59 protein-coding genes (2 of these 59 only partly in view) are annotated in these 57,013 nt (G+C 52.5%); 15 read left to right on the plus strand and 44 right to left on the minus strand.

The annotated features are described in order from the left end of the window. The 7 genes from NGM66_RS01170 to NGM66_RS01200 form a co-directional block, all read right to left on the minus strand. On the minus strand, positions 1-605 hold the 5' portion of the coding sequence (locus NGM66_RS01170; RefSeq protein ID WP_208910988.1) for a glycosyltransferase family 8 protein. Its footprint begins 217 nt before the window's first position; the window shows 605 of its 822 coding nt (coding positions 1-605); the start codon lies at positions 603-605; its stop codon lies beyond the left edge, outside the window. Continuing rightward, on the minus strand, positions 605-1,345 hold the full coding sequence (locus NGM66_RS01175; RefSeq protein ID WP_208908413.1) for a 1-acyl-sn-glycerol-3-phosphate acyltransferase: 741 nt from the start codon (positions 1,343-1,345) through the stop codon (positions 605-607). Before NGM66_RS01175 ends, NGM66_RS01170 begins: the two co-directional genes overlap by 1 nt. Before the next feature lie 166 nt (positions 1,346-1,511). Beyond that, positions 1,512-2,210, minus strand: a complete 699-nt coding sequence (locus tag NGM66_RS01180; protein WP_208908411.1) for a type 1 glutamine amidotransferase — start codon at positions 2,208-2,210, stop codon at positions 1,512-1,514. Positions 2,211-2,624: 414 nt separating this feature from the next. Continuing rightward, positions 2,625-3,167: a hypothetical protein gene (locus NGM66_RS01185; protein WP_208908410.1), complete on the minus strand. Its 543-nt coding sequence runs from the start codon at positions 3,165-3,167 to the stop codon at positions 2,625-2,627. A gap of 116 nt (positions 3,168-3,283) precedes the next feature. After that, positions 3,284-3,694, minus strand: a complete 411-nt coding sequence (lpdD, locus tag NGM66_RS01190) for a prenylated flavin chaperone LpdD (protein WP_208908408.1) — start codon at positions 3,692-3,694, stop codon at positions 3,284-3,286. Between the two features lie 2 nt (positions 3,695-3,696). Next, positions 3,697-4,260: a UbiX family flavin prenyltransferase gene (locus NGM66_RS01195; protein ID WP_208908405.1), complete on the minus strand. Its 564-nt coding sequence runs from the start codon at positions 4,258-4,260 to the stop codon at positions 3,697-3,699. A gap of 14 nt (positions 4,261-4,274) precedes the next feature. Then, entirely contained in the window at positions 4,275-5,741 is a 1,467-nt protein-coding gene (locus NGM66_RS01200) for a UbiD family decarboxylase (RefSeq protein WP_208908402.1), read from the minus strand. 459 nt (positions 5,742-6,200) lie between these two features. Here NGM66_RS01200 and NGM66_RS01205 point away from each other — a divergent pair, with 459 nt between their 5' ends. From NGM66_RS01205 to NGM66_RS01215, 3 genes are read left to right on the plus strand one after another with little or no spacing between them, the layout of a single operon-like run. Beyond that, on the plus strand, positions 6,201-7,088 hold the full coding sequence (locus tag NGM66_RS01205) for a LysR family transcriptional regulator (protein ID WP_208908400.1): 888 nt from the start codon (positions 6,201-6,203) through the stop codon (positions 7,086-7,088). Between the two features lie 2 nt (positions 7,089-7,090). Next, positions 7,091-7,651, plus strand: coding sequence for a DUF1697 domain-containing protein (locus NGM66_RS01210; protein WP_208908398.1), 561 nt, complete (start codon positions 7,091-7,093; stop codon positions 7,649-7,651). A gap of 26 nt (positions 7,652-7,677) precedes the next feature. Then, complete coding sequence (locus NGM66_RS01215; RefSeq protein WP_208908395.1) at positions 7,678-8,088, plus strand: peptide deformylase; 411 nt, start codon at positions 7,678-7,680, stop codon at positions 8,086-8,088. A 70-nt stretch (positions 8,089-8,158) separates the two neighbouring features. Here the strand turns inward: NGM66_RS01215 and NGM66_RS01220 are convergent, their stop codons facing one another. From NGM66_RS01220 to NGM66_RS01230, 3 genes are all read right to left on the minus strand, one after another. Next, the gene (locus tag NGM66_RS01220) at positions 8,159-8,527 is read right to left on the minus strand and encodes a hypothetical protein (protein WP_208908393.1); all 369 of its coding nucleotides are present in this window, start codon (positions 8,525-8,527) and stop codon (positions 8,159-8,161) included. Positions 8,528-8,646: 119 nt separating this feature from the next. Continuing rightward, positions 8,647-10,047, minus strand: coding sequence for a subtype B tannase (locus NGM66_RS01225; protein WP_208908391.1), 1,401 nt, complete (start codon positions 10,045-10,047; stop codon positions 8,647-8,649). A gap of 85 nt (positions 10,048-10,132) precedes the next feature. Further along, complete coding sequence (locus tag NGM66_RS01230) at positions 10,133-10,543, minus strand: hypothetical protein (RefSeq protein ID WP_208908389.1); 411 nt, start codon at positions 10,541-10,543, stop codon at positions 10,133-10,135. 200 nt (positions 10,544-10,743) lie between these two features. Here NGM66_RS01230 and NGM66_RS01235 point away from each other — a divergent pair, with 200 nt between their 5' ends. Further along, positions 10,744-12,186 (plus strand): APC family permease, encoded by a 1,443-nt coding sequence (locus NGM66_RS01235; RefSeq protein WP_208908387.1) that lies wholly within the window; start codon positions 10,744-10,746, stop codon positions 12,184-12,186. Positions 12,187-12,232: 46 nt separating this feature from the next. Here NGM66_RS01235 and NGM66_RS01240 read toward each other — a convergent pair whose 3' ends face one another. Both NGM66_RS01240 and NGM66_RS01245 read right to left on the minus strand, forming a co-directional pair. Further along, positions 12,233-13,174, minus strand: coding sequence for a 3-hydroxyacyl-CoA dehydrogenase family protein (locus tag NGM66_RS01240; RefSeq protein WP_208908385.1), 942 nt, complete (start codon positions 13,172-13,174; stop codon positions 12,233-12,235). A 146-nt stretch (positions 13,175-13,320) separates the two neighbouring features. Then, positions 13,321-15,060 carry a DUF262 domain-containing protein gene (locus NGM66_RS01245; RefSeq protein WP_258115328.1) on the minus strand — a complete coding sequence of 580 codons (1,740 nt, stop codon included), beginning with the start codon at positions 15,058-15,060 and terminating at the stop codon, positions 13,321-13,323. 379 nt (positions 15,061-15,439) lie between these two features. Between NGM66_RS01245 and NGM66_RS01250 the strand changes: the two genes are divergently transcribed. Further along, on the plus strand, positions 15,440-16,063 hold the full coding sequence (locus NGM66_RS01250) for a DUF4867 family protein (RefSeq protein ID WP_208908380.1): 624 nt from the start codon (positions 15,440-15,442) through the stop codon (positions 16,061-16,063). A 53-nt stretch (positions 16,064-16,116) separates the two neighbouring features. On the opposite strand, the gene pcp is transcribed toward NGM66_RS01250, so the two are convergent. From pcp to NGM66_RS01270, 4 genes are all read right to left on the minus strand, one after another. Continuing rightward, on the minus strand, positions 16,117-16,725 hold the full coding sequence (gene pcp / locus NGM66_RS01255; protein ID WP_208908379.1) for a pyroglutamyl-peptidase I: 609 nt from the start codon (positions 16,723-16,725) through the stop codon (positions 16,117-16,119). Positions 16,726-16,797: 72 nt separating this feature from the next. Continuing rightward, entirely contained in the window at positions 16,798-19,017 is a 2,220-nt protein-coding gene (locus NGM66_RS01260) for an alpha-galactosidase (RefSeq protein WP_208908377.1), read from the minus strand. 240 nt (positions 19,018-19,257) lie between these two features. Further along, the gene (locus tag NGM66_RS01265; RefSeq protein WP_208908375.1) at positions 19,258-19,881 is read right to left on the minus strand and encodes an NAD(P)H-binding protein; all 624 of its coding nucleotides are present in this window, start codon (positions 19,879-19,881) and stop codon (positions 19,258-19,260) included. Positions 19,882-19,892: 11 nt separating this feature from the next. After that, the gene (locus NGM66_RS01270) at positions 19,893-20,540 is read right to left on the minus strand and encodes a nitroreductase (RefSeq protein ID WP_208908373.1); all 648 of its coding nucleotides are present in this window, start codon (positions 20,538-20,540) and stop codon (positions 19,893-19,895) included. 153 nt (positions 20,541-20,693) lie between these two features. Here NGM66_RS01270 and NGM66_RS01275 point away from each other — a divergent pair, with 153 nt between their 5' ends. Together NGM66_RS01275 and NGM66_RS01280 are read left to right on the plus strand one after the other, a co-directional pair. Then, positions 20,694-21,770, plus strand: a complete 1,077-nt coding sequence (locus NGM66_RS01275) for a PucR family transcriptional regulator (RefSeq protein ID WP_208908371.1) — start codon at positions 20,694-20,696, stop codon at positions 21,768-21,770. Positions 21,771-21,790: 20 nt separating this feature from the next. Further along, a complete protein-coding gene (locus NGM66_RS01280; protein ID WP_208908369.1) occupies positions 21,791-22,105 on the plus strand; it encodes a winged helix-turn-helix transcriptional regulator in 315 nt (104 codons plus the stop codon). 53 nt (positions 22,106-22,158) lie between these two features. On the opposite strand, the gene NGM66_RS01285 is transcribed toward NGM66_RS01280, so the two are convergent. Together NGM66_RS01285 and NGM66_RS01290 are read right to left on the minus strand one after the other, a co-directional pair. Beyond that, on the minus strand, positions 22,159-23,595 hold the full coding sequence (locus tag NGM66_RS01285) for a glycoside-pentoside-hexuronide (GPH):cation symporter (RefSeq protein WP_208908367.1): 1,437 nt from the start codon (positions 23,593-23,595) through the stop codon (positions 22,159-22,161). 27 nt (positions 23,596-23,622) lie between these two features. Continuing rightward, positions 23,623-25,182 (minus strand): glycoside hydrolase family 31 protein, encoded by a 1,560-nt coding sequence (locus tag NGM66_RS01290; RefSeq protein WP_258115329.1) that lies wholly within the window; start codon positions 25,180-25,182, stop codon positions 23,623-23,625. Between the two features lie 301 nt (positions 25,183-25,483). On the opposite strand from NGM66_RS01290, the gene NGM66_RS01295 reads away from it, so the two are divergent. After that, the gene (locus NGM66_RS01295; protein ID WP_258115330.1) at positions 25,484-27,211 is read left to right on the plus strand and encodes a phosphatase PAP2 family protein; all 1,728 of its coding nucleotides are present in this window, start codon (positions 25,484-25,486) and stop codon (positions 27,209-27,211) included. A 61-nt stretch (positions 27,212-27,272) separates the two neighbouring features. On the opposite strand, the gene NGM66_RS01300 is transcribed toward NGM66_RS01295, so the two are convergent. The 6 genes from NGM66_RS01300 to NGM66_RS01325 all read right to left on the minus strand — a co-directional run bounded on the left by NGM66_RS01300 (position 27,273) and on the right by NGM66_RS01325 (position 31,768). Further along, positions 27,273-29,042: an ABC transporter ATP-binding protein gene (locus NGM66_RS01300; RefSeq protein ID WP_208908353.1), complete on the minus strand. Its 1,770-nt coding sequence runs from the start codon at positions 29,040-29,042 to the stop codon at positions 27,273-27,275. A gap of 27 nt (positions 29,043-29,069) precedes the next feature. Then, positions 29,070-29,600, minus strand: coding sequence for a MarR family winged helix-turn-helix transcriptional regulator (locus tag NGM66_RS01305; protein WP_208908351.1), 531 nt, complete (start codon positions 29,598-29,600; stop codon positions 29,070-29,072). Positions 29,601-29,765: 165 nt separating this feature from the next. Then, positions 29,766-29,891, minus strand: coding sequence for a hypothetical protein (locus tag NGM66_RS01310; RefSeq protein ID WP_258115331.1), 126 nt, complete (start codon positions 29,889-29,891; stop codon positions 29,766-29,768). Between the two features lie 32 nt (positions 29,892-29,923). Beyond that, positions 29,924-30,631 (minus strand): hypothetical protein, encoded by a 708-nt coding sequence (locus tag NGM66_RS01315; RefSeq protein WP_208908349.1) that lies wholly within the window; start codon positions 30,629-30,631, stop codon positions 29,924-29,926. Between the two features lie 114 nt (positions 30,632-30,745). Beyond that, entirely contained in the window at positions 30,746-31,120 is a 375-nt protein-coding gene (locus tag NGM66_RS01320) for a VOC family protein (RefSeq protein WP_208908347.1), read from the minus strand. Positions 31,121-31,315: 195 nt separating this feature from the next. Beyond that, complete coding sequence (locus tag NGM66_RS01325) at positions 31,316-31,768, minus strand: VOC family protein (RefSeq protein ID WP_208908345.1); 453 nt, start codon at positions 31,766-31,768, stop codon at positions 31,316-31,318. Between the two features lie 136 nt (positions 31,769-31,904). Between NGM66_RS01325 and NGM66_RS01330 the strand changes: the two genes are divergently transcribed. Continuing rightward, entirely contained in the window at positions 31,905-32,621 is a 717-nt protein-coding gene (locus tag NGM66_RS01330; protein WP_208908342.1) for a sulfite exporter TauE/SafE family protein, read from the plus strand. 37 nt (positions 32,622-32,658) lie between these two features. On the opposite strand, the gene NGM66_RS01335 is transcribed toward NGM66_RS01330, so the two are convergent. The 12 genes from NGM66_RS01335 to argF all read right to left on the minus strand — a co-directional run bounded on the left by NGM66_RS01335 (position 32,659) and on the right by argF (position 44,974). Next, positions 32,659-34,047, minus strand: a complete 1,389-nt coding sequence (locus NGM66_RS01335; RefSeq protein WP_208908340.1) for an MDR family MFS transporter — start codon at positions 34,045-34,047, stop codon at positions 32,659-32,661. Between the two features lie 235 nt (positions 34,048-34,282). Continuing rightward, complete coding sequence (locus NGM66_RS01340) at positions 34,283-35,047, minus strand: ABC transporter permease (RefSeq protein ID WP_208908338.1); 765 nt, start codon at positions 35,045-35,047, stop codon at positions 34,283-34,285. After that, positions 35,040-35,750: an ATP-binding cassette domain-containing protein gene (locus NGM66_RS01345; RefSeq protein ID WP_208908336.1), complete on the minus strand. Its 711-nt coding sequence runs from the start codon at positions 35,748-35,750 to the stop codon at positions 35,040-35,042. Before NGM66_RS01345 ends, NGM66_RS01340 begins: the two co-directional genes overlap by 8 nt. After that, positions 35,713-36,117, minus strand: a complete 405-nt coding sequence (locus NGM66_RS01350; protein ID WP_208908334.1) for a GntR family transcriptional regulator — start codon at positions 36,115-36,117, stop codon at positions 35,713-35,715. Before NGM66_RS01350 ends, NGM66_RS01345 begins: the two co-directional genes overlap by 38 nt. A 231-nt stretch (positions 36,118-36,348) precedes the next feature. Beyond that, entirely contained in the window at positions 36,349-37,764 is a 1,416-nt protein-coding gene (locus tag NGM66_RS01355) for an NAD(P)(+) transhydrogenase (Re/Si-specific) subunit beta (RefSeq protein ID WP_208908332.1), read from the minus strand. Continuing rightward, complete coding sequence (locus NGM66_RS01360; protein WP_208908330.1) at positions 37,761-38,075, minus strand: NAD(P) transhydrogenase subunit alpha part 2; 315 nt, start codon at positions 38,073-38,075, stop codon at positions 37,761-37,763. The genes NGM66_RS01355 and NGM66_RS01360 overlap by 4 nt, the downstream gene beginning before the upstream one ends. A gap of 2 nt (positions 38,076-38,077) precedes the next feature. Further along, positions 38,078-39,265 (minus strand): NAD(P) transhydrogenase subunit alpha, encoded by a 1,188-nt coding sequence (locus NGM66_RS01365; protein ID WP_258115332.1) that lies wholly within the window; start codon positions 39,263-39,265, stop codon positions 38,078-38,080. 208 nt (positions 39,266-39,473) lie between these two features. Beyond that, positions 39,474-40,130 (minus strand): hypothetical protein, encoded by a 657-nt coding sequence (locus NGM66_RS01370; RefSeq protein ID WP_208908326.1) that lies wholly within the window; start codon positions 40,128-40,130, stop codon positions 39,474-39,476. Between the two features lie 76 nt (positions 40,131-40,206). Next, a complete protein-coding gene (locus NGM66_RS01375) occupies positions 40,207-41,175 on the minus strand; it encodes an aldo/keto reductase family protein (RefSeq protein WP_208908324.1) in 969 nt (322 codons plus the stop codon). 197 nt (positions 41,176-41,372) lie between these two features. Then, entirely contained in the window at positions 41,373-42,920 is a 1,548-nt protein-coding gene (locus tag NGM66_RS01380) for a YfcC family protein (RefSeq protein WP_208908322.1), read from the minus strand. Between the two features lie 111 nt (positions 42,921-43,031). Beyond that, positions 43,032-43,961, minus strand: a complete 930-nt coding sequence (gene arcC / locus NGM66_RS01385) for a carbamate kinase (protein WP_208908320.1) — start codon at positions 43,959-43,961, stop codon at positions 43,032-43,034. A gap of 14 nt (positions 43,962-43,975) precedes the next feature. Beyond that, positions 43,976-44,974, minus strand: coding sequence for an ornithine carbamoyltransferase (argF, locus tag NGM66_RS01390; protein WP_208908318.1), 999 nt, complete (start codon positions 44,972-44,974; stop codon positions 43,976-43,978). Between the two features lie 107 nt (positions 44,975-45,081). Here argF and NGM66_RS01395 point away from each other — a divergent pair, with 107 nt between their 5' ends. The 6 genes from NGM66_RS01395 (at position 45,082) to NGM66_RS01420 (ending at position 51,162) form a co-directional block, all read left to right on the plus strand. Continuing rightward, on the plus strand, positions 45,082-46,377 hold the full coding sequence (locus NGM66_RS01395) for a sensor histidine kinase (protein WP_208908316.1): 1,296 nt from the start codon (positions 45,082-45,084) through the stop codon (positions 46,375-46,377). Next, on the plus strand, positions 46,377-47,210 hold the full coding sequence (locus NGM66_RS01400) for a DNA-binding domain-containing protein (RefSeq protein WP_208908314.1): 834 nt from the start codon (positions 46,377-46,379) through the stop codon (positions 47,208-47,210). The genes NGM66_RS01395 and NGM66_RS01400 overlap by 1 nt, the downstream gene beginning before the upstream one ends. A 193-nt stretch (positions 47,211-47,403) precedes the next feature. Continuing rightward, complete coding sequence (locus NGM66_RS01405; protein WP_245155310.1) at positions 47,404-48,384, plus strand: serine hydrolase; 981 nt, start codon at positions 47,404-47,406, stop codon at positions 48,382-48,384. Between the two features lie 191 nt (positions 48,385-48,575). Then, positions 48,576-48,947: a cupredoxin domain-containing protein gene (locus tag NGM66_RS01410; protein ID WP_208908306.1), complete on the plus strand. Its 372-nt coding sequence runs from the start codon at positions 48,576-48,578 to the stop codon at positions 48,945-48,947. Between the two features lie 14 nt (positions 48,948-48,961). After that, positions 48,962-49,231 (plus strand): cupredoxin domain-containing protein, encoded by a 270-nt coding sequence (locus tag NGM66_RS01415; RefSeq protein WP_208908304.1) that lies wholly within the window; start codon positions 48,962-48,964, stop codon positions 49,229-49,231. Next, complete coding sequence (locus tag NGM66_RS01420; RefSeq protein ID WP_208908301.1) at positions 49,228-51,162, plus strand: copper-translocating P-type ATPase; 1,935 nt, start codon at positions 49,228-49,230, stop codon at positions 51,160-51,162. Before NGM66_RS01415 ends, NGM66_RS01420 begins: the two co-directional genes overlap by 4 nt. A 177-nt stretch (positions 51,163-51,339) precedes the next feature. On the opposite strand, the gene NGM66_RS01425 is transcribed toward NGM66_RS01420, so the two are convergent. The 8 genes from NGM66_RS01425 to NGM66_RS01460 all read right to left on the minus strand — a co-directional run. Continuing rightward, positions 51,340-51,819, minus strand: a complete 480-nt coding sequence (locus tag NGM66_RS01425; RefSeq protein ID WP_208908299.1) for a glutathione peroxidase — start codon at positions 51,817-51,819, stop codon at positions 51,340-51,342. A gap of 110 nt (positions 51,820-51,929) precedes the next feature. Further along, positions 51,930-52,643, minus strand: a complete 714-nt coding sequence (locus NGM66_RS01430) for a matrixin family metalloprotease (RefSeq protein ID WP_258115333.1) — start codon at positions 52,641-52,643, stop codon at positions 51,930-51,932. 154 nt (positions 52,644-52,797) lie between these two features. Then, positions 52,798-53,253 carry a hypothetical protein gene (locus NGM66_RS01435; protein WP_208908297.1) on the minus strand — a complete coding sequence of 152 codons (456 nt, stop codon included), beginning with the start codon at positions 53,251-53,253 and terminating at the stop codon, positions 52,798-52,800. A gap of 269 nt (positions 53,254-53,522) precedes the next feature. Beyond that, entirely contained in the window at positions 53,523-54,722 is a 1,200-nt protein-coding gene (locus NGM66_RS01440) for a multidrug effflux MFS transporter (protein WP_208908288.1), read from the minus strand. 181 nt (positions 54,723-54,903) lie between these two features. Further along, positions 54,904-55,710, minus strand: a complete 807-nt coding sequence (locus NGM66_RS01445; protein ID WP_208908286.1) for a Cof-type HAD-IIB family hydrolase — start codon at positions 55,708-55,710, stop codon at positions 54,904-54,906. Between the two features lie 67 nt (positions 55,711-55,777). After that, a complete protein-coding gene (locus NGM66_RS01450) occupies positions 55,778-56,047 on the minus strand; it encodes a type II toxin-antitoxin system RelE family toxin (RefSeq protein WP_208908284.1) in 270 nt (89 codons plus the stop codon). Then, a complete protein-coding gene (gene relB / locus NGM66_RS01455) occupies positions 56,044-56,262 on the minus strand; it encodes a type II toxin-antitoxin system RelB family antitoxin (protein WP_208908282.1) in 219 nt (72 codons plus the stop codon). The genes NGM66_RS01450 and relB overlap by 4 nt, the downstream gene beginning before the upstream one ends. Before the next feature lie 120 nt (positions 56,263-56,382). Continuing rightward, positions 56,383-57,013 carry the 3' portion of a tyrosine-protein phosphatase gene (locus NGM66_RS01460; protein WP_208908274.1) on the minus strand. Its footprint extends 242 nt past the window's final position, so 631 of the gene's 873 nt are visible here — the last part of the coding sequence; the start codon falls outside the window, past its right edge; it ends in the stop codon at positions 56,383-56,385.

Below are 57,013 nucleotides of genomic sequence, written 5' to 3' on the forward strand. Positions count from 1 at the left end.
ACCAGTTGATGGAGCGCCGATTGGTCTGGCATAAACATCTCTTGGACTTGGCACAACTGCCGACTTCGGGCAAATAACCCCGTGCGCCGTATCTCTGCCAAATTCAACAACAGAACACCAGAATTCACGTAATCCCAACGCGGCCAATGCTGATGAAAGAACCAGCGGCCGTAGTGGTCCAAAACACCGGCGTACTCGCTGCCAGTCAGTTCTTGCCGATACATGGGTGACGGGTCGCGCCGACAAATGACGTCCGTGTCCAAGTACAACAGCCGATCCGGTAATCCCGGCACCTGATCCGCGTACAGCCGCAACACGCAACACGGCGTAAAGATCGTATTGCGATTGGCAGTTGGCGGCGTCTGCCGCACCAGCGCGCTCACATCTACTCGAGTGACCTGACTAGCCGGATTACGTTGTTTGACCAGGTGATCCAAGGCCTGCGCGGTGGTCGCCGTCAAGGGAAAGAACTGCCGCGCATCACTGGCCATCCGAGCCGTTAAGATGGTAATGTTGAGCGGTTCTGGGACCCATTTCACCAGGGACAGAATCGAGATCAACAAGCCGCGTTTCATATTGGCATCCCCACAATATAAAATATTCATCATTGCACCTCCCGATAGTGAACATAACTGATATTGGTCGTTGCGACCCGTTTGGCCATGCAGGCGTTCACCTGCTGCTCTAACTGCCGCTGCTGTTGCTTAGCCGATAACTGCGGGTCGGGGCGAAACGGGCCATCGACGTAAATGACCCGGCGTGGACGTCGCAACCACCGATGGCGATAGGTCACGGTAATCGCGTAGGCAGGCACCCGTTCGCTCACCGGAAAGTGGAAGGCCCCCGGATTAAACGGCCGCAGTCCCGGATAATACGGCCACACGTGTTCCTCGGGGTAAACCATCAGCCATTCTCCCGCCGCCAACTTGGTATGAACCGCACGGCGAAACGCCCGCATCTGCGAGAGCGTCTGTGGTGTCGGCACCGCCCCACCGAAAAGCGTCAGTGGGCCGATCACCGGAATCCCCAGGTTCGCAGGACTAGCTAAGACGTTAAATCGCTGGGCCGCGCCCAAGTACAGGGGTAACAGTACGTCGCCCGTAGGTTGGGTGTGATTGCCGTAGACCACACACGGTCCGGCCGTTGCTAACCGCCAGCCATTTTTAATCGTCATCCCGTGAGTGTGGACATACAGGATGCTAATGCCCTTGGCCAAACGTCGCACCCACCGACGTTGCCAGGCCCGTCCCGGCAACCGCCAATCGTAATCGCTAGGCAAACGCCAATGCTGATGCCGACTAGTGACCAAATCCTCTTGAAACGTTCGATAAGTCTTTTGCCGCAATGGTCTCATCTCCTAACTCACAAAATTAAGTGAGTGCTCAATTACCACACCACCAATATAGCACATTTAAAAGTGAATGCAAGCTCATTTTTAAAATTTTTCACTGTTGCCAAAAAAAGACAGCCCTCGTGAAAGGACTGTCAACGCTGTTTCGTATGCATGTGAGTTAGCTCAATTGGCCATTACCCGTTGCTGATTGATGCTTGGTGATGTAATCCAGCAACCGAAACGTTAAGGATTCCGTTTCAACGGATTCGGGATAATCGAGAATCTGCTGGGGCGTTTGGGCCAGGACGGAACCCGTCGCGTAGTCGCCGTCGTTGACCACCATTTCGCGAACGTTATTGGGCAAAGGTTCCAGGTGAAATTGCAGGCCAATCACGTTGTCACCGAGTAAGAAGCCTTGGTTGCGCAGGTGAGCGCTAGAAAAGAGTAGCTGGGCTTGCGGCGGTAGGTCAAACATTTCCTCGTGCCAGTGCAACACGGTCACTTCGGCCGGTACACCTGGAATCACGGCGCTTTGCCGGGTGACCGGGGCCCAGCCCACTTCCTTGACCGGCGCCGCATGAACGGCCCCACCCAGTTGCTTGACGATTTGCTGCGCCCCAAAGCAGACGCCAAAGATGGGCTTGTGCGCCGTCAATAATTGCTGAATCAACTGCCGTTCCGCCTTGATCCACGGCAAATCGTCGTTGGGACTCATCGGTCCACCCAAGATTACCAACATATCCGTCTGGTCGGCGGTCGGTAGCTGACCGAATTCGGCTGGATGGTAAATGTAAAGTTCGTGACGATTGGCGTTGGCCCAGCTCTGAATCGCACCGGGACCTTCGTCAGGCGTCTGTTGTAACACGTTCACCCGCACATTTGCTTCCTCCTTGTTATGATAGTTTTCATACAAATCATTGAAATCATGCCTGCGGCCACACGGTCCAATCTGGCGGACTCTCGGCTACAGAGATGCTTACAATTAAACTTGACTTCTTTCAGTGCCACTGATAAGCACCCACTCGCCGGAGTCAGTCAGCAGCGTTCCTCCATTAGGCGTTTTTACCAAGTTATCGTGGGGAATACTGCCAGACTTTCAATCTGAGCCGGAAGTGAAGTGAAATCTAGGCTCAGCCGGGGAATTTAGTAGCGTCTTTGGCTACTAAATTGGTGACTTTGAGACGTGACTTTCGGCTCAAAGCAAGGTTCGAGACCGGGCCTTGGCTCGGACCGTCCTTCCCCAGCGTTCCAGCCTAGAGTTTCACGTAACGGTAGGCGGACTACAGCCAGATCACTTGTAGTAAACTTCCCCGCTGAAGTGTTTGTTGCCGCGCTGTTTGGCGACTTGCTTGCTCTGGTAATAGTGTGCTGCGGTCCAGACGCCGGCCCCGCCGGCTTGGCTTAAAACTTGGACCCGTTTGCCCCGCACCGTTTTGGTCATGACCCGGTAAAAATCACCGTCGCCCATGACCTGATTCCAGCCGCGCACATTGAGCCATTGGCTGTGGTGGGCGTTAACTGGTACGACCGAGCTCCAAGAGATGTGGCGGTGAAATTTCGTCGCCGTCAATTTGTGCGCATGGATGTGGGCCAAGTATTTTGTCGCCTGCTGGTCGCCAGCGTAGTAGGTCCGTCCGGCAATCGTCCGCTTGCTAAAGGTCAGCGTCGACAGCTTCCCGTTGGCGTAGTGATACCACGTGTGCCGGTAGCGCTTGGGCAGTGTCTTCAGCGTGGTTTTGGCCTTGGCCTGCGCCGTGGTCGGTGTCGTCAGTTGACTGCCGCCGACCGTGGCTACGGTGGCCAGCACGGCCAGTCCGATTAACATTTTTTTCATAAATGAATCCTCCCCGATTCCAAACGAGTCCAGCCCATTTGTTACTCCCAATTATACGCTCGGAAGTCCGGGAATCGTGTTACAGATTGGCAACGGTTACTGAAAGATCCGGCGGGCTACTGCGGCTGTTCCGTATCGCTGTAATACTCTGGCGTTGGCGCCACCACGGGATGTTGCCGCAGCCATGCCACGATTTGCCGGCCCAGTGCCTCACCCATCGGCGCCGAGGCCGCAATCTGAGCCTTGGTGATCTGGTTCACGTGAATACCGGCCGTAATGGTACAACTGCCCGGCAAGACCGGTTGCACCACCTTCGCCACACGCTCACCCACAAAGTTATCCTTGTGAAAACGGCCATCGTGGCTGGGAAACTTCGTCGTCTGTAGCGGCGTGTCCTTGGTCAGCGTGGTCACGTCGCCGATATGCGGATTACTGCCACCGGTCACCACAATCAGCAGGTCCTTGCCAATCACGGTTAGGTCTGCGGTAATCGTATAGTCTTTTTGCGTCACGCTAAATTGTGGCATGTCTAATCGCCCTCCCAACGTTTTGCTTGGGGTGCCGCGATTCCGAATGCGTCCAGCACCTTCATCGTTTGGTGATCGACCAGGTCTTGAATGGTTTGCGGATGATTGTAAAAGGCGGGAATCGGCGGAATGATCTGGGCCCCCAACCGGGCTAATTTGGTCAGATTTTCCAAATGAATCACGCTTAACGGCGTCTCCCGGGGAACGATGACCAGTTTACGCTGCTCCTTGATGGTCACGTCGGCCGCCCGCGCCACCAGGTTATCGCCAAAGCCATACGCAATGCTGGCGACCGTCTTCATGCTGGCGGGCACGATGACCATGCCGTCATTGAGAAAGGATCCGCTGGCAATCGCCGCGCCCTGGTCCCGGTCACTGTAGACCACGTCGGCCAGTGCCTTGATGTCTGCCAACGTATAGTCGGTCTCTAACGCCAAGTTTTTCTTAGCCCAAGCGCTCATGACCAAATGGGTCTCCACGTCAGGCACGGCTTGCAGTTTTTGCAACAGGTCGATCGCATAAATCGTCCCGGAAGCACCGGTCACGCCAATTACAATCTTCTTCATTTTTTACCAGTCCTTTACTTCAAGTACTTCTGCCAATCCGGCACGTCCATGAACTTGGCCCGGACGAACTGATCACGCATATCAAATGGCACGGTGCCGTCGATCACCAATTTTGACGACATCCCCCGGGTCCGAATCGACTTAGGGTCGTACGCCGGCCGTTCGGAAGGGTCCAACGGGTGGTTGCGCATCCCCGGCAAGACCAGTAAGTCCTGATCCGCCTGGAACCGCGTGTTCACGGTCCACATCACATCGTTCATATCAAAAATATCGACGTCTTCATCCACCAAGATGACCGTCTTTAATTCCTTGAACGCCGAAAATGCCAGGAGCGCCGCTTGCCGCTGAATCCCTTCATCGGCCTCGTCTTCCTTGTGAATTTGCATGATGGTCATCAATTTGCCCCCACCAGCTGGCGGATTGTAAACGTTCAACACCTTACCCGGAATCGCCCGGTTAGTCAGCTCTAAAATGCTGGCCTCGGTGGGAATACCGGCCATGCTGACGTGCTCTTCGGAAGGCCCGATAACACTTTGCATGATGGGGTCCTTGCGGTGCGTGACCGCCGTGACCTTGATCACCTGAAGCGCGGGATTGGCGTCGCCATCGTAACCAGGAAATTCAGGCATCGCCTTGCCCGTGTGGGTGTTGATATCTTCTTGGATGCGTTCGTTCGGCATGATGTAGCCTTCCAGGGTAAATTCGGAACGGGCAATGGCGTTCTCGTCAACTGTTAACGCGGGCGTCAAGCCGACCGCCTCTTGGCGAATCGCCCCAGCAACGCCCAGTTCGTTGTAACCCAGTGGCGTGGTTGGTGGCTCGAACGTGCACCCAATAGTAATGGCGGGGTCCAACCCGATGTTGATGGTCACCGGCATCGGTTCGTTGGCAGCCTCATATTCCTTGGCAAATGCACCGATATGGCGGCCACCCGGCATGATATAAATGCCCAGCTTGTCCTTATCCTCTAGCACCATCCGGTGAATCGTCACGTCGCTCATGGTCTTGGCCTTGTTTGACCCCAGGACCACCCCCACCGTGATATAGGGACCGGCATCCTCAGGGGTGTTGGTCGGGGCCGCCACCAATTTACGAATATCAAAGTCTGGGTCGGTCGCCCGATGCACGACTTCGTGGGCCGGGGCGTCATCGACCATGACTGGCGGCACGGGATTTTCCACCGCATCATTTAAAAATTGTCCCAGTGTGTGGGCATCATGGTGAAACATCAACCCAACGCGTTGTCGACTGGCCATCAAACCGGTCAGGACCCGGGTGCCGGCAAAGCCCTTGACGTTGTTGAACATCATGGCTGGCCCCTCCTGAGTTGGCCGGGCGACGGTTCCCCCAGCCCCGATGTAGCGGTACACACCGGAAAGCTCGGCGTTGGGATCTACAGCCACATCCGTTGCGTGGTATTGCCCGGGATGCGTCTTGAGTTCTGCTAATACTTTACGTAAGTCATACGGTTCTTTTGTCATGTGCTGACCTCCTTGATTTCATCTACAATTACTAGCTTACGGGGGAAAACAGTTGCAAACAACTCACGTTTCGACTAACGTTATGCCTAACAGGAATAATAGCTAACGAATGGTACGCGCTGGCCGCCTCCTGTCCGCCAAATATGAGCCGGGACGCGGTGGGCGGCGGGACGAGCCACAGAGCGGTCTCGCCGCCTCGGCTGAGCTCATATTTGACGGACTTCCGGCTACAGTAGTGATTTACCAACAATTTCGTTTAACTATCGGCAACAGTTGGGCTAAGATCATATCTGACCGAACCCAGTGGCACTCGGTTGGCTGTTTTTTCTTGCCAATCCTGCAGACGAGTCGGAAGACCGCTTTCTAATCCGGGGTACTTCTCAAGCAAGCAGAAACGCTAGCTAGTAACCCCCGTTTTCACACTTCCGAACGATCACGCACTTTAGAAAGGACTTGCCCATGACGATTGATGATCTCTATAACTTCATAACTCTCTATCAAGTTCGTAATATCTCAGACGCCGCCGTTGAGCTGAACCTCACACAATCGGCGCTATCTAAACGGTTGAAGACGCTACAGACTGAGCTGGGTAGCACGCTAATTTCCACGCGCAACAAGCGCCGACTGACCATTACCGAAAGCGGCGAAGTCTTCTTCCGTTACGCCCAGACCATCACCGCGCAATACCAATTGATGACCACCGAACTGGCCGAATACCGTGACCTCAAGCGCGGCACCATTCACGTTGGCACGGTCCCAGTCATGGCACAATACGGTTTGGCCACGCAGATGAGCCAGTTCATGCAACGGTACCCGCAACTCAATATTCGCTTGGAAGAATTAGAAGGGGCCACGTTACTGAAAAAATTACAAAATCAGGAACTCGACCTCGGCATTCTTCGCGACGTCCAAAGCCAACAGCTCAACGCCTCCCAATTTGCCACCGTCAACTTAGCTGACGATACGCTCATCACGGTCCTGGCGGCGGATCATCCCCTCGCTGCTAAACCCCAATTGACCATCGCCGACCTGCGTCCTTACGAGGTGGTCAGCCTGAACCCCGGCTCCGGCGTGTACGAAAAAATGGGTGACCGCTACCAACAGGCCGGCTTCACCCCCAATATCCGTTTCACCACGCCACACATCGAGACGCTGCTGGCGATGATCAAAGGAACCACGCGGGTGACTTCTTTATTCGCCAAATCAGCGGCGCCCTTTTTGACGACAGACTTCGTGACGCGGCCCTTTGCTCACCCGCTTATTAGTCACCTCCAACTGGTCTACCCCCGCGGCACGCTGTCGGCGGCAACACAACGTTTTATCCAGACGCTGACCCAGGAGGACTGACCATGACCAACCTACTGATTCTGCGGGCCATCAACGCCGGTACCCCGCACCAACTCAAAATGGCCGACCTGCGCGACTGGTTACAGGCCGCCGGGGCCACGGCCGTCCAAACCGTCGGCAACACCGGTAACTGCTTGTTCGACTGCTCTGAAACGTCGGCCGTTTGCCAAGCACACATGGCCAACTTGTTGGCCACCCACGTCGACTTTGCCCAACCCTTTGGTCTACTGACGGGCGCTGCTTATCTTCACGACATGGCACAGGCCCCGAATTGGTGGGGGTCTGGCCCGACAAATCAGCACATGTTACTGGTTAAGTTGACGACCTATACCGCTGACCAGGACACCTGGCTGACCAGCCGGCTCACTGTTAACGACCGCGTGGCCATCACACCCCATCTGATCTTTTGGACGGTCACCGGCCAGGACTTCCGTCGTTCCGCTTACGGTCAGCTGAACGGCTCGCCATTTTATCAGCAAACCAGCACCCGCAGTTACCGGACCGCGATGCGTCTACAAACACGATTGACCCAACGTGGCGCGGCGGCGTGCTATACTAAGTAAATGCTTATTTTGGGAGGACCCTATTCATGATCAAACCTGTTATTCACGACCAAACGCGCCTGTCACAGCCATCCTCGCCGGCAACGGCAGCGGACGCGGCTATTGTTACCGACCTACTCGACACCTTGAAAGCCAATAGCGAAAATTGTGTGGGCATGGCCGCCAACATGATTGGCGTCAACCGGCGCATTATCGTGGTCGACCTGGGCATGCTGCCGATTGCCATGTTAAACCCGGTCATCACCAAACACGCCGGCCCGTATCAGACCAGCGAAGGCTGCCTGTCACTCACTGGCGAGCGACCAACACAACGGTACAAAGCGATCGACGTCGACTTTTTAAACGCCGCCTTTCAGCCGCAGCACCAGACATTCACTGGCTTTGTGGCCCAAATCATCCAACATGAAGTGGACCACTGCAATGGGATTTTGATTTAGGTCATGGCCCTAAACGCCCCATCGTCTCGCAAAAAAATAACCACCGAAACCATTTTGCTGATTTCGGTGGTTATTTGGTTTTCGGTCGTAATTTGCCCCATCCCCAACCAATCAGGGCGAGGTTAAAAATCATCAGTAACGCCCAGAGCCACAGGTAGTCGCTGATGGCGTCCGGGACTTGCGCGTGCCACAGGCCTAATGCCATGGCCACGACGATGATGCCGTTGATCAGTAGTCCCCATTGTTTGGTCCGACGCTGGTGCGCGAAGGCCGTCGCGATGGTGATGATGATCATGGCAGCCGTCGCCAAAAGATTGGTCCCTTGCCAGTAAAAGTCAACGCCCAAGCTGGTGGTCGCCGGTTGCAGCGACACGATCAGCAGGAACATCAGACTCCCGACCACATTGAGTAAGGGCACACAACCATACAGTCTCTGCATTTTCGTCACCCCTTTGTGTTCCCTTCATGATAGGGATTTTGCACACGAAAGTAAACCAAAACGCTGGGGTAAAGTTGTGTTGCATGACAAACTACCGACACCAGTAATCGTCTTAGTCGTTAACGGCACAAGCCATCGATCCAGTCAAAGAGTTCGGGCAGATCATAATCACCACTGTGCGGTGTCGCCCAAGGCAAAGCAAAGTCCACGTCATAGCCGCGATTAGCCAGCTTGGTCGCCAGAATCACGGGGATGGCAAAGGATGTGTCGCGGTCGGCGGCCCCGTGGCGAATCCGCCAGTGTGGCGCCACGTGACTCTGTTTTTTCAGTAAGTACGTCAACGGATTGATTGCCGCCACCAAGTCAGCGTCGGCCAAACTAGCGGTCACGGTGCTCTGAGCCTGCGCAAATGGCGTGAAATGACGGGCCGGCGTTAAGCGGCTACCAAACAGGTCGTTTTCAGGATTGCTTAAATCCAGCGCATCAAAGGCCGGCACTGATTTCATCCGCGTAATCGCCCGTAGATATTGTGGCCAGTCGATGCGGATCACAGTCGTACCGTTGACGATGACGCCGGCATACTTGGTCACGTCTTGGCCAGCAGACAGGGCAGTTTGTGCCGACTCCTTCAGGTCACGCAAGATCAAGGCCTTAAAACTCCCCTCACCCGTGTGGTCCAGTGCCAGCGGATTGCCAGCGCGGTCCTTGAGTTCGAGGCCATTTAAGTACGTGATGAAGGCTGCCTTGAGTTGCGGTGACAGCGCCAGTTCCCGTTCGCTGAGGTAGCCGTGAATCGGGGTACAAATTTGTCGATTATTTTCAACCCGAATCCGTTGGCGGTGCCACTGCTTGATGCCGTCAAATTCCCATTCGTAGGCGGCATCAGCGTGCTCCAGGTTGTGAATCGGACAGTAAGCAGATACGGCAAAAATATCGTCCGTGGCCGGTGCCGCACCCAAATCTTGCAGGCGGCTTTCAAAGAAATCGGTGTTGCCACTGGCACCCATCAGCGCTGACGTGGCGCCCCCGGCACTAGTTCCGTTGGTAATGATGCGTTCGGGATTACCCGGAAGACGACCGGCGTTGAACTTGACGTAGCGTACGGCCGCCTTCATGTCTACGATAAAGGCCGGGGCCTTCCCAATATTTTGGCCCTGACCATCCGTTTGACTACGGCCCCGCAGACCCGCCGAAACCACGACGTAGCCACGTTGCAGTGCCCGTAAGATGGTTTCACCACGGCTATAGACCGCCGGATTATCCGGAAAGTCGCGGGGACCCGGCAGATAGCCGCCCACCGTGTTCGGCATGAAGATCGGCGCGGTCACCCGTTGATAACCGTTGACTGTTCCGCCGCTAAAGTACGGCGCGGGAACGAAGACATTGAGACGTTGGATTGGGTCCACGGGCATCGTTACGTAGTTGAGGTCCATAAACGCCCGGTAGGTGACTGGTTGCCCGTCGAGCGGTACTGTGTGTTCTTGTCCCTGAGTTTCATCGAATCGTAAGGGCGTTGACATGCGAAATTCCTCCATTTCCAGTCCAGTGTTATTGCATCTACTGTAGTGGAAATTGGCCGCCGACGCAATTCATTTGCCAGGTTGCCTACCCGTGGTTACCTCGATGGATAATACTGATCAGCTCCCACCAATCCGGCAACGGCGCCCGCACCCCACCGGAAACGCGGGTGATCTTGGTCGGCCAGCTGACCTGATAGTCGATGGTCGCTTCGGCCAGGAGTTCCGTTTGGTAGCCTTTTAAATAACTATTCACCCGACCATCAAATTGGATCACATCCCCGCGCTTGAGTTGGCCCAATTGGCGAAACCCTTTCGTCAGATTAAACCACAGGTGGTCGGTCATCAGCCGATTGTCCCGCAATAGGCGGACCTCTCGTAACAGAAGCGTTACCTCCTGGCCACGGTATCCGGATTTAAGGCCGTAGCGCTCAAAAGTCCCCTGAAACCGGTGGCGGTCGTCGCTGCCCAATCGGGCCAAATGTTTACGTGCGTTCATCGTTGTTGCCCCCTTTACAGGTCAACTCCGTAATCGCCGGCCAAATATTTTTCGTCAAGGTAATTTAATTGCCATTTGTGAAACTCACGAGCCGTTTCAGTTGTTGTAAGCGCTACCATCAGGTAGAATAAATTCAGTAATTTCACAAGTATTTGTGGCCCTTATTCTTTTCGTTAAATCAATGAAAGCGAGCGATTATTATGCAGAACCTGTCTCGGCACATTTCGTTTCCCCGCCTCTTGATTTTGGGGGCATCCAGCGTGATTGGGAGTAGCTGGATCTACACCAATGGCATCTTCTTCGATAAGTACGGCGCGGGCGGCGAGATTTTTGGCTTCATGCTGGCCACCTTCATCACGGTGCTGGCCTCATTGTCCTTCGCGGAACTCTCCTCCATCTTTCCGCGAAGTGGCGGTCCCGTGGTCTATAGTTACCTGGCTTTTGGTAAACGCTGGGGCTTTGCGACCGGTTGGGCGATCCTGGGGGCGTATTTGAGTGCGCTGTCCTTTTATGTGACGGCGTCGAGTATGTTGCTGGCGACGCTGATTCCGCAGATTTCTGCCGGCCCAGGCTACACGATTGCGGGCGCCCACGTCTCCTTGCTGGAGCTGGCGATTGGCGTGGCCTTCACCCTCTTCATCTTTGCGCTAAATGTCCGGGGCACCAAGTTGACCGCGGGCGTGCAGGCCGTACTGTTTATCGGCCTGATTATTTTAGGCGCACTGCTGATTGTGACCGGCTTTACCCAAGGCAGCGTGCACAATTTCTGGCCCGCCTTCGCTGCGGGAAGTGACCCATGGGCCAACGTGGTCCGCTTCGTGTTGCCGGCCATGACCTTTTTGACTGGGTGGGAAGTCGTCACGATTTTGGCCGAAGAAGCCGCCATGCCACCGCGAAAGATTGGGAAGGCCGTGGTCGGTGCCATTTTGCTAGCGGCCAGCTACTACATCGTTGTGTTGTTAGCCAGCGCCTGGGTCTACCCGTGGGAAAAGACGGCCACCTTCAGCATGGGGTCCATCACGGCCTTCACCGCCGCGGGCTTTCCGTTGCTTGGTACGGCGGCCTACCTGATTGCCTTTCTGGGCCTGTTGACCAGCTTCATTGGCCTGTTCACGGCGGCGCCCCGGTTGATTCTATCGCTGGCACGAGCCGGGTTATTGCCACCACAATTTGCAAAAATCAATGAAAAACACAATACGCCGGTCAACGCGACGGTGCTGGTCTTGGTCTTTGCGGTCGGCTTCGGCTGGCTGGGCAAAGGCGCCATGACTTACTTTTTGGACCTCGGCGGCTTCTTCGTGGCCATGGCCTGGGCAATCACGGCCGCAGCCCTGTGGCGGATTCGCCGGACTTACCCCACGTTGAATGGTGGCTTTCGGCTGAAACACCTGTGGCCAAGCCTGTTGGGCGGTCTACTGGCCATTTTGATTGCGGGCGCGACGCTGTATCCCAAGTCGCCGGTCGCCTTAGCTTGGCCGACGGAATACATCATGTTGGCGGTCTGGCTGGGATTGGGCCTGCTGTTCTACTGGTTGGGTCGTCGCGAACACCAGCCGCAAGACGTGGCATTGCACCATTTGCTGGGCGAGCAGGAGTTCACGCGGCTGACCGCTGTCAAACAGCGCCAGGATAAGGGTGACTAGGAAATTTGTCCGCAAAAAAGCTGGGACTAGCCCAGCTTTTTTAGTCTTATTCGTGATCTTGTTTTAGCAAATTGAGTAAGTCACGGTCTCGCTGGGCCACGATTTCAGCACCTGCGTCACCGTCCCACTTGTAAAAGCCGCGACCGGTCTTGAGCCCCAGCTCGTGGTCCGCCACCTTCTTGGCCAGCGCGGGGTCTTCCCCCTGCGTGGCGCCCAAATCGGCGTAGAGATACTTACTGATGTTATCGAAGACGTCGAGGCCCCCGAGGTCAGCGCTGGCGATGGGCTCAACCAGACTCCACCGCCGGCCCAGGCTGTACTTGATGATATCATCGACGGCTTCTGGTGTCGCGATGCCCTCGTCCACGATGTGCAGAGCTTCACGCAAGACGGCCAGCTGAATCCGATTGCCGACGAAGCCCAGCGACTCCTGCTTGAGGCCAACGGCGTGCTTGCCGATGTGGTTCATCAAGGCCACGGTCACATCAACCGTGGCAGGCGTGGTTTGTTTGCCGGGAACGACCTCTACCAGCGGCATCAGTTGTGCCGGGTTCCAGAAATGGGCAACGACGAACCGGTCAGGCTTGGTGAGCACGGACTGAATGGCAGTCGGACTGAGGCCAGACGTGTTGGTGGCCAAAATAGTCTCGTCACTCACGAGCGATTCGACCCGCTGCCAGACCTGCTTCTTAACGTCCAGGTCCTCAATGATCGATTCAATTACGAAATCCGTGTCGGCTAACGCAACCGCGTAGTCCGTCGTCGGCGTGATGCGCGCGAGAATGGCCGCGTCCGTTTCGTGCAGCAAGCCGGCCTCGCGAAAGGTCGCCAGGTCATGTTGAATGGCGGTCATCCCCCGCTGCAACGCAGTGTCGCTGGTATCCAGCAACCGCACGGGATAGCCGTTCATGGCAAATTGCAACGCCGTGGCGTGCCCCATGGTCCCGGCACCCAGGTTGGTGATGGTTTTGATGGTATTTAGGTTCATTTTGAGACGCCTCCAAGTTTACCTTGATCATCAATTAACTTATTCTCTCTACGGACTAGTGTACCAAATATTAAAAAAAAGCAACAACCTTTGCCAATAACAAAAGTTGTTGCTTACTTAAGCTGACGCTCTTAATAAATTCTCGTTTACCAAATTAACGTTACATCATTTACAAATATATTTTGTCGTTGTTTGATCGCATCAATCGTCCATGCTTCAGTTTGTAACTGTTTAGCTAACGCTTGATTGCCCTTTAAATCAGATTTATTTAATTGACTAGCCATTTGCAAACTATCCGCGGATTTTGAAGGAACTAGGTTCTTTTCAAGAATTGTCCAGTTGCCAATGTAAGTCTGATACTCGCCAACTTCTTCTGCTGTACTAATCTGAACCAACTGATAGTTATCATCATCAAAGACTTTGTTGTACATGCCATCCACAAAGTCATCAAAGTGCACAGCGTATAACTCGGAAAGCAGGTAAACTAGCGTCCATTTCTTAGCACCACGTAAACCACCGTCTTTGTTTAAAACGCTAAAAGCCGTTTCAGTCGCTTCATCAGACTTTAACAGGCGCTGATTCATGCCATCAATAATTGCGTCAACACCTGCGTATTCCAAAGACCAAATATTTTTAGCAATTTCAGAAAAACCAGTTTCCAGCTTATTTGTTCCATCATTAATAATCGTTCGATGCCGAATAAAAACTGACATGATTTTATTAACAACTTTCAAAATATCCTTTTCTGAGTAATCACAATGGTTCATCGCCATCACGATCGGATAATAAAGCTTCACATTCATTCGTGAAAGTATGTCCAATCGCTGTGTAATCCCGGCATTATCAAAAAACTCAGCGTGTGCTTTAGGAGCCACCGGACTTTCTAAGACTGTATATAAATCAACTGAATGGTCTAAATTTTTCAAAAAGGCCTGTGCCTGATTTCCATCCTTGACCTTATCACTAACAGCCCGATACAACTTTGCTTCTGAAACAATTCGATATTGTGCAGCCCAGTAGGTTCGAATGAATCGGGTAATTCGCTTACTGCTTGTATCAAGCTTAGCAGTGATGTTCCGCCATAACTCATTGGCCTCGTGAATGCGATCATTGCCCATCAGAGACATCAGATGATTCTTAATGATATCAGAGGCTTTGAGGTCTTTCCCACGACTGTTTAGTGTCTCAAAGATTGTAAATGCATCCTGTAAGCTAGGCGCCGAAATCATTACCAAATAAAAGTTATTTACAAATAGTTCATAAATACTCTGTAACTTTTCAATTTGCGCACCAATATTCGTTTCTTGTTTCAGAGTTTCCTGAATTTTTCGCGCCATATCGTGATAAGCTGTCTGCATATTCTTCATCGGATCGGATGTAACCCGATCTTCACGCGCAGCCACACTGCCATGCGTTAAACTAAAGAAATACTCTTGGAGACTAGCATCTTCGCCTTGTTGTACCATCAGAGATGCTTGTGCACCCTTTTCTCCCCGAATGATTTTATCAACCTGACGACTAATCAGACGCAAATCATCACCACTATCCAAGTTCACTTCGTCAACGCTACCCCGAAAGTGTTCTTTGTACATTGCCATCGCAATATCCCGAATGACTGCTAGAAAAATCGTGCTAGTTGTCAAACGTTGCTGACCATCAATGATTTCTTGCTCTTCGCGATCATTCTTATAGGTAACAATTTGACCGAAAAAGTGGCTACTACGTTCACCATCAATTAAGTCTTTCAAATCTTCCCAAAAATCTTCAACTTCATTTTGTCCCCAAGCATAATTTTGCTGATACACAGGAACTACAAAGTTATTATCACTGAATAAGCCACCAATTCTGAAACGGGATGGTTGTGGAATATCTACAAATGAATCCATTTTAATTTTACCTCATATTTTTAATTTTTTGTCTTGTCTATAATCAGCTATGTATCATCTGCCACGGCTATTTATTATACCCGATCTGTCACCCCCAAGGAAACATATAACGGCAAAACGGGAATCATCTTTAGATCCCTTTAAACATAATACAAAAATAATGATTTTTTCACCCTGTAACATCTGTTATAACCAGCCACTTCCGCCCGCTTTAATGCCCAACTCATCCCCTCATAAAATTGACCTGGCCTCACCGCACAGACAAACTTACCGACACCAACCATCGTGATAAATCCGCAATTTCTTAACCCCCAAATCAAACAATGTTCACAAATCGCGCGCATACTTAGGTCAACTTACAATTGGAAGGATGATTCTGATGCAAATTTTTGACGTAACCGACGAGCGCTTTCGGCCTTATGGTCGCATTGTTTCCGCTGGTGATTTAGATGAACTGATCACGAACCTAGAAGCCGTGCCCTATCCGGCTGAGAAGACCCAGTACGTGGCGAACACGGAATCTCTGGCCAACACGACCGCGGCTCACCGGCTGGAACAAACCTTGTACGGTGGCGTGCCGACCGAAACTGGCTATTGCATCGGACACAATCATCTGCTGAACTGTTTGGAATTTCACAGTAGCTCCGAAATCAACGTGGCCGCCACGGATTTCGTCTTACTGCTGGGCAAGCGCCAAGACATCCACGACGACCTGACCTACGACACCGACCAACTGGAAGCCTTCCTGATTCCCAAGGGGACGGCCATCGAAGTCTATGCCACCACGCTGCATTTCGCGCCCTGTGAGGCCCCTGGTCAAGACGGCTTCCGGTGCCTAGTCATGTTGCCCGCTGGCACAAACCTCGACCTCGAATTCAGCGTCGATAAGCAAGACCCGATGAACCGGTTATTATTCAAGACGAATAAATGGCTGATTGCGCACCCAGACGCCCATAAAGAAGGGGCTTTCGTGGGCTTAGTCGGCGAGAATTTACGCGTTTAACGATAAATGAAAACGGGGTCAGACGACAACACGTCCGGCCTCGTTTTTTGTGTTCATTGCGTTTGGACAATTGCGGTAATGGCCGCCGTGATTCCCCGCACATCATCGGCCAATGCCAACGACGGCGTGCCCGGCTTGGTCACCACTTGGTCGGGCAGAAACGGGATGTGCATGAAGCCAGCGCGCAACGTCGGAAATTCAGTCGCCCGCAGGTACTGTACTTGATACATCAGGGCGTTGCAAACGTAGGTGCCGGCCGTGGTCGACACAGCGCTGGGCAACCCTGCATCGCGAATCGCCTGCACCATCGCCTTAACTGGCAGCTGCGTGAAATACGCCGTCGCCCCCTCGGCCTGGAGTGGGCGGTCGACCGGCTGATCCCCGGCGTTATCGGGAATGCGCCCGTCGGCTAAATTAATGGCCACTAGTTCCGGCGTTAACGCCGCGCGGCCACCCGCCTGGCCAATGCTCAACACGACGTCTGGTTGCTCAGCCAAAACGGCTTGCCGCACGACTTTTCCGGCTGTCGCGAAGACCGTCGGCACCAGCAGCGGCACGATTTGCGCCCCCACAATCGTGGCGGGTAACCGTTTGACCGCCTCAATGGCCGGATTCGTGGCTTCACCGCCAAAGGGATCAAAACCCGTGACTAAAATTTTCATACGCAGCACGCCTCTCTATGAGTATTTGATGAGAATTATACACCAATCAAGCGATGGTGCCACTTACTTTCGTTAGTCGATGGCGTCAATCACGAAGACCCGTGCACTGAAGTCAGTGGAGGCCTCGACGCCTTGCGTGGTGCCCAACAAATGCGGCACGAAGAGACCCGCGTGCATCAGCTCGTCGCCAAAGTAAACGTGGTCATCCCCTGCAACTTGATAGCGCTGATCCGGTTGCAAGCCCCGCAGGTAGAGCCGGTGATATGCTGGATTCGGTTGATTCAAAATTTGATACCGTGCAGCAACCGCATGGCGCCCGTCATCACTGACAACCTGCCAGCTACCGACATTGCCATCCCCCGCAAATGGATTGTCCAGACGATAGAACGTCCCTTGCTGGAACAGCTCACGGTGGGCCTTGTAAAAGGCAACCTGGGCCTTAATCGCGGCTTTTTCTTCCGCGGAACACTTCGTCACGTCGAGCTCATAACCCAGATCACCGAAGTAGGCCACGGCCGCTCGTGTTTCCAGCGGCGTGATCCGCCCCGTTTGATCATTGGGCACGGCGGAAACGTGTGCGCCCATCATCGCCAGCGGGTACCCATACGACGTGCCGTATTGGATCCGCAGCCGCTCCACCGCATCGGTATCATCACTAGTCCAGGCTTGCGGCGCGTAGTACATCATCCCCAGGTCGAACCGGCCGCCACCAGAGGCACAGGATTCAAACAACACGTGCGGATAATCCGTCGTCAGCCGCGCATACAGCTGGTAAACCCCTAGCATGTAGCGATGCGCAAATTCGGCCTGGCGTTCCGCTGGCAACGTATCGCTAAACGATTCCGTGATATTGCGGTTCATGTCCCACTTGATGTAATCCAGATGGGCCTCTTTAATTAATTTGCTAATTTTGCCATATAAGTAATCCACGACCGCCGGATTGGCCATGTCGAGCACAAATTGGTTCCGGCCCGGTGTCATTTCCCGTTGAGGGGCAACGACCGTCCAGTCGGGATGGGCACGGTACAGGTCGCTGTCGATGGAAATCATTTCCGGTTCAAACCACAAGCCAAACTGCAGGTCCAAGCCGTGGATGCGGTCGGCCAGGTGCGCGATACCGTTGGGTAGCTTGGCTGCGTAAACGTCCCAGTCCCCCAGCGACGTGGTGTCATCATCTCGATGGCCAAACCAGCCGTCGTCCAGGACGAACATTTCGATGCCCAGTTGTTTGGCTTCGCGGGCAATCGCCGTTAGCTTGTCTTCGTCAAAATCAAAGTACGTCCCTTCCCAGTTGTTGATCAAAACGGGCCGCGGCTGTTGCGCAAATCGCGGATTGACCAGATGATGCTGGTAGAACGTGCCCATTTGCTGGCTCAATTGATTCAAACCGGCACTGGTATAGCTCAGTACGGCTTCCGGCGTTTGAAAATGCTGACCAGCCGCTAATTGCCAGCCAAACTCGGTCGGATTGATGCCCGTCAAAACGCGTGCCGTGTCAAAAGCGTCGACTTCGACTTGATCCAGGAAGTTGCCCGAATACACCAGGTTAAAGCCAAACGCTGCCCCCTGATCTTCGTTGGTGTCCGGCCGTGCTAAGGCGATAAAGGGATTCTGCTGGTGACTGGAAGCACCGCGTAAACTGCCCACGCTCTGAATGCCACTTCGGAGCGGCTGGCGAACCAAATGCCGTTCGCGCGCCCAGCTACCGGAGAATTGCAGCAGATCGTAGTTGGCATCCGGCAGGTCCAGTTGCAGGCTCAAAGCCCGATTCAACGTGACCGTTTGTTGGCCCTGATTGGTGAATTGGGCACTGCGAACGATGACGTCTTGATGAGGAAAGACTGCATAGTTCAAGGTCAGCGTCAGGTTCGTCACGGCATCGACCAGCGTGATGACCAAGGTCTGGGCATCGTCGTCGCTATCATCAAAGGTCGATGGCAACTCAGTTAGCCGTTGCTTACCAGGAATAATTCGATAATCCTGATACCGAAATTCACTGATGCGACTGCCATCGGGTCCGGTGATCTGAAACGCTGGATCTCGGTAATCCCCTTTGCCTAAGCTGGCAAATTCTTGCTTCAACGTTTCCGGTTGAAAGTCCGGCTGGTCCAACCGCCAAGCCGGAATTGCCCCGTGCTCCTCGCGAACCGTCAGTTCAGGAAAAGCTGGTTGGTCGTGGATGCGTTGTCCGTAGTAAAGCTGGCCCAACTCACCATTTGCCATTACGTGAAAAATGTAGCTGGTGTGGTCCGTCTGCAGGTGAAATTGATGTTCCTTGACTAAGATTGACATGTGCGTACTCCCTTCATAATTGATGACGCCTAACGTAATCGTAGCATAGTTTGTAAGCGCTGACAGCTAACTTGGCCGATGACTTTGGGAAAATCTCTCCTCACTTATACAAACGAAATTCAACGGGATTTTGTCACCCCTTTTCGCAAATAATCCACAAAAATCGGGTCCAACCCGTCATTGGTTGAACCCGCTAGTCATTTCTATCAAAGATTATTTGACGCAACATCAGTCCGTGACTTACTTCACTGCAGCTAACGCCTGGGCAATCGGAACATCCCCACTGCCCATCATGATGACCTTGCCAATGGTGGCCGGCCGTGAAATGAGGCCCGCTAGCACGGTGGCAACGTCGGCCAAGGCATTCTCTCCTGGCGCAGTCACCTTAAACGTGACTTTCCCAGTCGCTGGCGTTTCCGTCAACACCCCTGGCTGAAGAATCGTGTAGTCTAACTGTGTCCGGTGAATCAGCCAGTCATCCGCAAAATATTTGGCAATGTTGTAATCGGTCAGGTTGGCAAGATAGCCTTCTGACCACCGTTCTGGCTGTAGCGCAAACGCCGAGCTTAACTGAATAAACCGGTGAACGCCCGCCATTTCGCTGGCCCGCATGACGTTGACTGCGCCATTCAGATCCGTTTGCAACAAATCCTTGCCCCGTGACCCCGCCACAAAGTATACGGCGTCTTGACCCGCAAGCCGTGCCGCCATTTCTCGGGGCGATTCGTGGAGATCAAAGAAGGCCGTATCCGGACCATCTTGCGCGTGACGTGCCGCCGCAACGACGGTGTGTCCTTGCTGGCGGAGTTGCGTAACCACTAATTTACCGATACGACCGGAGCCGCCAATCACCATAATTTTCATGTGTAAGCCTCCTAATCCTTAAGTGTCAGCATCGCTGCCGTTGGCACACGTGATGACCGAAATTGATTGATGGGCTGCTGACTCTCATACCCCAACGCAATGCCCATGATGAAACGGTTGGACGCATCCAATCCCAATAACTGCCGTAACATGTCTGGATATTTAATCAGTTCATATGCCGGAATCGATTGTACTCCACGATTGGTGGCACTCAACGCTAGCAGTTGGGCAAAGGCTCCCAGGTCGAAGACTTCCCATTCATTCACAGGACGCTTTAACGTCAGGTAAGCCACTGCTGTTGCGTTGAAGAGATTGTCTTGAAAGTTTCCCGCGCCGTTACCGACCTGGCGCAGGTGTTGGCTAAATGCGGCATTCCAAGTCGCAATATTTTGCTGCGCACCTTGTGGCCATTCCGTTCGGTGGGCAACGGTCAGGTCTGCGTTGCCTACGATGCCTTGCCAACTCATCTGTCGATGGTGTTCACGAATCCGCTTCAAGGTCTCACCAGTCGCGATGACGACCTGCCACGGTTGCGCATTGGCCCAAGATGCAGATTGCTGCGCTTCCTGCACAATTTCTCGCAAAATTGTGGGCGTTACGGGTTGGTCCGTAAAATCTCGTGTCGAATGGCGCCGGTTCACAACTTCAGTAAAATCCATTTTCACACCTCCCAGTAGACAAGTTGCCCACTAAATGCTAAGCTATCTTTCAACGTGGTGCTACTATAACACCAGCACCAAAGCAGTCACAAGATGATAAATGCCCACACATTCGAGTTTGTAGTGGGCATCATGCACACCGGAGGGATAATTTTGGAAACTGAAACACTCTTGTTAAGGGCCATTCAATCCGCGACGTTAGACCAGTTAACAGCGCTGGTGGCGGACTACCTGGAACAACCCATTTTAATCGTTGACCAAGCCGGCCAAATCATCAGTCAGCAACACGCGCCACTCACCACCATCCCCGCGGATTGGTTGGATCCCTTGGCAACTGATAATCGCTACACCCACGGCAATCAGCAATTCATTCGTGACGTCCTAAATCCCCAGGCACTCAATCCCTGGTATCTCTTTTTGGCCCAGTCCCCCAGCTACCCCCTTACCCAGCAGCAAGTCCAACTGGTTCTGCAGGTCATCAATCATTTCACGGACCGTTACGCGCTCAACCCTAATCAAAATACGGCCAACGCCGCACTGGATCAGCTACTGACGAACCCTGACACGGCGGATACGCAATTACTGCGGTCACTCACAACAGAAAAATTGATCTGCGTGACCGCCACGGCTACCCAGCAAGCGCCCCACCAGGCCGGCCTCCTCGCTGCCTTGCGCCAACTGGCAGCGCCCCTACCGCTCACCGAAAACCAAGCCGACCTGGTCTTTTTACTCACCGAGACCCAGTTAACACAAGCGCAAACCCAGTTGACTCAGCTGGGACAACAGTACGATCACTACTTCTTTTCATCCGAGCCGTATGCCGACATCGCCCAGACCCCGGCCTTTCTCAGCATCTGTCGTCAGGCCAGTGAGATTGCACAACAGTTGGGCACCCGGGCAATCGTCAATACCACGCAAAAATACAATATTTATGTTATTTTGAACCACGTCGACAACGGTGCCTTACTGCGCAACACCATGTGCACCCAGCTATTGACGCTCAAGCACTACGACGACCGTCATCACGCCGAGCTCTTTCACACGCTCTTCGCCTACCTGGAGAACGACTGTCATGTCAGTAAAACAGCAACAAAGCTGCATCTTCACCGCAACAGCCTGGCTAAACGTCTCGCTAAAATTCAAGAACTGATTCCGGTCGATTTCACCAATCCGGACAAAACATTTGGCCTGCGCCTCAGCTACCGTCTCTTTCATTTTCTCCAAATCTAATTCTGAAAGGAAGCCCCATCATGGCATTAACGCAACTCAATCTCGGCAGTGAACTCGGCCTCGAGGTCTTGCACCAACGCTGGTACGCCCTGGTCTTGTATCAGCTGGACACCGCGCCCACAGACTTCATGGAATTACGACGCACAGTGCGGGGCATCTCCACCTTCAATCTCTTGCTACGTCTGAAAACCCTCACGGACTGGGGACTCATCACCACCATTCCCGAAGATGATTACAGCTACCGCCTCACCGCCAGCGGCGTCATGTTTCACAACATTTTGACCTCACTGGAAGATTGGGGCAATCAGCAATTGGTTCACGAACTCTCAAATTAAAACAAAAGGCCCCAGGGTACACGTGCCCCGGGGTCTTTGTGATACTGCGCTATTTAGTCGTTGTCGTCAGTCTTATTCCAAGTCTTTTCCAACTCAGCCACGATTTCCGCGTGCTTAGCTTCCGTAATTTTCACTTTCTTCAGGAAAATCACAGTCCCAATCAGCACCGTAATGGCCGGTGCAACAACCATGATCATTTTAAACGTCATCACGTTACTATCCGTGATATCAGCGACTTTGGCGTTCCCCGCCATGCCAGCTAACACCGCCGTCATCCCGGTAATTCCCGTGACGATGGCGCCAGCACATTTATCAATCAGCGGCCGAACGGACAAGACCAACGATTCATCACGGTGTCCCAGCTTCAACTGCCCATACTCCACGATATCCGTGAAGGTCATCAAGACGACCAGGAAGATCAGTGGTTGTGGCAAATTGAACAACGCCCCGGCAGCAATCACGAGCCAAACATTTTTGTCCGCAAAGGCAAAGAGACTCAGCGCCACCAACAAGATGACGATACAGGACACGAACACGTTGCGACGTTTGAATTTCTTCGCCAATGCCGGGAACATGGAAACGGCCAGAAAGCCGATCACCATGTTGGCCATCCCCAGAATAGAGAACATGGCCGCGTGACCCAACACGTACGTGAAGTAATACAGCATCAGCGAGTTGGTCAGGTAGGCGCCCATGCCGTAAAGCAGGTAGGCACAGGATAACCACATGAGTTGGTCGTTGTGGACCAAGACGCCCAGCACCTGTTTAAACCCGGTCTCTTCTTTATTTTCCCGCAATGGCGAATCCACTTCGCGGGTCCCTACGCCGATAGAAAGCGCTCCCAAAATTGCAATGATTGCAGCAATCGCGGCGTAAATGAACCAGCCCCGCGAATCCCCGGTCCCACCGGTATTGGTGTTGGAGAAGAATAGAATGACGGGGATGATGGTCACCGTCACAATCGTTCCGCCCAACGTAGACCCAATCCGGGCAAAAGTTGCGGTCTTTTCCCGTTCCAGCGAATCAAACGACAGCGCTGGCAACATTGACCACAGCCCAATATCCTTAAACGAAAAGAAAATATCCATCACGATGTAAATAAACGTGAACACAAACAAGTATAGGAACGGCCGGGCCGTTAGTCCCCATAGATTACTAAATAAGAGCATCATACAGATTCCGGAGATCAGCGTCCCAATGATGACCCACGGCTTGAACTTCCCCCATTTGGTATTGGTCTTGTCGATCGTATTGCCAATGAAGGGATCAATGAAAAGCTCCGCTATCCGCAGTACGAAAATGATGGTCGTCATGAGTCCAATCATCCGGTTATTTGCCGCGGTATCGCTACCGTTGAATAAATGGTTGGTCACGAACATGATGAAATAGCTGTTCATGACTTGGTTAAAGAGGTCGTGGCCAAACGCCCCAAAGGCGTAGGTCGTCCGCGTTAAGACTTTATTTTGATTGCCGTGTTGTTCTAGTTCCATGCTTTCATCCTCGATTCTGTCAGATTCCTAGACACGTCGGTACGCGGGCAAGCTGGCCAAGGTAACGGGTAGGTCGACTGTTGCCGGGCCAGTAATCGTCTTGGCCGCTTCATCGGTCACAGATTGCCACTGGCCTTCAGGGAAGTAGACGGCCTTGGTTGTGGCATGCGGCGTAATGACGGGCGCAACCAAAATAGATGGCCCCAGCTTGAACTGCGTCTTCAAATAATCTTGCGGCGTTTCCGGATGGTCATAGGCCATGGATTGGACAATGGGTTCCCCGGTTTTCGCCGCATTTTCGGCTAACTTAATAATCGTCGGTGCAAACCGTTGATGCAGGTCCGCGGCCTCCCGACAGAGATCGAGGTGCTCTTGGTCAAGCACCCGCCACGGCGCCAGGGAGAACTGCATCATGGGCATCAACGCGGAACATTGCGCCGAGCGGACAATCAGCTCTTGGTCGAAATGATCTAGTTTGACGAGACTGCGAATCTCCCCACCGCCAATCATGTCTGGACAGCTGAAGTAGTATCCCATTAGTCCCTGAATAATCGTATCTGGAATCAATTCGGACAGGCCATCGGTACCCCATTCAAATCGCTTGTCTTGGAGCCGGTTAACCAGCGGTGCCCCTTGATTTTTATACATCGCCCGAAATTCATTGTAGGCAAACTCCTGGCCAAAGTGGCCCCACAATTCCGTTTGTTGTTCGGGAGCCAGTTCCATTTGCGACACGTCATCGGCTTGGTAGAAATGCGGATCACCAGCATCTAATTTGAACCCGTCCACACCGGTCGTGGCTTGCAGGTCCTGAAGTGTTTCCTTGAACCATTGGTAGGTCGCTGGATTGCTCAAATCCAAAATGGCACTGAACCCATTCCACCACTCCCGCACGACGGGCTTGCCATCGGGGCGCATCAACAGCATGCCCTTCGTCAATAGATCCCGGTACTCCTGCGAATCCGGACTGACGAACGGGCACGCCCACACCATTACTTTGAACCCTAACTTATGTAACTCCTGAATCATTGCTGGCGCATCTGGGAATTTCCGCGCGGAGAACTCCCAGCGGCCGTAGTAATCGGCCCACAGGTCATCGATCATAATGATGCCGGCCGGAAAATCATGTTCAATAATATTGTGTGCATAGGCCAATACGTCGGCTTGATTTTGTTGATAAAGCAGCTCCATCCAGGTATTCCACTGCGGTAACTCAAAAAAGTCTGCGGGTGGCATACTCCCCAATTCAAAGGTATGTTGGGCCAACCACTGTTGCGCGCCCCTGAGGCCTTCAGCGCCAGCCACCAGACGAATCTGGTCACGGGCAATAACGCTGAGGCGATCATCAGCCACCGTCAGAGAAAACGGCGATTGGCTGGTAATGACGCGACCTTTTGAGGAAATAAAGGCCGGTGCGACCTGGTTCCCATTCACCAGATGGATGAGATCTAACGTATAGGCACTCCCCTGAGTCAGCGGATACTGCGACCCATCCGCAATACTACCGCCATACCAGTCCTCGCCGGATAGAATCTCAATTTGAAGTGGTTGCTTTAGGTTGGTCGTTAATTCGTTGACAGTAATCATCACAAAATTCCTTTCCAAATCCGAATTTGAAACCCAACTTCCGTCAACATCATATCGAACTCTAATTGAAATTGGTAGCAAAATGAATCGCTTTCATATCACCCACTAAGCTATTAGCCTAAACAAATAGTTAAATCACTTGCTTTACCGGCTTAAAGCGAACGCTATGTATTGATTTGGTATGCTTTCTGTATCATTTTCATTAACCCTACTGACTTTGAAAACAGACTCGGTTATGATGAAAATGTACCTGAAAAGAGAAAAACTAGTCGACCCGTTCATTTTGAAAGGTGGAATTTTCATGAAAGTACGTCAACATTCCTGGACCCGTAAAGCCGCTGGGTTACTTTCCCTGGCCGTTGTCACTTTGCCCCTCGTCACCACAACCGTCCAAGCTAATGCCGCAACAGATGACCTTACGCCGAAAGCCGCACCATACGGCTATTTCGTTGATACTTATCAAGCCAATGTCGCTAAAAATACCTCGCCGCAGACCAATCCGGTGGTCGGTGAAATGGCTGAGTTCTCTACATATTGGGCCGATGGCAAGAAGCTAAATGCCCCGCTACTCGACCAAAACGTTGCCAAGGCCGCTACGATTACCCAGCAACGCAGTGACAGCGAGGCTGAACGTTCCTACCTAACGGACCGGCGTGACCTCCGCTACAACCTGATCTCAGGCCTGGGGCCATACGCCAACGCCTTCATTCAAAATGCGGATGCCAAGACTGATTTCACCTCAATGCCTAGCACGCCGCTTCCCGCCAATGCACCTTACAGTAAGGTTGACTGGGCCACCACCTCTTCTAAGCTGGGCCCCTTAGTACAATTGGTGAACACCACCGCTCGTTCACCGTTCTCTGGCACCGGGGTGGTCAAGCACGTCGTTAAATACGAACGGCCTTACCGCCAAAGCAAAGACGTCAAGGTCGTTCCTGCCCTAGCCAACGTGATGGCTCACGCCAAGCCGGACGACTACGACTTCCCTAGTGGTCACACGACCGCGGCCTTTGAGACCGGCTTAACGCTGGCTTATGCTGTCCCAGAACGCTTCCAAGAACTGATCACCCGTTCTTCTGAAGTGGGTTACGACCGGGTATTAGCTGGACGGCACTCACCACTAGCTGTCATGGGTGGCCGGATGGTCGGTACCGCTATGACGGCCGCAACTCTCAGCGATAGCAATAACCAAGACTTGATGAAGCAGGCCTACCAAGTCGCCCACAGTGACGCCCTGTTGAAGAGTCCCCTTTCTAAAGCAACGGATGACTTTGGCGACTACCAAACCAATCGTGACGCCTACCGTTTCCGGATGACTTACGGCTTCAACCAAACCGGCAATACCACCGAAGCCATGCGGGTACCAAAGGGCGCTGAGGTTCTGTTGGCAACCCGTTTGCCTTACCTGTCAGCCACGCAACGCCGCGACGTACTTTACACGACGGGGATGCCTTCTGGTTACCCAGTCATGGACGATGCCGAAGGGTGGGGTCGCTTAGACCTCTTCTCCGCCGCTAACGGTTATGGCGCCTTGAACGATAACGTGACGGTTACTATGAATGCTAAACAAGGTGGCTTCAATGCCAAAGATAACTGGCGCAACAACTTGGCCGGTAAGGGACGCCTGACCAAGGCCGGCTCTGGCCAACTAACACTTAGCGGCCACAATGCCTTCACCGGCGGCACGACCGTCAAAGCCGGGACACTTCAACTAACCACGACCAACGCTGCGGGCAAGGGTAACGTTAGCCTGACTGGTGGTACCCTGCAACTCAGCACCGCCAAGGCCACGGTTACTGGCAATTACCAACAAAAGCACGGTAAATTGAAGTTGGCGCGCAACGCCCACTTAACCATTAAGAAAACGGCTAAGCTTGGGGGAACGCTGACCCTAACCAAGGGGGCCTTGAAGAACGGCACGAAACTGCTGACATTCCACAACCACAAGGGCAAGTTCAGCCACGTTTCCGGACTGCCTAAGGGCTGGCACCTCAGCTACACCCAACATGCCGTGAAGCTTGTTAAATAATCTTGCGTGATCCAAAAGGACCGCAACTACCGGCACTCGCCAATAGTTGTGGTCCTTTTACTTATGCTTTAAATTGAATCCGCACATAATCGCGGTAAATAGGCAGACTGTCCATCAATTCCTGATGGGTCCCGTGACCGCTAACGTGGCCGTCCTCAATGAAGTAGATGGCATCAGCATCCACGATTGTGCTAAGCCGATGCGCAATAATCAGCGTCGTACGCCCCTTCATCAACTCACTTAAGGCCTGTTGGACCATCGCTTCTGATTCGGAATCCAAGCTAGCAGTTGCCTCGTCCAGTAACAAGATCTTAGGATCACGCAGAAAGGCCCGGGCAATGGCCAATCGTTGGCGTTGTCCCCCGCTGACCTTGACGCCGCGTTCACCGACTTGCGTATCGAGTCCCGCCGTCATGTTGCGGACAAACTCATCGGCAGAAGCCAACTTCAACACGTGCCACAGCTCATCGTCGCTGTAAGACTGGTCGGACCCGTATGTCAGATTATGGCGAATCGTACCCGCCATAATGGCGGAATCCTGGCTAACGTAACCGATCTGTGACCGCCAATCGTTGAGGTTAAAGTGCGTGACGTCCTCGCCACCAATCGTGACCTGACCGCGCTGTGGCTGATAGTACCGCTCAATCATGCCAAAGATGGTCGATTTTCCACCGCCAGATGGTCCGGCAAACGCCACGACCGTATTGGGCTCGGCCTCGAAATTCACATCATGCAAAACTGGCTGACCATCGTCTTCATAGGCGAAGTCTACGTGTTGCATGGCCAAAGTTTGGTTGGTCACGGATTGCGCCGGACCCACTGCTAGTTGCTCCTCCGGTTCGGCCAGGAGGTCACGAACCCGTTCGGTTGACCCATTGGCCTTCGAGAGGTCCGTAAAGAAGCGTGCCAACGTTCCGGCCGGCCCAATGATTTGGAACAGATACATTAGGAAGGAAAACATCGTCCCCATCGACATGGTCCCGGCGGATACCCGCATTGCGGCGTAAGCCAAGACACCCACGAAGACCGCTAACATGGCCGCCGTCATGGCGGGACCCGCGATAGCATCGTAAATGGCTTCTTTCAGCCCAATGCGGTAGAGATCATTGATCTGACGGGTACCATTCGCCGTTTCATACGTTTCCGCGTTAGAGGATTTGACCAACCGAATCTCACTAAGCGTCTCGTCGGTGGCCCCACTAAAGGTCGCCATGGCGTCTTGCCGCTGATGACCGATTTTACCGGACTGCCGCATGATGGGAAACATGACGGCCATCACCACGGGTACCGCCACAAACATAATCGTGGTCATTCGCCAATCCATCAGGAGCATGATAACCAGCGCCCCGACCAGTTGCAGGAGCGAGGTCACCATCTGTGGAAATGAATTGGCCAGCAGATTCTTGATCTGCATGGTATCGTTGACCAATCGCGAAGTCATCTCGCCGACCTTAACATTATCAAAGTAGCTGACCCGTAGACGGACTAACTTTTGCCACAAGGTCTCCCGCAACCGGGCCACCACGTTTTCGCCAAAGAACCCCAATAACGCACCCGAAATGGCACTAATGCCGGCGCTCACAATGAAGAGCGCAATCACCGCAATCAGTAACGGTCGATTCATGGCGTGGCCCAAGCCGTTGATTAAAGTCTGGGCCAGCTTCGGGACCGCCAACTGAGCGCCGGTCGCCACAATACCGAGAATCAGGCCGACCCACAACTGCCAGTACTTGGGCTGCGTTTGGCGGATCAGTCGTAAAAATGCTTTGCTATCGAACTTGCCAGTTGGCCGTTGTCGGGCGGTCGCTGGTGCTGCTACGCGTTGTGCCATCTCTCTTTGCCTCCAGCTTATCTGTTCCTAAAATCGTGGCCAACCGCCCATGGGACCGCGGCCGCGCATCCCAAAGTGTGGGTGGCCATGCCCCATCATCTCGTGCCAATCTAAGTCATCAACGTGGTGATTAAACTTCGTCAACAAGTCGGCCAATTGCGTCTGTTCTGCATCAGTCAAGCCAGCGAATAATTTTGTGGACCAGTCATCCATGCGCTCATCATATTGATCAAACATCTCACGCCCCTGTGCACTGAGCTTGACGATGACCGCGCGCTTATCCGTTTCACTGGGGACACGCTCTACCAGCTCCGCATCGACCAGCTTGGTGATCAACGCACTCACAGAACTGGGGCGAATATCCAAGATTTCTGCGATTTCAGCATTGGTCAACCCGTTAGTCGATTGGCTAAGGACCTGGAGTAAACCCATTTGTCCGCGGCCACCAGGGCCACCGTGACCCCCTAACCCCGGTTGATGACCCACCGTCATCATGAGCGCCCGATTCTGTAGTAACTTACCAAAGATTTTCATTAAATCCCGACTTTTTTCCGTCATGGCAAATAGCCTCCTCATTTCTTAATGGCATTATCTTAGCATGATAGTTAGCTTTTGTAAACTAAAACTAACTAATTACTAACTATAAAATGTCTAATCCGCATTCTACCGGATATTTAGGCCATTAAAAAAGCGAGTTTTCGCAAACCCGCTGAGTCTCTCATTTTAGTTGAAGCCGCCACCAATAACCGTGTAGGCCGCTGTTTTCCCAATCTTGTACAGGCTTGCAAAACCAGTATCGTCTCCTAAGCTATTGTCCGTATAGGTGTACGGTGTGTGCAAGTTAGTCAAGCTGACCCGGTACTGCCGGGCACCAGACTTCGCTACCCGACTGCTGGCTTGGCCTTGGTATACAACAGGACGCGACTCCCCTTGACCGTGGCCTTGGTAATCTTCACGCTCTTGGTCGGTCGCTGATCAAACGCATACGTCCACTGATAGTTTTCATATCCGGTAACCGTATGTGGATGGTTGGGATAGTATTCCAGATAACCGTCCGACGTGATTCTAACTTGATTACTGGTAATCTTAGGCACCTGGCTCAGAGCTTTCAGACCGCCACTCAACAATTGGCCGCCCCCATATGGTAGCGCGTAGACCGGTCGTTTGATTTTAGTCGCCTGAGTCGTCTTGATCTTCAAAACCAACGTCCCCTGGCCGACAGTTTTCATCTTTTTCAGAACTGCTTGCTTCAAACCGTAGCGCACGTCAGCGGTTGTGGCGCTACCCGTCTTCACCAAATACTTGCCCTGCTTAGTGGCACTAATGATCGTCCCCTTAGGCAAGGTCACCTTGCGCTGGACCGTTGCTCCCCCCTTGGCACGGTATGCTTCCAGCTTTGCAGGCGTTTTGGCCTTGAGCCGATAGTAGGTGTTTTTAAACGCCCCCTGTTGGGCTTCGTCACTATGCAACCAGGCACTACTAGAAATAGGTGTCGGATCTGCTGACTCCGTGGCAGCTTGTGCGGTAATGTTCCCACCAATACCAGCCAACACGCCAAGCGTCAATAATGCTGCAACTTGTTTTTTCATCGTTTTCTCCCCGAAATTTGACTTGAGAGGAGTATAGCATGGCGGCTACCCAAAAGATAGCAAAATCGGATCGACCCCATTAGCAGATCGATCCGCAAGAGATTTTCAGTTAAATTAGTTGTTGTCCGCATCCATCGCCTTAGCGACCGCAAAGTAAGTGCCCTCCGGATCAGGAAAACTAAAGGTCGGTTGGCCTTGGCTTTCATCAATAGGCGTTGCGGCGGCGATTTTGGCGTGCAACGCTTCGAAGTGGTCGCTAAACAATAGCAGCGACGGGACATTATCCGCGACTTCCGGCGACACCTGTTGAATAAAGGCGCGGGAGAAAAACGATAGCTCTGTTCCCGCATCCAGAGCCAAGACCACGTTGCGTGAGCCATCCGGCAACGGTGTCGTCGCGACTACTGGGAGGTCAAAAGTTTCCTGCCAAAATTTCACAACCAAATCGACGTCTCGCACGTACAGCATGATTCGCGTTTTTTGCATCATTGTCGTCCTTCCACTTGCCCTTCTGGTAACAAATTCACCAACTCCTCAGATTTTCCTAGCTATTCACTGAGAAAACAGGTACACTTAGTCATGCGGGTTTGCGCCTGCCCAGTTGCTCTGTACATTCCAGATGCAACCTATGGATCAACTGGTGCCCTCATCTCGGATTGATGAGGGCTTTTTGCTTGTCTAAAATTAGCGCTGTTCTGCCCAAGGCGAGCAGCTTAGCATCCACGTGATGCCGTATTGATCCACGATCGTCCCCATTTTGTTCCCCCAAAATTGCTGGGTGTACGGCATCTTCACGGTCACCTTGCCGGAAGCCATCAACTTGGCGTACAGGTCATCCAACGCCTGGACCGCAGTGGCGTCGGCGCTATTGATATCCAACATCACCGACACCTGATTGGACGGCTGCGTTTGCCCGCCAAATGCATCAGAAAAACTGAAGTTCAACCCTAAAATCTTAAAACCACCGTACATCGTGATGTCGGCCAGGTCAACGCCGGCTGGCACCCCAAAAATTTCAGCTTGTTTCCGATCAGGACTGAGACGGTACACATCGGTTGCCCCGAAAACTTCTTGGTAATAAGCAACCGCCGTTTTGGCATCAGCAAAGGAAAAGTAAGGCGTCGTCCGCGCATCCATTTCAAACAGCTCCTCTTCATTTTGTTAACCTCATTAAACAGGCTTACCGGCCCCCTGTCAAGCCAGGCGACCGGTTGACATCCCCGGGGACTTCCGCCACACTTAGTGTGAGAGTCTCACTAAAGGAGGAAACAATGTGACTTGGTTACTGGTCGTCATTGCCGGCTTTCTGGGCGGCTTGGTGCAGGGGCTGACGGGGTTCGGCGCTGTTATCATTATGATGATATTTTTACCCAACATTTTACCCATCGACCAAAGCGCAGGGGTCGCGGGGCTCATGATGCTGGGTAGCGTGCTCACCCTGGTGTACCGCAACCGCCACGAGATTCGGCTGAAACGCATCATCATCCCCTTTCTGATCTACGCCAGCGTGGCCAGTTGGTCCGTGCACCTGGGCCACGTGTTGGACGTTCACCTGTTGCGGATGATGCTAGGCGGGCTATTGGTGGCGTTGTCATTATATTTTTCATTTAATAAAAATTCGGGAAACACCGCCTATCCCTGGTACGTGGCCGGTGCCTTCATGATCATCTCTGGCTTCTTCAATGGCCTCTTCGGGATTGGCGGCCCCCTCATGGCGCTGTACTTTCTGTCGAAGGCCCGCTCGTTGCCACAATACCTGGCCGACCTGCAGACGTTCTTCTTGATTGACACCTTTTACATCACCACGCTGCGGGTCGCCAGCGGCATCGTGACCATGCACTTGGTTCCTTTCATCATCATTGGCATGCTGGGCGCCGTCACCGGGACCACCATCGCGGCCCACCTGTTGACCCGCCTCAACGTCGCCACGATGAAGCGCGTAATCTATGTCTTCATCGGCCTCAGTGGTCTTTATTATTTATTCATTTAAAAAAGACGCAGCCGGCGATGGTTGCGTCTTTACTTGTTCATTTCTCAGGCACTTCTCCCAACCCATCAGCCTTCCGCAATTGTCGCGCCAGCAACCAGCACACGAACACCATCACGGTCGACAACAGATAGCTGAACTTAATGCCGACCAGTTGGCTGTTCATCGACCAGTGGATGTGACTGGTACTGGTCAGACTGATGATGGCCACCAGCAGGGCCGTTCCAAATGAGGCCGCCACCTGCCGTAGCGTGTTGTAAACGGCCACACCATCGGGAATCATGGCCAGCGGTAGCATCGACCACGCGTGGGTTTGGATGGGAATCAACACCAGTACCAGCCCCAACTGACGAATCGTTTGGCCGGCGACCACGTAGGCCATCGACGAGTGACTGCCCGTGGCGCTCAGCAATAACGACCCACTCATATCAATCGTCAGACCGACCATGACCATCCGCCGGAAATTATATTTATCATAAAAGCGGCCACTCAGCGGCGAAATGATGGCCGTGCAGACCGAGCCTGGTAGTAGCGTCAGCCCTGACACAAAGGCACTCTGGTGGAACACATTTTGGACCAGCACCGGAATGATGATGGCGTTGCCGTACATCGTCACCATTAACAACATGTTGATAATCAGCGGCAAATTGAACTGCCGGTAACGAAAGACGTGGAGGTTCAGCAGCGGTTGCGGCTTGGTCCATTGGCATTTCACAAATAGCCCCAGCAAGATTGCCCCAGCCACCAACGGGACGACCCCCTTGAGTGACCAAAACGCCGTCTCACCAACGTTGGAAAAGCTGTACAGCGCCAGCGTTAAGCCCACACCGGACAGGAGTAACCCCGTTCGGTCCAGTCGCTGTTTGTTCAACTCACCCACATTTTTCAAGAATTTCGGTGCTAACGCCACGTCCACCAACATCAGTGGCAGCGTCAAACCGAATAAGTATGGCCAACTCAGATGCGTCAAAATACCCCCGGCCACGGTGGGTCCCAGGACCGGCGCCAGGTTCAACGCCAACCCGACGATGCCCATGGCGGCGCCTCGTTCGCTGGGCTTCGTGGAGGTCATGACCACGACATTGACTAACGGAATAATGATACCGGCACCCAACGCCTGGATCATCCGGCCAATGATGAGAATCGGGTAATAGGCCGCGGTGGCCCCAATCACGGACCCCACGATAAAAATCAGCGACGCCGTCAAATACAGTTGACGCGTCGTGTAGCGTTTGATCAGATACGCCGTGGTCGGAATCATCAAGGCGTTGATCAATAAGTAACCATTGTTGAGCCACTGTCCCTGGGCAGTCGTGATGTGAAACGCCCGCATGATGGCGGGTAAGGCGGTGGACATCAGCGTCTGGTTCAAGACGCTCAGGAACGCACCGACCATGATCAAGCTAAAGGAGAAGCGGTTCTTATGCATATGTAGGTAAACGACCTTCCAGAATTGAGAATTGTAAAAGCGTGCTCTATTCAGCATACTAACGATGTTTGGGCTTGTCAATGAGAGACGTAACTGCTGGTTAAATGTTGTTTGCACTGAATCAATTCGTTCAACCATCCGTTTTAGTTGAAGGCTATCACCCCGCATGACAACGCGAAAAGCGGCCACCAAGTTCCGGTGACCGCCACATGCTGTTCAGTTAATCAAGTCAAACTTAATTCGGAATCGTCTCAACCCACTTCTTCAGCAGGACCACGTTGATTACGGCTTCAATTGCGGCAATCACCAGGATACCCACAATGTTCAGGGTAAACTGCATTTGCCCGCCGGCACTCATCATACCACTCAAGTTATTGAACTCGTGGAGAATGAAGGCCGCCACCCGGACGACCAGGTAAATGACGATGATGTACAGCACCGTGTCAACGGCCCGCCGGCTGACATTTGGCAGGAAGTTGTTCGTGGCACTGACGACCAGATGAACCAGCGAAATCGTGGTCCAACCGAGGATAACCAGCGCTAGCCCCATCAGTACTAGGCCAACCATGATTGCAAAGGACTCGGCCGTCGAGTAATCTGGCCCCGTCATCCCTCGTAACAGACTTTCCAAGAACTTCACATCAATCGTGCTGGTAATCGCGTAGAGAACGACCTGCACAACGCCGAAGTAGACGTACACAAGAAATGATGATAACAAATTCGTGGTATATAATTTTGTTTCGCCAATCGGAATTAGCCGGTAAGTGTCCCGGGTATACACGTGTTCGTTGGCCACGGCCATGAAGACAAAGGCCGCAAACAAGGCTGGCCCCGACCAGGCCGCGGTCACGCCGAAGAATTCGCCGCTTTGAATCCCCCGTGTGGCCACGCTCCACAGCAGCGTCCCGGCAATCACGGCCAGTTCGGCCAAGATAATTTTATTGATGGTCCGAAATCGTTCACGACTCATCACTTGAAAGACTTTGCCAAAACTAGTCATGGCTGACGCCCCCTTCATACAAACTTTCATAATAAGCTTCGATGCCAATGCCAAATTCTTCTCGAATCGCATCACTGGCCTTATGTGCGTAAATCGTTTGGTCCTTGACGATGACCACCTCATCGAGAATTGGCGCAATCTCAGACACGTAATGGTCGGAAATGACCATGGTGGCGTCGGCCGGCTTCCATTTGATAATACTGCTAATAATCTTCTTACGACTCATGGAGTCAATCCCACTAAACGGTTCGTCCAGCAGGTATAGTTGTGTTTGCCGTGCCAGGGTCAAAGCAATGACTACCTTTTCCTTCATCCCCTTGGACAGCGCGCCCAGCTTCAGGCTGGTATCAATCTGCAAGAAAGTAACCAGCTCTTCAAAGCGTTGGCCGTCGAAGTCCGGGTAGACCAGCCGGTAAAAATTGGCGACGCGGTCCACCCGCGTGTTGCTTTTGAATCCCCGGAGCTGTTCCGTAAAGCTGACGTGACTCTTGTGATGGGCCGTGACGCTATCCCCACACACTGCAATGGTCCCGGAACCCTTGGCACTACCGGTAATCAGCCGCATCAAGGTCGTCTTCCCCGCACCGTTTTCACCGAGCAGGCCAATGATTTTGCCTGTTTCCAGCGTTAAATCAATGTCATTTAAAATGGTTTTCAGGTTGTGTTTATAAGTGAGTTGCTTGATTGCTAAGACGTTCGTCATCTTGCTGCCCCCTTTGTGCAATGAATCGTTTCAAACTATCAATAATCTGTTCATCGGTTAGGTTCAACGCATGTAATTGTTCGTAGACCCGCTCCAACTGCTCCATGACCAACTTCTCCTTTAATTGGGTAATTCGTTGTTCTTCCATCGTCACGAAATTCCCCTTTCCCCGTTTGGATTCGAGAATGCCTTCCGTAATCATTTCCCCGAGCGCCCGCTGGACGGTATTCACGTTGACTGTGAGGTCCACCGCTAACTGGCGAACGGCCGGTAACTTATCCCCGGGTTTCAGCTGACCAGTCATCATTTCATGATAAAGATAATTCTTGATTTGATAGTAAATTGGTACCTTATCATCAAATTTCATCTGTCCTGCCTCCCTAGTGTTATATTTTACTAGTACACTATAACATGAATACACAGATCTGACAAGCCAGTTGCCGTAAAATTTATCTTCACAACAGAAAAAACGCGTCCCCGCAACGTTTGCCGACTACACGACAAGCGTTATTGAGACGCGTTTCTTGCGTTCATTTGTTCTGAAATAGTGTTTGATTGGCAACAATTGAACCCCTCATGACACTGTCCCATCCATAAGTTAAGCCAAGTACTGCTTCGTCGCCGCAACGATTTCTTGCAGGCCTTTCTTAGCATCGGAGAAGAACATCTGCGTGTTGTCCATCGCAAACAGTGGGTTTTGCACACCCGCATACCCGGTACTCATGGAACGCTTGATGACGACGACCGACTTGGATTTATCGACGTCCAAAATCGGCATCCCAGAAATGGCGTTTCCACTTTCTCTGGCCAGCGGGTTCGTGACATCGTTGGCCCCGATGACCAGGGAAACGTCGGTGCTTTCAAACATTGGGTTGGCATCATCCAACTGCTTCATCTGTTCGTAAGGCACGTTGACGTCGGCCAGCAGCACGTTCATGTGCCCCGGCATCCGCCCGGCAACTGGGTGAATCGCGTAGTTGACCACGATACCTTGGTCCGTCAAGACCTTGGCGAGTTCGGCGACTTCATGTTGTGCTTGCGCGGCGGCTAACCCGTAGCCTGGCACGATCATGACGCTGTGGGCATAGGCCAGCTGTAGCCCAATGTCGTCAGCGGACGTTTCCTTCACGTCGACTGGCACATCGTTGGCCGCGGCACCGCTGTCACTGTCACCGGTTCCAAAGCCGCCCGCCAAGATATTGGCCACGGAACGGTTCATGGCATCAGCCATTTGTAAGGTCAAAATGGTTCCGGCGGCCCCGACCAAGGCCCCGGCGATGATCAGGACTTGATTGTTAATGACAAAGCCGGCAAAGGCAACGGCCAACCCAGTGAAGGCGTTTAACAGTGACACGACCACCGGCATGTCGGCCCCACCAATTGGCAAAGTCATCAGCAGACCAAAGACCAGACTCATGGCCAGCGCTAAGGTCACGTACCAAACGTTGGTCGGCAGCCCGATCATCAGGTAGGCTGACACCAAAATCGCCAGCACGACGATGATATTTAACAGGCGCGCCCCCGGAAAACTAATCGGCTTCCCAGAAACGTGACCGGACAGCTTCCCCGTGGCAATCAACGAGCCGGAGAACGTGATGCCCCCAATGATAACGTCCAGCAAGACGGGCAGCGAGAAGGCCACACTGAGCGTGGCCCCGTCGCCCTTCAAGAGGTAATCGAAGATCCCAATCGTGGCAGCGGCCCCGCCACCCACGGCGTTAAAGAGGCTGACCAGTTGGGGCACGTCGGTCATGGGCACCTTGCGCGCCTTGACAACTCCGTAGAGAATCCCCAGCGCCAGGCCCACTAACAGGACGACCCAGCCGATAGGATCGATTTTCCCTTCAACAATAATCGTCACGATGATCGTGATCACGGCCAGAAACATCCCGACCGCAGACAGGCCATTGCCCCGCCGCGCGGTCTTCGGGGACCGCATAAAGTGGACCCCCAGGACGTAGCAGACCGCCGAGACTAAATAAATTAACGAAGAAATTGTTTCTAGCGCACTCATTTCTGCTCAGCCTCCCCCTTCTTCGCGGCCGGTTTCCGGTCAAACATGCCCAACATCCGGTCGGTCACGGTGTAACCACCAGCCACGTTGACAGCGGCAAAGAAGGCCCCGAGAAAGGCCAACACGTAAAACAGCACACTGTTGGCCTCCGCGGCGATAACAAACGCCCCGACGACAACGACTCCGTGAATCGCGTTTGCCCCGGACATCATTGGCGTCTGTAGGGTCGCGGGGATTTTACTCATGACTTCAAACCCCACTAACAGACTTAAGACAAAAATCGCTAAATTCGTAAATAATTCCTGACTCATGGCTAATCAACTCCTTTACTATCAGTTGATTCCGCTGGCTTGGCGGGGTGCCGGTCGGGCAACTTCATGGCTTGCCGGACCCGGCTACTGATAATCTCGCCGTTGGTCGTTGCCAGCAGTTCACCGACCACTTCATCGTCGACATCCAAAACCAATTGGTCATCTTGGATAATGGCGTTGAGGACGGCCTGAACGTTTTTGGCAAACATGTCGGAAGCCGAAGCGGGCAACTGGCTGGCCATATCACCCGCGCCGATGATTTGGGCTTGTTGGGCCGTGGTCACGGTCTTGTCGGGCTGGGAACCGGCCACGTTGCCGCCGAGGTCGCTGGCCGCCAAGTCAATGAACAGCGTACCCGCCTTGGCCGCATCAACGGATTTCTGGGTGACTAACAATGGTGGCCGCCGTCCAGGAACCTGTGCCGTGGTAATGATGACGTCATTTTGCGCAATGAATTCAGCCAACTCGGCCTGTTGCTGGGCGGTTTCCTCCGGGGTCAATGCCCGGGCGTACCCGCCTTCACCAGTTGCCGAAACAGAGGTCGTCAGAAACGTGGCCCCCAACGATTCGACTTCACCGCGAGAAGCAGGCCGGATGTCGTAGCCAGAAACCATCGCGCCTAGCCGTTTGGCCGTTCCGATGGCTTGCAGACCCGCCACCCCGGTCCCTAGAACCAGAACCTTGGTGGGTTTAGCGGTCCCAGCGGCCGTAATCATCATTGGTAAATACCGGGAGAACCGGTCCGCGGCCAACAAGGCGGCCTTGTAGCCGGCCACACTGGCTTGCGAGCTCAGGACATCCATGCTCTGAGCCCGGGAAACGGTTCGCGGCAAGAGTTCAAATGCCAACGCATTAATTTTCTTATCCGCCAATTCCTTCACGTAGTCCAAATCCGTCAGGGGTTGTAACAACCCTAATAGGGTCTGACCAGCCTTCAGTTGGTCGACGACATCCTTACCCGGTTGGCCAATCGTGGCCAAGACGTCGGCCCCTTGAATTGCGGCTTGCCGGTCACAAATCTTAGCACCCGCGGCTTCAAAGACCGCGTCCGGGTAAAACGACCGGTCACCGGCCCCCGTTTCAATCAAGACCTGAAACTCACCTTTTACCAGTTTACGCACGACTTCTGGCGAGAGTGCGACCCGGTTTTCCCCGGGGGCCTCTCGTAAAGCAGCAATCGTTAATGACATGCCACCCATCTCCTTTTGAGAATTAGTTCACAATTTCATCATAGGTCCCCCAAGCGGCTAAAACAAGTCTAGCCGGCATAATTAATCCGTTAGTAAGGTGACCGACCAATGCGGTTAAGTCGCAATCTAGCAATCTTTTAGACCATTTGTCCATTAAAAAAAGATTCTTCAACAGTTTATTGAAGAATCTTTTCTTGACAGCCGAGTTTTAGCTTAACCAGCCGTCCATTTCGAATTTCTTGGCTTGAATGATATCGCCGGCCTGAGTCGCCAGCCTACTAGCCGTTGCACTACCGGGATGCGCCGCCACGGCAGCCCGCAACTGTGCCAGTTGATCGGCAGAAAACAGCCAGGTCAACGCCTGTTCTTGGGCTAAAATCACGTATAAATTCCAGGCAGCGCCGGCTGGTTGCGTAGCCAATAACTGCTGCAGCAGTGCATCGCGGACCCGTTGTCGGCTGGCAGCGGTGGGTTCGTAGATGACGTGGGGCTTTAAGTTATTTTGAAAAATGACCCGTTCCGTGGTCTGCTCAGCCAACGTTTCGGCCCCCAAGCCATCATAGAGGGCATTGACGATATCCCAGCTGGTGACCAACTTCAGTGCGGTCTTGAGGTGGGCATCCTGCGCCAGATCCGACCTGAGGCGAATTTTAAAGGCGTTCAGGTACTGCGGTAGCTGGTCAAAGCGCGCGGCATCGGCAATCGCCATTTGGTCGCCATTCACGGCCAGAATGCCCTGGTCGACCAGGTCCAGCACGGCGGCCAACACCAGGTAGGCCTGCGTGGTGAACCGGGTCCGCAGCATCGGTCGCTTGTCGATGTGTTCAGTCAGTAGTAAAAAATTTTTGGCGGTCGTTAAAGCCAAAATGGTCCCTCCCTTTCCCCGTGTCACGGGTGCTTACGATTAATAAGCATACCACACGGGGTGGCGAAGCCCAACTCTACCCGATCTGCCGCGAGAACTTCTTAAACCCAAATAACTGGTCGATTCGGTCATAATACTCAGCCGGAATCTCAAGGTCCAACGCCTTCAAATTATTTTGCAGTTGAGCTGGCTTGCTGGCACCGGTAATCAGACTGGAGATTCGTGAATCACGTAATCCCCAAGCTAAGGCAAACGTGGCCAGGTCGGTATCTAATTCCTGGGCCATCTTGAGCAGTGCTTCGACCTTGTCCAAATTGGCATCCGTCAACAAGGCCTTGATTTGTCCTTGATACGTGGCCCGTGAGCCTGCCGGAATGGCCTGATCCTTGCGGTATTTCCCGGTCAGCAGGCCTTGGGACAGCGGTGAAAATGGCACGACACCCAGTCCCAACTTTTCACAAACATCCAGCAACTCATGCTCGATGTAGCGGTCAAACATGTTGTATTGCGGCTGAACCACCGTCATCGGGTGCAGGCCGCGTTCTTGAATGATCAGTTGTGCTTCCAGAATTTGGACCGGCCGCCATTCACTCACGCCGTAGTACAAGATCTTGCCTTGATCCACCAAGCCGCTGAGGGTGCTCAACGTTTCTGCCAGGGGTGTTTCAGGGTCAAAGCGGTGACAGAAATACAGGTCCAGGTAGTCCGTCTGCATGTTGGTCAGCGACTGGTCGAGCGATTCCGTGATGTGCTTGCGTGAGAGACCGCGGTCGTTCACGCCGTCACCGGTCGGGAAGAACACCTTGCTGGATAGAACCAATTCCTTGCGGGGCAGCTCTTTCAACGTCTTCCCCAAGAACCGCTCGGCCGCACCACCGCTGTAAGCGTCCGCGCAGTCAAAGAAGTTGATACCCTTCTCGTAGGCCAACTTGATGCTTTGCGCCGCCAGATCCTGCTTGCTAGTGTCGCTAACGTCGGTCATCCAACTGCCCAACGCCAATTCACTGACACGTAATCCTGATTTACCTAACTGCCGATACTTCATGGATGAAGTCCTCCTTTAAATTATGTAACCGTTTTATTTGCTCATGATTTTAGTTTAGCAGTTTTTGGTAGTCGTGGCATGTGATTTATTAAACAAATTTAAAAGTATGGTATTTATCCACATAAAAAGTCGACCCGCAAGTCGACTTTTTTCGTTGCTCATCATTATTCTGAAACTGTGATAGCTGGCAGTCACCCTTAGCTCAGCATGACTTCCATGACCAGGATGGCACCACCGAAGACCAGCACGAAGGCCACCACTGGCCAAACGAACTTGAACCAGTGTGAGTACTTCATGTCCAGCATCTGCAGCGTTGCCATGACCAAACCAGTTGGTGCCAAGAAGAGCATTGCGTATTGCCCGAATTGGTAAGCGGTCACCACGGCGAACCGCGGAATGTCGACCGTATCGGCCAATGGCGCAAAGATTGGCATCGCCAGCACAGCCAATCCTGATGAGGATGGCACGATGAAGCCCAGGACGAAGAAGATCAGCATCATGACAATGATGAAGACCGAACCACTGACGTGTGCGACCAGTGATGAGGAGTATTGCAGGATGGTATCTGAGATCATCCCTTCATTCATAACCAGGTTGATGCCCCGTGCCAACCCAATGATCAGGGAAACCCCGACCAGACTGGCCGCCCCATTCGTGAAGGCATCCACAACGCCCTTTTCACCAATACCGTACTTACCGGTAGCGGTCATGAACATAATGATAATGGCAAATAACAGGAATGAGGAGGCCATGGTTGGGAACCACCAGCCCTGGGACATAACGCCCCACACCATGATTGGGAAGGTAATCACGAACAGAATCAGGATAATTTTTTTACGTAACGTGAAGTCCTGATTGCTGGTGTCGTCAGAGGAGACGGACCACATTTTATCAAAGGAACTCTTATCCTCATAGGTGTAGGAGAATGACGGGGTCGCCTTGACCTTCTTACTGTACCAGTGCAGGTAGAAGAGCACGAAGATTGCGGCAACCACTAAGCCACCGATCCGCCAACTGATCCCCTCGGTAAAGTTGATCCCAGCTGCGTTAGACGCGATAACCACGGAGAACGGGTTAATCGTGGAGAAGGCCGTCCCGACTGAACTGGAGAGGAAGATAGCCCCCACACAGACGATTGAGTCGTAGCCCATCGCAATGAAGATGGGCACCAGAATCGGGTAAAATGCCACGGCTTCTTCTTCGATCCCACAGAGCGTTCCCCCGAGGACCATCAAGATGGACACCATGAAGATCAGCATAAATTCGTGGCCCTTGGTCTTTTTCGTTAAGGCCATCAAGCCGGATTCGAAGGCCCCACTGGCTTTAACCACGCCAATTAGGCCCCCTAATACGAAGATGAACACCATAATATCAACGGCTTCGATGGTTCCCCGCACCATACTACTGGTGATGGCGCCGAGTCCCGCCGGCCGTTGCTTCAACCGGTGATACGTGTTGGGAATCGAGACTTCTTGGGTGATTCCCCCAGACGTAAATTCTTTGATATTGATCTTAACGCCCAGTTTATCCAGTTGTTCCTGGGTGGCGGGCACCTTGACCGTCTTCCCGGAAGGCCGGGAGATCTGGAGTTGTGAGCCGCTATATGATAGCTTAGAATATGAACCGGCCGGAATGATCCAAGTCGCGAAAACGGCGACGATGGTCAGAATGAATAAAATGACGAACGCGCCGGGCATTCTTAATTTGAATTTCTTTTTGGGTTTTGGTTCTACTGATGCATCCATTAAGTTCACCCCTTTAAGTGATTTGACGCTTAGCAAATGAAAAACGTGGTCCAAGAACGGGTGTCACCAACATCACCGCACGATTGGACCACGTTCCGTTAATTTAATTTCTTAGGCCTTGATCAGGGTCCCGACCTTGCCCGCTAAGGCGTCATCGAGGTGATCAAGTGACGTGATCAATGCAGTCCGACCGTTACCGGAAGCGACGAAGCCTAAGCAAGCCTCAATCTTCGGTAGCATACTGCCGGGCGCAAATTGACCTTCATCAATGTAGCGTTGCGCATCTGCGCTGGACAATTCCCGCAGTGCTTGTTGTTCTGGCTTGCCGTAATTGACGTAAACGTCATCAACGGCCGTCAAAATAATCAGTTGGTCTGCGGAAATGTTTGCGGCTAACAAGGCACTGGAGCGGTCCTTGTCAATCACTGCTGGCACGCCTTTGAGACCGTCAGCCGTGTCGACAACGGGCACCCCGCCCCCACCGCCAGCGATGACCAAGTTATCATTTTCAATCAAGTCGTTGATGCTCTTGATTTCAATGATGGCCTTCGGAAGTGGTGATGGGACAACTTGCCGGTAACCACGGCCAGCATCTTCAACGAACGTGTAGCCCTTTTCCGCCACGATTTTATCGGCGTCTTCCTTACTGTAGAAGGACCCAACCGGTTTCGTGGGATGGTCAAAGGCCGGGTCGCTTTCGTCGACTTCTACTTGCGTGACCACGGCCGCAACATCCTTTTGAATGCCTTGGCGGTGCAGTTCGTTGTGCAGGCTTTGTTGTAAATGATAGCCAATGTAGCCTTGGCTCATGGCCCCACATTCAGGGAACGGAAAGGCTGCCGTTTGGCCGTGTTCAGCGGCAAAGTTCATGCCCAAATTGATGGCGCCAACCTGGGGACCGTTGCCGTGGCTGATGACGACCTTGTGACCCGCAGCGACCAGTCCAATCAAGGACTTAGCCGTGTGTTTCACTAAATTCAATTGTTCTTCTGGAGATTTGCCCAAGGCGTTACCGCCCAAAGCAACTACGATTTTAGCCATCTGTACGCCTCCGATTATTCGCCTAAGGTTGCGACCATCACAGCTTTAATGGTGTGCATCCGGTTTTCAGCTTCTTGGAAGACAACTGAAGCATCGCTTTCGAAGACTTCGTCAGTAACTTCCATTTCAGTGATGCCGTACTTGTCAGCGATTTCCTTACCCACGCCGGTTTCAGCATTGTGGAATGAAGGTAAGCAGTGTTCAAAGATTACGTCAGGGTTGCCCGTCTTCTTCATCATTTCGCTATTGATTTGGTATGGTGAGAGTAATTCGATCCGTTCTTTCCAAACTGAATCTGGTTCACCCATGGATACCCAAACGTCGGTGTAGAGCACGTCAGAGCCCTTAACCCCTTCGTCGATGTCATCAGTGATCAAGATGTCAGCGCCTGTCTTAGCCGCAATGGCATTGACCTTGTCGCGCAGTTCCTTGGTTGGCTTCAATTCCTTAGGGCAAACCAGGTGGAAGGTCATCCCCATGATTGCGCCACCGATCATCAAGGCGTTGGCCACGTTGTTCCGGCCATCACCCACATAAGTAAAGTGAATGTCACTGTAGTTCTTCTTCAGAACTTCCTTGGCAGTTAAGAAGTCAGCCAGCACTTGGGTTGGGTGATCTTCATCAGTCAAGCCGTTCCAAACCGGTACCCCGGAGTATTTGGCTAAGGTTTCAACTGTCCGTTGGGAGAACCCACGATATTCAATGCCGTCGAACATGCCGCCCAGTACCCGTGCCGTGTCAGCAGCGGATTCCTTCTTGCCCATTTGCGTACCAGTAGGGCCTAAGTAGGTCACGTGGGCGCCTTGGTCATAGGCACCGACTTCAAAGGCACAGCGCGTCCGCGTGGAACTCTTTTCGAAAATCAATGCAATGTTCTTGCCGACTAATTTTTGTTGTTCCGTCCCAGCGTACTTGGCCTTCTTCAGGTCTTCAGCCAATTGCAGTAAGAAGCCCATTTCCTTTGGGGTGTAGTCCAATAAAGTTAAAAAGCTACGGTTACGAAGATTAAACATTGTAAGTTCCTCCTTTGTTATTTACAATGACTAGTATAGTAAGCGGTTTCATAAAACTTCAAAATGCTTCAAAACTTTGTTAAAACTTTTTCTAAGGAGTAAAATTCATGTTTAAGCAGTCCCGTTTCTTCACGCACGAACGCTACCAAAGAATTGGCTTATCAGCGATTTGTATTGCTTTGGCCTCACAAGTGAATTTTCAAACATATGCACCCGGTTTTATCGTCACCTTGTCCGTTTTTATCTTGCCAGTCATTCTCTACTTCAATCGGGATTTTAACCCCATCTCGCTGACCGTCGCCGTGGCGGTGGCCTCGCCCGTCTTTCGCGGAATTCTGCTGTTCATCAGTCACGATGTCGATTCCCATGACAATGTTATTTATATTTTGGCCGACATGGCCTTTTACTTGTGTTACGGTCTGATTTACTACCTCCTATACTGGCGGCGTGGGCAACGTAGCAACACGACCTTCTTCCTAACCATCGTGCTCTGCGATTACGTGGCCAATCTGCTAGAAGTCAGCCTGCTGACCAGCTTTTCACATTATACGTATCAGCTCTTCCAGATTCTGTTCATCACGGCCCTCATCCGCAGTCTGGTCAGCTGCCTCTTGGCCTTTTTGTACCATTACTTCCAATTAATGCTACGACAAGAAAATCATGAGCAACGCTACTACCATTTCATCTGGGTGGCCTCAGCCGTGAACAGTGAGGTCTACTTCATGCGCAAAAATATCAGCGAGATTGAAAACGTCATGAAGAACGCCTACCTCTTGAACCAAGACCTGCAACAGGAAAACGTGAGCGAGGCGGAACGCGACAAGGCCTTGCAAATTGCCCGCGACGTGCACGAAATCAAGAAGGATTATCAAAACGTGATTCGGGGTCTGGGCGATTACTTCAACGACGACACCGATACGGCCATGCAGCTGGCAGACATCTTGAAGGTCACCACCGACTATATCCGTGAATCCATCAAGCCCAAGTTTCCCAACGTCACGATCGAGGTCCACAACCACGTCGACTTGATGGTGCCCAATCACTACTACTTAGTCTCCATTCTTTCCAATCTGATTTTTAACAGTGTCGACGCCATGGAGGGCCGCCCCAGCGGTGCCGTCATCGTCAGCGTGGTCGATCGCGGCAGTGATATTTTGCTAAATGTTAGTGACAACGCCAGTGGAATGGATGCCGAGACGCTGGCCATGATCTTTCAGCCAGGCTTCACCACCAAGTTCAACGAAAACGGTGACGTCTACCGGGGTATTGGCCTGTCCCACGTCAAGATCATTGCCCAAGAACAGTTCGACGGCGACATTCACGTTGAATCCGAACTGGGGAAGGGCACCACTTTTACCGTCAAACTCAGTAAAAAACGCTTAGAACAGGAGGCAGATGCCTAATGAATTTTTATATTGTCGATGACGACCCGTCGATTCCCATGATTTTACGTCAGATTTTGGAAAAGAACCCCGAGAACACGGTGATTGGCATTGCCCATGACGCCAAGAAGGCCCTGGCCGATATCATGATCATGGATGTCGACATTGTCCTGGCTGATCTCTTGATGCCGGGCATCTCCGGGATTGAATTGATCAAAAAACTCAAGACGCTCAAACCGACGCTGCGGGCTATTATGATCTCACAGGTTAAGGACAGCGATCTGCGGGCCGAGGCCTACGAAGCGGGAATTGAATTTTTCATTGATAAACCAATCAACATCATTGAAGTGAAGACTGTCGTTGAAAAGGTCTCCCAGAGCGTCCAGATGGCAACCAAGCTCAACAATATCCAGTCGCTCGTTGGCGGTGGGGCCGTGGCCACGGCGCCCGTCGTTGACCAGAAGCAACATCAAAAGGAAAAGATCCTGTCGATTCTCCGCTTCCTAGGGATTACGTCTGAAGCGGGGTCCTCAGACATTCTAGCCATCGCGCAGATCATGCTCGACCAGAACCTGAGCTTCCGTGAAATTGACTTCAATGCGGCCTACCACATCGACGACCGGGAAAAGAAAATCATGTTCCAGCGCATTCGCCGGGCCATCAAGACGGGACTGACCAACCTGGCCAATATCAGTCTGGACGGCATGGGGGATGAAATCGTGGTCGAATATGCCAACACCCTATATGAATATAAGAATGTGCGGAGTGAAATGCTCCTGCTGGAAGGCACCCGCACTACTGGCGGCAAGACTTCATTGAAACGTTTCTTTGATGGGTTGGTGCAGGAAGTCTGACGATTGCCCACAGCAATCCAACCCACATCTGGTGGACGGCAGACGGTAAGCGGCCAGTGTTGTTTGGCGTCTCAAGTTTAAACTGGCTAAATTCTCCCATCTCCCGTCATTTTCACGTATACGCCGCCCAAAATTGGGCGTATAATTAAAACCATTAATTAGTTCAGTAGACCAACATTAAAGAAGTGATTATATGCCAATGAAACACGCTCGTCCGAATTCAATCGGTCACTTACTCTTTAAGTACCGAATCATCGTGATGGCCGCTGCCATCGTGGTACTTGGCTTCACCGGGATTTTTAGCGTGCAAGCGCGGCAAAAAAACGCCACGCAGGCCCAAGCAACCACAGCGTCTCCACAGCCAACGACCAGTCGACAGATCACGCGTGAGCAGCGCCACGTCAAGAAGCAGTTGCATACATATCTGAAGCACATCACCGCCGATGGCAACACCAGCGTAAGTTTCTACAATCTCGGCGCCGTGCCCGGTAGTCGCGCCGCCCAGTCACCCGTTGCCCAGAAATTTTACCAACGGGGCAAGCTGGCGGCATCCGCCAATGCCCACACGCCCGAGGTTTCGGCCAGCACCTACAAGCTGTTCATTGCGGCCTACCTCTTTCACCTCAGCCAACAGCACGCTTACACCTGGACGCCGACCAATCAGGATGGCTTTCACCGGATGATCGTGAATAGCGCCAATGATTTCCCTGAGGGCATCCTCGACACCTATGGCTTAAGCGGAATCAATGAATTTCTCGCCAACGAGGGCTTGTATTCACCAACCTTCGTGCCTGGTCAGGAGGCCACCACGACCGCCACGAGTCTGCGCAAGGTGCTGGTCAAATTAGCACGGGCCGAGGCGCCATTTAACAATGCCCACAACCGTTCCTGGCTGTTATCCTTAATGAAACAACAGGTTTATCGTGATGGTATTCCCGCCGGTGCGACTGCCGCAGCCAAGGGAACCGTCGTCGCTGACAAGGTCGGCTGGCTAGCAGACACCAACAACGACGCCGGCATCGTCACCCTGCCCAACGGTCAACGTTACGTCCTGGTCATCATGACCCACGGCGCCGGTCAAAGCGGCTTTAGCGGCTTCCCCCGGATGGGAAGAATCACCAAGCACATTCAAAAATTAGTTTATAATCCAAAGTTAGTGAAGCAACTGAAATAGCATAACGTGAGTCTGGGCTGATGGCCTGGACTCTTTTTGATTCTCACGATTGCCACCACCCCACTTCTATACCCAAAAAAATATATCATCTTGGCATACCGGATTTTTATCGTTGACAATTGTAAACGATGGCGGTATGCTTAACTCATCAGTTAAGGATTACAAATGTAAACAAGAAGGAGATCCGCCTCATGATTAAACTTATTGTTCTAATTGTTGCCATTATTCTCGTTGGTTTCATTGCCTGGTGGTTCTTCGGCAATCACGCGACCGCCGCTGTCGATGCCGCGGTCAGTGACCACACGCAAGACGTGGACGTCGAAGTCAGCGGGGGCTATTCCCCTAGCACGGTGGTCTTAAAGAAGGGCGTACCGGCCACGGTCACCTTTAACCGCAAGGATCCGTCCAGCTGTCTGGAACAAGTCGTCTTCCCCGACTTTGGGATTAACGAATTTCTCCCGCAAAATCAAGCCCACGCAATTGCCATTGACACCAGCAAGTCCGGCGAATTCGATTACGCATGTGGCATGAACATGTTTCACGGCAAAGTCATTATCAAATAATGGAGGTCTCACACATGACAAAACAAACTGCTAATATCACCGTTGATGGCGGCTACCAGCCCGCCACAGTCGTTTTAACCCAAGGCACACCGGCCGAGTTGACCTTCACCCGGGTCAATGATGCTGGGTGTTTGGACCAAGTTCATTCGAAGACATTGTGCTTCAGCCGTGCGCTACCCCTGAACCAGCCGCAAACCGTGACCGTCGATACCAGTCAAGCCGGCGAGTTCCCGTTTAGTTGTGGCATGGACATGTTCTTTGGAAAGGTGGTCGTCAAACCATGAGCATCAAGAATCGGTTCGTCTTCTCGCTTGTCGTCTCCCTACCGATGCTAGTCGAAATGTTTACAAAACCCTTTGGCCTGATGCTACCCGGCGGTGCTTGGACGATGTTCTTGCTGGCAACCGCCGTCATGGCCGTATCTGCCGGGCCATTCATTCAAAGTGCTTGGGCTGCCTTCCGTCACCACCACGCCAACATGGATACGCTGGTCGCCATTGGGACGATCACAGCCTACTTATACAGCTTCTACGCCATGTTAGCGGGTAAGGCTGTCTTCTTTGAAAGTGCCGCCTTCGTGGTCACCTTTATCTTGTTGGGCCAGTATTTCGAAGAGAAAATGAAGCACTCCGCTTCTGGTGCCGTCAGCAAGCTGGTCGACTTACAGGCTAAGGACGCCGAAGTCATGCGCGATGGCCAGTGGACGCAGGTTCCATTGGCCCAAGTCGCCGTTAACGACGTCATTCGCGTTCGTCCCGGCCAAAAGATTGCCGTCGACGGGGTCATCGTTGACGGGTCTTCAACCATTGACGAATCCATGGTGACCGGCGAAAGTATGCCCGTCACCAAGCAAACCGGTGATAAGGTTATCGGCGCCACGATGAACAATACCGGGACCTTTACGTTTAAGGCTAGCAAGGTCGGCAACGATACGTTACTGTCGCAAATCGTCGAAATGGTCAAGAAGGCCCAAACCAGTCACGCGCCCATTCAAAAGACGGTGGACAAGGTCGCTGATATCTTCGTACCGGCCGTACTGATTGCGGCCATTGTCACCTTTACCATTTGGTACGTCTTCCTCGGCGCACCGCTGGTCAGTGCAGTGCTCTTCGCCGTTTCCGTCGTGATCATCGCTTGCCCGTGTGCCTTAGGGATTGCCACCCCCACGGCCTTGATGGTCGGCACTGGTCGTAGTGCCAAGATGGGCATTTTGATCAAGAACGGTGAGGTCCTCGAGGCCGCCAACCGCGTCAAGACGGTGGTCTTTGATAAAACGGGGACCATCACCGCTGGCCATCCCCAAGTGACCGACATCGTGGGTGACCCCCAGCAAGTCTTACAAGTCGCCGCTAACCTCGAAGTCGCTTCTGAACACCCACTGGCCACTGCCATTTTGGACAAGGCCAAGGCGGAGAATATCGCGGTCACCGCGGCCCAGGATTTCCAAGCCATTGAAGGCAAAGGGGTTCAGGCCACGGTCGCTGGTCAGCCTGCCGTCATCGGTAATGATAAATTAATTGCGGATTACAAATTAGACGCCACCTTGAGCGACCAAATGGCGCAGCTCCAAGCCGAAGCTAAGACCGTCGTTCTGGTCGGCGTGGCGGATCAAATCATTGGCTTGATTGCCATCCAAGACGCACCCAAGGCCAGTTCCGCAGCCGCCATTGCAGCCCTTAAGCATCGTGGCTTACGGACCGTCATGTTGACGGGCGATAACCAACGCGTGGCCCAAGCCATTGCGGATGAAGTCGGTATCGACACCGTCATCGCCGACGTGTTGCCCGGCGACAAGGCCGATCACGTCAAGCAGCTCCAAGCCGATGGTCCCGTAGCCTTCGTGGGCGATGGCATCAACGACGCGCCTGCACTGACGACCGCAGATGTGGGTATCGCCATGGGTTCTGGTACAGATATCGCCATTGAATCTGGCGGCATCGTCCTGGTCAAGAATGACCTGATGGACGTGGTTCGTGCGCTGGAGCTCAGTCAAAAGACTTTCAACAGAATCAAGCTCAACCTGTTCTGGGCATTCATTTACAACACGTTGGGCATTCCCGTGGCTGCCGGTATCTTCGTGGTCTTCGGTCTGTCATTAAGTCCCGAACTCGCCGGCCTCGGCATGGCGCTCAGCTCACTGTCCGTGGTGGCCAGTTCGCTCCTGCTGAACAAGTCAAAATTAACATCAACGCCAGCCACCAAGTCAGTGGCTTAGGAGGAAATCACCATGTCAGAAAAATTCTGGAGTAAAAGCACCTGGCTGACCGCACTAGTCGCCGCCATTTACGTGGTCGTGGCTACCGGCGTTGGGGCACTAATCGTGGGTCATTAACTCATACAGCATATCAAAAAGGCCGGGACAGTTGTCTCGACCTTTTTAATATGCTGTTACTTATTTTTGAGACTGGGCTAAAGCCGTTACGATGGCTGGTTCTACTTTTTCCGGCTTGGTGACCGGCGCATAGCGGTCGATCAACTGACCGTCGCGCCCGATGAGAAACTTGGTGAAGTTCCACTTGATGCGGCCATGACCCGCGGTTTCTTTAAGGTAGGTAAACAGTGGATCTTCATCCTCCCCATTGACTGCAACACGTTGCGTCATTGGGAAGGTCACGCCGTAATGCATTTGGCAAAAATCATTGACCTCTTCATCCGTCGCCAATTCTTGGTGGAACTGATTGGACGGCAGGCCCAAGACCTCGAAGCCTTGGTCATGATATTTTTTATAAAGGGCTTCAATCCCTTCCAGTTGCGGCGCCAGGCCACACTTGCTGGCGGTATTGACGATCAACAAGACCTTGCCTTGATAATCCTTGAAGTCGATGGCTTGCCCGCTCATTTCCGTTTCCGTAAAATCGTAAATCGTTGCCATAAAACCGCATCCCTTCTGGTTAACTGCTTGTACTGATTCACTTTGTATTAGTTGTATACAAGTTAATCATACACCAGTCAGGTCACGAATGCCTTTAATTTGCCGCAGCCTTATTTTTGGTAAATTGCGCGCAGGCTCTTGAGATCCGCCGCTGACAATTGCGTCTTGCCCTGGTCGATGGGCGTCATGACCGAGGATTTGTCCGAGCTATGATCCAGCCCTAATGCATGTCCCAGCTCATGAACAGCCACGGACCGTTTAAAGGCCTGCGGATAGGTGGCATTCAGCTCGGCCGTCGCGGTGTTAGTGGTCAGGATGCCCCGCCAACTGATACGCTGGGTGATCTGCGGCCCGCCGTGACCATACTCGATGGTCGCCTGGTCTTTGGGCTCGCGCTTGTGATAAATGCCAAACGTCACCCGATTCGTCTCCGAGGTACCCGCACCGGCAACCAGCTGAACGATACCGGTCTGATTGTAGACGTCGACGGCATACGTAAAGGCTTGCCGAGCCTTCGCTGGCGTGTTCTTGGCAAAGTGGTAATAGTATTTTTTCTGTAATAACAGCCCCTGCATGGCCTCTTCCACCGGCGTATCATCCGCCCCGGTCTTGGTAGTGGCATCCTTCAGATTACGCAAAATGTACCCACTTGACTGGTAATTACCAGCCGCCTGACTTGCAGCCGTTTCCGAGCGACCAGTGACCGTCGCCCAAATGGCGGCCCGATAATACTGAAACTGCGTCGACAAGGGCTGCCAATTGACCCAAATAAAAACGGCGATGCCCAAAACCATGGCAAGTAACAAGCGTCTGACAATTTTCACAGCGTGACCTTCCCTTCAACTCGCTTAGCCTGAATTCTGTTCTAATTAAGTTGATTTTAGGCTATCTAGTTGTGGGCCGCAACTACTTTGTCCCAGCAAATTGATATCGTGCTCAGCGGATCAAAAAGCCCGCCGATTAGCGGGTTTTATTGATTTATTTGTAGAAATAATGGCCGTAATGTGCCTTTTTCGCTCGCCAAATTTGGCCATCATTATTTTGATAGTAGATGTAAAATTTAGCTCGATATTTTTTATGTTTGCGCGTCGTTTTGTGCAGACTGAACTTGTAGTAATTCACGAGTTTGCCGTGACTATACAGCGTTTCATGCCCCTTGACGTAGTAAATGGGACTCCCCTTCTTGTGGCGGTAATGCATATGCTTATTAATTGTCGGATCAATACCGCTAAAACTGAGTTCATTCGCCTTGCCAACGAAAGTCGGGTAATAGTTCAACAGTTGATTCTTCTTCCCATCGACCCACTTCCCCCGCAAAATCTTCGGTGTGCCCTGATGCCAGGTCGCTGCTTTGGCCGATGGCGTGGTCACCCCACCAATTGTCAAACCGGCCGCAACTGCCACCGTCACAACGCCTGCGCTCACTATCTTCATGCAAACCTCTCCTCATTTAGATGGATTAACACTAACAGGATTAATCATACACCCAACGTAAGAATCTGTCGTCAAACATCCACCGCGACTTCACCGCACACTATGCACCGCATCTTGCCGCAAGGTCTTCAGGTCCTGGTCACTCACAACCAGTTTTACCTCGCCCGTGTACCACCGCCGTGGCGTGGTCGCTGTTCGAACGGCTTACAAATTTCATTGTAAAACGGGCGTGAGACAGCTATTCGCTGAACCCACGCCCGTAACGTTTTCTATTCTGAAATTTCACTGGTGGCACGCACTTGACGCACGATCAACCCCACAAAGCTCAGTAACATGCCGCCACACAAGCCCAACATGTACCACGGCAGTGTTTCAACCGCACCATTGTGCAACCAGCTCATGCCATAAGTGAAGGCGCTGACGAGTAAGTAGTATCCCAGGCTAAACCAGCCGCTGGCACTGCCCATCACGTCCTCGTAACCAACCAGTGCCCGGTTCAAAGCGTTGGGCAACGTAACATTTAGCCCAAGAAAGGTCAGGAAAATGGTAACCAACATAGCCCCGGCACTCTGCCCATAAGCCGCAATCACCAGGCTGCCGCTAGCAACCACGCTGAAGATCAGGCCACCTAATGCCACCTGCTCCGGCGTGAACCAATTTAGTAACCAATTGACCAGCACGGCACCTAGCAGACTGGCACCCGCTAGGATCAACCCGAGCCACCCGTAGTGAACGGCTGAATAGCCAAAATGGGTCATGAAGATAAACGGCGCTTCAGCGTAATAACTAAACAATACGCCATTGATGCCACCGATCAACAACCCGTATCCCCAAACAATGCGGTCGCTTAATAACCGACGCACCAAGGGCCACTGCTTGACCGACTGCGTCTGCGCGTCAATTGGTTGTGTTTCTGGTAAACGACTGAGCGCGTACAAGCCGACAGCAACGGCCATCGCAATCAGTGTTCCAAACACGCTGCGATACCCCCAGTAGGTCTGCATGATACCACCAATCAGCGGTCCCAATGCCGGGGCTAGGGCCATCGCGGCACTGGTTTGAGCAAATATTCGAGCTCCAGTCAGGCCGCTGAAACTTTCACGCATGATGGTCTGCGTTACCACGGACCCCGCGCTGGCGCCAAAGGCTTGAACCAAGCGACTACCCAATAGCCAGGTGAAATCCGGGCTCAAAAATAAGCCTAAATTTCCCAGCAAGTACACCCCAATGCCGGCTAACATGGCCGGTCGGCGGCCCCATTTATCGGCCAGTTGGCCCCAAATGAGTACCCCAATGGCAAAGGCGATAAAGTAACTGCTCATGGTTAACTGTGCCCGGTTGGCACTCACACGTAAGACGTGTTGCAGTTGTGGCAAGACCGGGGTAAAAATTGATTCGCTGATCTGGGGAAACCCCACCAGCACAATGATCAGTCCCAATGACGGGGCCGATTGACGGACGTTTTTCACAAGTTTTCTCCTTTTAAAGTTAATCTAGGGAAAAACGTCCTTGTCCGTTTGCGGGGACACACGCCATCAAATTCGTCAGTTCCATGGGTTGTCACCCCTCTCGTTTAAAGTTCTTCCACCATACGGGATTTCGTCCGCGCTGTCAACGTAAAAAAGCCAGGACCGCAGTCCCAGCTCTAGTTTACAAAACAAATTCATGGATGGCATCCGCCACGCCTGACTCAAAATCATGCGGCGTCACGAACTTGGCAACCTGCTTGACCTCGGGAATCCCGTTGGCCACGGAAACCGGCATCCCCACCTTGGTCAACATCCCCAAATCATTGGCATTGTCGCCGATGGCCATGATCTCATCGGCCCCAACGCCCAATTGACGACCGAGGTCTAAGATTGCCGTTCCCTTATCCACGCCAGCGTGGTTCACTTCCATATAGATGCCAGAAGAATAGGTACAGTTGATCTGGTCAAACGCCGCAGTAATCGCATCATACACGGCCCGCCGCACGGTCAAATCTGGATTCATGACGATAACCTTCATGATGCGGTCGTCGACAAACTGGTCAAAGGAGCCAGTCAGCTCGTCAAAGGTCACGCCCCGCGTCTTCAAATAAGCCATGTCGTCCGCGCGCGGCCGGTAAATGTACAGATGATCCAGCGTATAGACGTGGATGTCAACGTCAAACTGCGTCATGATCTCAAAGACTTTCTTTGCCTCGGCAAAGGGCATTTGATTGCTGACGATGACGCGATTTTCCTGGTTCTCAACGACCACACCGCCGTTATAGGACACGACGTATTCATCGGGGCGTTGATACAGGTGTAGCTTCTTCAACAGGTTCTGCACGGTCAAGAAGCTACGTCCGGTGTTGGGGACAAACTTGACCCCGCGGGCCGAAGCCGCCGCAATGGCATCAATGTTAGCCTGAGAAATGCTACCATCCGTTCGCAATAGCGTTTCGTCTAAGTCGCTGGTAATAATCTTGTACAAGCTGATTCGCTCCCTCATTGGTTTAGACTTAGTGTACCATGGTGTAGACCAATTTGAAAAGGGGACACTATTTGTAAACATCATTTCTCTTTGCCGTTTTCACGATCAGGACAACAAACTGCTCATCTTGAATTTCAGCAATAATTCGGTAGCCTCCCACGCGATAGCGCCAAAAAGTTCCCAAATCTCCTACCAACGCTTTCCCCCAGATTCGGGGGTTGGTAGCCCCTTCGATGTGTTTGTCCAACCAATTGACCAACCGCAATTGTACTTGCCGGTCGAGTTTTTGAAAATCTTTATCGGCTTTTTTGGCAAATTTCCAAGTGTAAGATTTCATTTCAACCCTAATCGCTGCATAACTTCTTGGCGTGAAACTGTCTCACCATGACTAGTTTGTAAATTGCTAACCGCATCACGATAATCAGCTTCATCTTCTAGTCGCTCCAAAATTGTTCTACGCATAAAAGTCGTAACCGATTCTCCATAAAAATCTGCTAACGCTTTAACTTCCTGATACTGATCATCCTTAAAGCGTAGTGATGTGACTGTCATTTTAAGGCACCTCCTCAGCAATAATTGTAACACAACGAGGCTTCATGTGTAGCCTCGTTGCTCAACTCTCATTTGAAACTAGTTATACCTTGTGCCTGAAAATTAAGGGAGAATTGGCAATCACTTGGTCAAATACAATTTCTGTAGCTTCGTCCGATCCGTCTTCGTCAGACCTAAGCCCTTTTGCAGGTACTTATCCACGGAGCCGTACTTCTTGTTAATTGCAGAGAAGGCCGCGTTCAAATAAGACTTCTTCACGCTCAACATGTCCGTCATCAGCTTGATGGTTGCGGCGTCAGCGCCCTTGTCTTTCAACTGTTGAATAGCAGCTTTGTTGCTAGCGGCCAGGTACTTGTTGGACAAGAGGTAATCGCTCATGACCGTCTTACGACTCACACCCAGAGCAGACAGTACCAAAGCTGTGCCTACCCCCGTGCGGTCCTTACCAGCTGTACAATGCCAGAGTACCGCTTGGCCCTTCGGATTCTTCAGCAGGATCTTGAACATCTGCTTGTACGCCTTCTTGCCCTGCGTGCTTGTAACCATGGCCTTGTAGCCATTTTCCATGATCTTGACGCCATCCTTACTGGTCATGGAGAACTGTTGGGACACATCCTTGACCACGGGATCAAATTTGTAGGTCACACCAGAAATCTTCACGTCAGGCGCCTTGGCAGCTTCCGCCTTAGACCGCAAGTCAATGTCGGTCCGAACATGGTACACCTGCTTGAGCTTCTTCGCATCGGCCTTG

The sequence above is a fragment of the Levilactobacillus yiduensis genome, from assembly GCF_024718525.1.
GTDB lineage: Bacteria > Bacillota > Bacilli > Lactobacillales > Lactobacillaceae > Levilactobacillus > Levilactobacillus yiduensis.

Excerpts from the sequence above, each read along its gene's own strand:
- NGM66_RS01220 (WP_208908393.1), bottom strand. The coding sequence starts at position 8,527 with ATGCAGAGACTGTATGGTTGTGTGCCCTTACTCAATGTGGTCGGGAGT.
- NGM66_RS01415 (WP_208908304.1), top strand. The coding sequence starts at position 48,962 with ATGACAAAACAAACTGCTAATATCACCGTTGATGGCGGCTACCAGCCC.
- NGM66_RS01405 (WP_245155310.1), top strand. The coding sequence starts at position 47,404 with ATGCCAATGAAACACGCTCGTCCGAATTCAATCGGTCACTTACTCTTT.
- NGM66_RS01295 (WP_258115330.1), top strand. The coding sequence starts at position 25,484 with ATGAAAGTACGTCAACATTCCTGGACCCGTAAAGCCGCTGGGTTACTT.
- NGM66_RS01215 (WP_208908395.1), top strand. The coding sequence starts at position 7,678 with ATGATCAAACCTGTTATTCACGACCAAACGCGCCTGTCACAGCCATCC.
- NGM66_RS01435 (WP_208908297.1), bottom strand. The coding sequence starts at position 53,253 with ATGAAGATAGTGAGCGCAGGCGTTGTGACGGTGGCAGTTGCGGCCGGT.
- NGM66_RS01290 (WP_258115329.1), bottom strand. The coding sequence starts at position 25,182 with ATGATTACTGTCAACGAATTAACGACCAACCTAAAGCAACCACTTCAA.
- NGM66_RS01195 (WP_208908405.1), bottom strand. The coding sequence starts at position 4,260 with ATGAAGAAGATTGTAATTGGCGTGACCGGTGCTTCCGGGACGATTTAT.
- NGM66_RS01380 (WP_208908322.1), bottom strand. The coding sequence starts at position 42,920 with ATGGATGCATCAGTAGAACCAAAACCCAAAAAGAAATTCAAATTAAGA.
- relB (WP_208908282.1), bottom strand. The coding sequence starts at position 56,262 with ATGACAGTCACATCACTACGCTTTAAGGATGATCAGTATCAGGAAGTT.
- NGM66_RS01315 (WP_208908349.1), bottom strand. The coding sequence starts at position 30,631 with ATGAAAAAACAAGTTGCAGCATTATTGACGCTTGGCGTGTTGGCTGGT.
- NGM66_RS01325 (WP_208908345.1), bottom strand. The coding sequence starts at position 31,768 with ATGGATGCGCGGACGACGCCTTACTTTTCCTTTGCTGATGCCAAAACG.
- NGM66_RS01395 (WP_208908316.1), top strand. The coding sequence starts at position 45,082 with ATGTTTAAGCAGTCCCGTTTCTTCACGCACGAACGCTACCAAAGAATT.
- NGM66_RS01270 (WP_208908373.1), bottom strand. The coding sequence starts at position 20,540 with ATGGATTTTACTGAAGTTGTGAACCGGCGCCATTCGACACGAGATTTT.
- NGM66_RS01185 (WP_208908410.1), bottom strand. The coding sequence starts at position 3,167 with ATGAAAAAAATGTTAATCGGACTGGCCGTGCTGGCCACCGTAGCCACG.
- NGM66_RS01425 (WP_208908299.1), bottom strand. The coding sequence starts at position 51,819 with ATGGCAACGATTTACGATTTTACGGAAACGGAAATGAGCGGGCAAGCC.
- NGM66_RS01350 (WP_208908334.1), bottom strand. The coding sequence starts at position 36,117 with ATGAAATTTGATGATAAGGTACCAATTTACTATCAAATCAAGAATTAT.
- NGM66_RS01200 (WP_208908402.1), bottom strand. The coding sequence starts at position 5,741 with ATGACAAAAGAACCGTATGACTTACGTAAAGTATTAGCAGAACTCAAG.
- argF (WP_208908318.1), bottom strand. The coding sequence starts at position 44,974 with ATGTTTAATCTTCGTAACCGTAGCTTTTTAACTTTATTGGACTACACC.
- NGM66_RS01360 (WP_208908330.1), bottom strand. The coding sequence starts at position 38,075 with ATGAGTCAGGAATTATTTACGAATTTAGCGATTTTTGTCTTAAGTCTG.
- NGM66_RS01230 (WP_208908389.1), bottom strand. The coding sequence starts at position 10,543 with ATGAACGCACGTAAACATTTGGCCCGATTGGGCAGCGACGACCGCCAC.
- NGM66_RS01245 (WP_258115328.1), bottom strand. The coding sequence starts at position 15,060 with ATGGATTCATTTGTAGATATTCCACAACCATCCCGTTTCAGAATTGGT.
- NGM66_RS01345 (WP_208908336.1), bottom strand. The coding sequence starts at position 35,750 with ATGACGAACGTCTTAGCAATCAAGCAACTCACTTATAAACACAACCTG.
- NGM66_RS01260 (WP_208908377.1), bottom strand. The coding sequence starts at position 19,017 with ATGTCAATCTTAGTCAAGGAACATCAATTTCACCTGCAGACGGACCAC.
- NGM66_RS01365 (WP_258115332.1), bottom strand. The coding sequence starts at position 39,265 with ATGTCATTAACGATTGCTGCTTTACGAGAGGCCCCCGGGGAAAACCGG.
- NGM66_RS01355 (WP_208908332.1), bottom strand. The coding sequence starts at position 37,764 with ATGAGTGCGCTAGAAACAATTTCTTCGTTAATTTATTTAGTCTCGGCG.
- NGM66_RS01335 (WP_208908340.1), bottom strand. The coding sequence starts at position 34,047 with ATGCATAAGAACCGCTTCTCCTTTAGCTTGATCATGGTCGGTGCGTTC.
- NGM66_RS01210 (WP_208908398.1), top strand. The coding sequence starts at position 7,091 with ATGACCAACCTACTGATTCTGCGGGCCATCAACGCCGGTACCCCGCAC.
- NGM66_RS01250 (WP_208908380.1), top strand. The coding sequence starts at position 15,440 with ATGCAAATTTTTGACGTAACCGACGAGCGCTTTCGGCCTTATGGTCGC.
- NGM66_RS01340 (WP_208908338.1), bottom strand. The coding sequence starts at position 35,047 with ATGACTAGTTTTGGCAAAGTCTTTCAAGTGATGAGTCGTGAACGATTT.
- NGM66_RS01225 (WP_208908391.1), bottom strand. The coding sequence starts at position 10,047 with ATGTCAACGCCCTTACGATTCGATGAAACTCAGGGACAAGAACACACA.
- NGM66_RS01400 (WP_208908314.1), top strand. The coding sequence starts at position 46,377 with ATGAATTTTTATATTGTCGATGACGACCCGTCGATTCCCATGATTTTA.
- NGM66_RS01450 (WP_208908284.1), bottom strand. The coding sequence starts at position 56,047 with ATGAAATCTTACACTTGGAAATTTGCCAAAAAAGCCGATAAAGATTTT.
- lpdD (WP_208908408.1), bottom strand. The coding sequence starts at position 3,694 with ATGCCACAATTTAGCGTGACGCAAAAAGACTATACGATTACCGCAGAC.
- pcp (WP_208908379.1), bottom strand. The coding sequence starts at position 16,725 with ATGAAAATTTTAGTCACGGGTTTTGATCCCTTTGGCGGTGAAGCCACG.
- NGM66_RS01420 (WP_208908301.1), top strand. The coding sequence starts at position 49,228 with ATGAGCATCAAGAATCGGTTCGTCTTCTCGCTTGTCGTCTCCCTACCG.
- NGM66_RS01305 (WP_208908351.1), bottom strand. The coding sequence starts at position 29,600 with ATGACGGAAAAAAGTCGGGATTTAATGAAAATCTTTGGTAAGTTACTA.
- NGM66_RS01300 (WP_208908353.1), bottom strand. The coding sequence starts at position 29,042 with ATGGCACAACGCGTAGCAGCACCAGCGACCGCCCGACAACGGCCAACT.
- arcC (WP_208908320.1), bottom strand. The coding sequence starts at position 43,961 with ATGGCTAAAATCGTAGTTGCTTTGGGCGGTAACGCCTTGGGCAAATCT.
- NGM66_RS01280 (WP_208908369.1), top strand. The coding sequence starts at position 21,791 with ATGGCATTAACGCAACTCAATCTCGGCAGTGAACTCGGCCTCGAGGTC.
- NGM66_RS01320 (WP_208908347.1), bottom strand. The coding sequence starts at position 31,120 with ATGATGCAAAAAACGCGAATCATGCTGTACGTGCGAGACGTCGATTTG.
- NGM66_RS01240 (WP_208908385.1), bottom strand. The coding sequence starts at position 13,174 with ATGAACCTAAATACCATCAAAACCATCACCAACCTGGGTGCCGGGACC.
- NGM66_RS01285 (WP_208908367.1), bottom strand. The coding sequence starts at position 23,595 with ATGGAACTAGAACAACACGGCAATCAAAATAAAGTCTTAACGCGGACG.
- NGM66_RS01375 (WP_208908324.1), bottom strand. The coding sequence starts at position 41,175 with ATGAAGTATCGGCAGTTAGGTAAATCAGGATTACGTGTCAGTGAATTG.
- NGM66_RS01235 (WP_208908387.1), top strand. The coding sequence starts at position 10,744 with ATGCAGAACCTGTCTCGGCACATTTCGTTTCCCCGCCTCTTGATTTTG.
- NGM66_RS01410 (WP_208908306.1), top strand. The coding sequence starts at position 48,576 with ATGATTAAACTTATTGTTCTAATTGTTGCCATTATTCTCGTTGGTTTC.
- NGM66_RS01205 (WP_208908400.1), top strand. The coding sequence starts at position 6,201 with ATGACGATTGATGATCTCTATAACTTCATAACTCTCTATCAAGTTCGT.
- NGM66_RS01265 (WP_208908375.1), bottom strand. The coding sequence starts at position 19,881 with ATGAAAATTATGGTGATTGGCGGCTCCGGTCGTATCGGTAAATTAGTG.